General features: G+C 69.4%; 51 protein-coding genes (1 of these 51 running past the window's edge). 23 read left to right on the forward strand and 28 right to left on the reverse strand.

Annotated features, from left to right (window positions below):
- Nucleotides 1-1,123, forward strand: a 1,123-nt coding sequence (locus tag ASH02_RS21190) for an LPXTG cell wall anchor domain-containing protein (protein ID WP_057295415.1), incomplete at its 5' end; no start/stop codon positions are given.
- A 122-nt stretch (nt 1,124-1,245) separates the two neighbouring features.
- Complete coding sequence (locus tag ASH02_RS21195) at nt 1,246-1,908, forward strand: DedA family protein (protein ID WP_235532595.1); 663 nt, start codon at nt 1,246-1,248, stop codon at nt 1,906-1,908.
- Here the strand turns inward: ASH02_RS21195 and ASH02_RS21200 are convergent.
- Nucleotides 1,905-2,573, reverse strand: coding sequence for a class E sortase (locus tag ASH02_RS21200; RefSeq protein WP_056683019.1), 669 nt, complete (start codon nt 2,571-2,573; stop codon nt 1,905-1,907). The genes ASH02_RS21195 and ASH02_RS21200 overlap by 4 nt on opposite strands.
- Before the next feature lie 31 nt (nt 2,574-2,604).
- Here ASH02_RS21200 and ASH02_RS21205 point away from each other — a divergent pair, with 31 nt between their 5' ends.
- Nucleotides 2,605-3,768: a pyridoxal phosphate-dependent aminotransferase gene (locus tag ASH02_RS21205; RefSeq protein ID WP_056683023.1), complete on the forward strand. Its 1,164-nt coding sequence runs from the start codon at nt 2,605-2,607 to the stop codon at nt 3,766-3,768.
- Nucleotides 3,769-3,776: 8 nt separating this feature from the next.
- Here the strand turns inward: ASH02_RS21205 and ASH02_RS21210 are convergent, their stop codons facing one another.
- On the reverse strand, nt 3,777-4,805 hold the full coding sequence (locus ASH02_RS21210; protein WP_156393663.1) for a hypothetical protein: 1,029 nt from the start codon (nt 4,803-4,805) through the stop codon (nt 3,777-3,779).
- 46 nt (nt 4,806-4,851) lie between these two features.
- Nucleotides 4,852-5,394 (reverse strand): FHA domain-containing protein, encoded by a 543-nt coding sequence (locus tag ASH02_RS21215; RefSeq protein ID WP_056683029.1) that lies wholly within the window; start codon nt 5,392-5,394, stop codon nt 4,852-4,854.
- A gap of 98 nt (nt 5,395-5,492) precedes the next feature.
- On the opposite strand from ASH02_RS21215, the gene ASH02_RS21220 reads away from it, so the two are divergent.
- Nucleotides 5,493-7,775, forward strand: coding sequence for a serine/threonine-protein kinase (locus ASH02_RS21220; RefSeq protein ID WP_057295416.1), 2,283 nt, complete (start codon nt 5,493-5,495; stop codon nt 7,773-7,775).
- Nucleotides 7,776-7,789: 14 nt separating this feature from the next.
- Here ASH02_RS21220 and clpB read toward each other — a convergent pair whose 3' ends face one another.
- The 11 genes from clpB to ASH02_RS21275 form a co-directional block, all read right to left on the reverse strand.
- A complete protein-coding gene (clpB, locus tag ASH02_RS21225) occupies nt 7,790-10,387 on the reverse strand; it encodes an ATP-dependent chaperone ClpB (RefSeq protein ID WP_056683034.1) in 2,598 nt (865 codons plus the stop codon).
- Nucleotides 10,388-10,510: 123 nt separating this feature from the next.
- Nucleotides 10,511-11,701 (reverse strand): alpha/beta fold hydrolase, encoded by a 1,191-nt coding sequence (locus ASH02_RS21230; protein ID WP_056683036.1) that lies wholly within the window; start codon nt 11,699-11,701, stop codon nt 10,511-10,513.
- A gap of 77 nt (nt 11,702-11,778) precedes the next feature.
- On the reverse strand, nt 11,779-12,675 hold the full coding sequence (locus ASH02_RS26720) for an Abi-alpha family protein (RefSeq protein WP_056683039.1): 897 nt from the start codon (nt 12,673-12,675) through the stop codon (nt 11,779-11,781).
- Nucleotides 12,672-14,021: a hypothetical protein gene (locus ASH02_RS21240; protein WP_156388721.1), complete on the reverse strand. Its 1,350-nt coding sequence runs from the start codon at nt 14,019-14,021 to the stop codon at nt 12,672-12,674. Before ASH02_RS21240 ends, ASH02_RS26720 begins: the two co-directional genes overlap by 4 nt.
- A gap of 86 nt (nt 14,022-14,107) precedes the next feature.
- On the reverse strand, nt 14,108-14,698 hold the full coding sequence (locus ASH02_RS21245) for a hypothetical protein (RefSeq protein WP_156393664.1): 591 nt from the start codon (nt 14,696-14,698) through the stop codon (nt 14,108-14,110).
- 21 nt (nt 14,699-14,719) lie between these two features.
- Nucleotides 14,720-15,472: a DUF6230 family protein gene (locus tag ASH02_RS21250; RefSeq protein WP_056683049.1), complete on the reverse strand. Its 753-nt coding sequence runs from the start codon at nt 15,470-15,472 to the stop codon at nt 14,720-14,722.
- The gene (locus tag ASH02_RS21255; protein ID WP_056683052.1) at nt 15,469-16,437 is read right to left on the reverse strand and encodes a hypothetical protein; all 969 of its coding nucleotides are present in this window, start codon (nt 16,435-16,437) and stop codon (nt 15,469-15,471) included. Before ASH02_RS21255 ends, ASH02_RS21250 begins: the two co-directional genes overlap by 4 nt.
- Nucleotides 16,434-16,937, reverse strand: coding sequence for a DUF6114 domain-containing protein (locus ASH02_RS21260; RefSeq protein ID WP_235539093.1), 504 nt, complete (start codon nt 16,935-16,937; stop codon nt 16,434-16,436). The genes ASH02_RS21255 and ASH02_RS21260 overlap by 4 nt, the downstream gene beginning before the upstream one ends.
- Complete coding sequence (locus ASH02_RS21265; RefSeq protein WP_156393665.1) at nt 16,934-17,587, reverse strand: DUF6230 family protein; 654 nt, start codon at nt 17,585-17,587, stop codon at nt 16,934-16,936. The genes ASH02_RS21260 and ASH02_RS21265 overlap by 4 nt, the downstream gene beginning before the upstream one ends.
- 124 nt (nt 17,588-17,711) lie before the next feature.
- The gene (locus tag ASH02_RS21270) at nt 17,712-18,275 is read right to left on the reverse strand and encodes a DUF6114 domain-containing protein (RefSeq protein WP_056683058.1); all 564 of its coding nucleotides are present in this window, start codon (nt 18,273-18,275) and stop codon (nt 17,712-17,714) included.
- A 123-nt stretch (nt 18,276-18,398) separates the two neighbouring features.
- Nucleotides 18,399-19,055, reverse strand: coding sequence for a DUF6230 family protein (locus tag ASH02_RS21275; RefSeq protein ID WP_156388724.1), 657 nt, complete (start codon nt 19,053-19,055; stop codon nt 18,399-18,401).
- A 311-nt stretch (nt 19,056-19,366) separates the two neighbouring features.
- Here ASH02_RS21275 and lepB point away from each other — a divergent pair, with 311 nt between their 5' ends.
- Nucleotides 19,367-19,987, forward strand: a complete 621-nt coding sequence (gene lepB, locus ASH02_RS26480) for a signal peptidase I (protein WP_056683064.1) — start codon at nt 19,367-19,369, stop codon at nt 19,985-19,987.
- Nucleotides 19,988-20,007: 20 nt separating this feature from the next.
- Here lepB and ASH02_RS21285 read toward each other — a convergent pair whose 3' ends face one another.
- The 6 genes from ASH02_RS21285 to dnaK all read right to left on the reverse strand — a co-directional run bounded on the left by ASH02_RS21285 (nt 20,008) and on the right by dnaK (nt 25,413).
- A complete protein-coding gene (locus ASH02_RS21285; RefSeq protein WP_056683069.1) occupies nt 20,008-20,628 on the reverse strand; it encodes a hypothetical protein in 621 nt (206 codons plus the stop codon).
- Nucleotides 20,625-21,254: a TetR/AcrR family transcriptional regulator gene (locus ASH02_RS21290; protein WP_056683072.1), complete on the reverse strand. Its 630-nt coding sequence runs from the start codon at nt 21,252-21,254 to the stop codon at nt 20,625-20,627. The genes ASH02_RS21285 and ASH02_RS21290 overlap by 4 nt, the downstream gene beginning before the upstream one ends.
- A gap of 69 nt (nt 21,255-21,323) precedes the next feature.
- Nucleotides 21,324-21,737: a heat shock protein transcriptional repressor HspR gene (locus ASH02_RS21295; RefSeq protein ID WP_056683075.1), complete on the reverse strand. Its 414-nt coding sequence runs from the start codon at nt 21,735-21,737 to the stop codon at nt 21,324-21,326.
- A 2-nt stretch (nt 21,738-21,739) separates the two neighbouring features.
- Nucleotides 21,740-22,873 carry a molecular chaperone DnaJ gene (gene dnaJ / locus ASH02_RS21300; RefSeq protein WP_056683077.1) on the reverse strand — a complete coding sequence of 378 codons (1,134 nt, stop codon included), beginning with the start codon at nt 22,871-22,873 and terminating at the stop codon, nt 21,740-21,742.
- A 42-nt stretch (nt 22,874-22,915) separates the two neighbouring features.
- Nucleotides 22,916-23,554, reverse strand: a complete 639-nt coding sequence (gene grpE, locus ASH02_RS21305; protein WP_056683080.1) for a nucleotide exchange factor GrpE — start codon at nt 23,552-23,554, stop codon at nt 22,916-22,918.
- On the reverse strand, nt 23,551-25,413 hold the full coding sequence (dnaK, locus tag ASH02_RS21310; protein WP_056683083.1) for a molecular chaperone DnaK: 1,863 nt from the start codon (nt 25,411-25,413) through the stop codon (nt 23,551-23,553). The genes grpE and dnaK overlap by 4 nt, the downstream gene beginning before the upstream one ends.
- Nucleotides 25,414-25,690: 277 nt before the next feature.
- On the opposite strand from dnaK, the gene ASH02_RS21315 reads away from it, so the two are divergent.
- The 6 genes from ASH02_RS21315 (at nt 25,691) to ASH02_RS21340 (ending at nt 39,045) form a co-directional block, all read left to right on the forward strand.
- Nucleotides 25,691-27,673: a serine/threonine-protein kinase gene (locus tag ASH02_RS21315; protein ID WP_057295417.1), complete on the forward strand. Its 1,983-nt coding sequence runs from the start codon at nt 25,691-25,693 to the stop codon at nt 27,671-27,673.
- A 26-nt stretch (nt 27,674-27,699) separates the two neighbouring features.
- Entirely contained in the window at nt 27,700-29,805 is a 2,106-nt protein-coding gene (locus ASH02_RS21320; RefSeq protein WP_056683089.1) for a protein kinase domain-containing protein, read from the forward strand.
- 198 nt (nt 29,806-30,003) lie between these two features.
- The gene (locus ASH02_RS21325) at nt 30,004-31,794 is read left to right on the forward strand and encodes a PxKF domain-containing protein (protein ID WP_056683091.1); all 1,791 of its coding nucleotides are present in this window, start codon (nt 30,004-30,006) and stop codon (nt 31,792-31,794) included.
- A gap of 98 nt (nt 31,795-31,892) precedes the next feature.
- Nucleotides 31,893-33,908 (forward strand): serine/threonine-protein kinase, encoded by a 2,016-nt coding sequence (locus ASH02_RS21330; protein WP_056683094.1) that lies wholly within the window; start codon nt 31,893-31,895, stop codon nt 33,906-33,908.
- Nucleotides 33,909-33,965: 57 nt separating this feature from the next.
- Nucleotides 33,966-35,969, forward strand: a complete 2,004-nt coding sequence (locus tag ASH02_RS21335) for a serine/threonine-protein kinase (protein ID WP_156393666.1) — start codon at nt 33,966-33,968, stop codon at nt 35,967-35,969.
- A 31-nt stretch (nt 35,970-36,000) separates the two neighbouring features.
- Nucleotides 36,001-39,045: an alpha-mannosidase gene (locus ASH02_RS21340; protein ID WP_056683100.1), complete on the forward strand. Its 3,045-nt coding sequence runs from the start codon at nt 36,001-36,003 to the stop codon at nt 39,043-39,045.
- On the opposite strand, the gene ASH02_RS21345 is transcribed toward ASH02_RS21340, so the two are convergent.
- The gene (locus ASH02_RS21345) at nt 39,034-40,455 is read right to left on the reverse strand and encodes a phytoene desaturase family protein (protein WP_056683103.1); all 1,422 of its coding nucleotides are present in this window, start codon (nt 40,453-40,455) and stop codon (nt 39,034-39,036) included. The genes ASH02_RS21340 and ASH02_RS21345 overlap by 12 nt on opposite strands.
- A gap of 33 nt (nt 40,456-40,488) precedes the next feature.
- On the opposite strand from ASH02_RS21345, the gene ASH02_RS21350 reads away from it, so the two are divergent.
- Complete coding sequence (locus tag ASH02_RS21350) at nt 40,489-40,848, forward strand: hypothetical protein (protein ID WP_056683106.1); 360 nt, start codon at nt 40,489-40,491, stop codon at nt 40,846-40,848.
- A 63-nt stretch (nt 40,849-40,911) separates the two neighbouring features.
- Complete coding sequence (locus tag ASH02_RS21355) at nt 40,912-41,751, forward strand: aldo/keto reductase (RefSeq protein WP_056683108.1); 840 nt, start codon at nt 40,912-40,914, stop codon at nt 41,749-41,751.
- Nucleotides 41,752-41,766: 15 nt separating this feature from the next.
- On the opposite strand, the gene ASH02_RS21360 is transcribed toward ASH02_RS21355, so the two are convergent.
- The gene (locus ASH02_RS21360) at nt 41,767-42,267 is read right to left on the reverse strand and encodes a MarR family winged helix-turn-helix transcriptional regulator (RefSeq protein WP_056683111.1); all 501 of its coding nucleotides are present in this window, start codon (nt 42,265-42,267) and stop codon (nt 41,767-41,769) included.
- 39 nt (nt 42,268-42,306) lie between these two features.
- Here ASH02_RS21360 and ASH02_RS21365 point away from each other — a divergent pair, with 39 nt between their 5' ends.
- Complete coding sequence (locus ASH02_RS21365) at nt 42,307-43,362, forward strand: DMT family transporter (protein WP_082563859.1); 1,056 nt, start codon at nt 42,307-42,309, stop codon at nt 43,360-43,362.
- A 7-nt stretch (nt 43,363-43,369) separates the two neighbouring features.
- Here ASH02_RS21365 and ASH02_RS21370 read toward each other — a convergent pair whose 3' ends face one another.
- The gene (locus tag ASH02_RS21370) at nt 43,370-45,013 is read right to left on the reverse strand and encodes a DUF222 domain-containing protein (RefSeq protein ID WP_056683115.1); all 1,644 of its coding nucleotides are present in this window, start codon (nt 45,011-45,013) and stop codon (nt 43,370-43,372) included.
- Between the two features lie 58 nt (nt 45,014-45,071).
- Between ASH02_RS21370 and ASH02_RS21375 the strand changes: the two genes are divergently transcribed.
- Complete coding sequence (locus ASH02_RS21375) at nt 45,072-45,638, forward strand: hypothetical protein (RefSeq protein ID WP_156393667.1); 567 nt, start codon at nt 45,072-45,074, stop codon at nt 45,636-45,638.
- Nucleotides 45,635-46,843 carry an MFS transporter gene (locus tag ASH02_RS21380; RefSeq protein ID WP_082563860.1) on the forward strand — a complete coding sequence of 403 codons (1,209 nt, stop codon included), beginning with the start codon at nt 45,635-45,637 and terminating at the stop codon, nt 46,841-46,843. The genes ASH02_RS21375 and ASH02_RS21380 overlap by 4 nt, the downstream gene beginning before the upstream one ends.
- On the opposite strand, the gene ASH02_RS21385 is transcribed toward ASH02_RS21380, so the two are convergent.
- Nucleotides 46,827-47,411 carry a hypothetical protein gene (locus tag ASH02_RS21385; RefSeq protein WP_056683121.1) on the reverse strand — a complete coding sequence of 195 codons (585 nt, stop codon included), beginning with the start codon at nt 47,409-47,411 and terminating at the stop codon, nt 46,827-46,829. The genes ASH02_RS21380 and ASH02_RS21385 overlap by 17 nt on opposite strands.
- A 122-nt stretch (nt 47,412-47,533) precedes the next feature.
- The gene (locus ASH02_RS21390; RefSeq protein ID WP_056683123.1) at nt 47,534-47,959 is read right to left on the reverse strand and encodes a nuclear transport factor 2 family protein; all 426 of its coding nucleotides are present in this window, start codon (nt 47,957-47,959) and stop codon (nt 47,534-47,536) included.
- 72 nt (nt 47,960-48,031) lie between these two features.
- Between ASH02_RS21390 and ASH02_RS21395 the strand changes: the two genes are divergently transcribed.
- Together ASH02_RS21395 and ASH02_RS21400 are read left to right on the forward strand one after the other, a co-directional pair.
- On the forward strand, nt 48,032-48,904 hold the full coding sequence (locus ASH02_RS21395; protein ID WP_056683126.1) for a TIGR03619 family F420-dependent LLM class oxidoreductase: 873 nt from the start codon (nt 48,032-48,034) through the stop codon (nt 48,902-48,904).
- On the forward strand, nt 48,901-50,043 hold the full coding sequence (locus ASH02_RS21400) for a hypothetical protein (RefSeq protein ID WP_056683129.1): 1,143 nt from the start codon (nt 48,901-48,903) through the stop codon (nt 50,041-50,043). Before ASH02_RS21395 ends, ASH02_RS21400 begins: the two co-directional genes overlap by 4 nt.
- Here ASH02_RS21400 and ASH02_RS21405 read toward each other — a convergent pair whose 3' ends face one another.
- Nucleotides 50,044-52,050, reverse strand: a complete 2,007-nt coding sequence (locus tag ASH02_RS21405) for a PhoX family protein (RefSeq protein ID WP_056683131.1) — start codon at nt 52,048-52,050, stop codon at nt 50,044-50,046.
- 157 nt (nt 52,051-52,207) lie between these two features.
- Here ASH02_RS21405 and ASH02_RS21410 point away from each other — a divergent pair, with 157 nt between their 5' ends.
- From ASH02_RS21410 to ASH02_RS21430, 5 genes are all read left to right on the forward strand, one after another.
- A complete protein-coding gene (locus ASH02_RS21410; protein WP_057295418.1) occupies nt 52,208-53,002 on the forward strand; it encodes an SDR family oxidoreductase in 795 nt (264 codons plus the stop codon).
- A gap of 9 nt (nt 53,003-53,011) precedes the next feature.
- On the forward strand, nt 53,012-54,148 hold the full coding sequence (locus ASH02_RS21415) for a sulfotransferase family protein (RefSeq protein ID WP_057295419.1): 1,137 nt from the start codon (nt 53,012-53,014) through the stop codon (nt 54,146-54,148).
- A gap of 110 nt (nt 54,149-54,258) precedes the next feature.
- Complete coding sequence (locus ASH02_RS21420) at nt 54,259-54,546, forward strand: hypothetical protein (protein ID WP_056683140.1); 288 nt, start codon at nt 54,259-54,261, stop codon at nt 54,544-54,546.
- Nucleotides 54,543-55,454: a WXG100 family type VII secretion target gene (locus tag ASH02_RS21425; protein ID WP_056683143.1), complete on the forward strand. Its 912-nt coding sequence runs from the start codon at nt 54,543-54,545 to the stop codon at nt 55,452-55,454. The genes ASH02_RS21420 and ASH02_RS21425 overlap by 4 nt, the downstream gene beginning before the upstream one ends.
- Before the next feature lie 55 nt (nt 55,455-55,509).
- On the forward strand, nt 55,510-55,905 hold the full coding sequence (locus ASH02_RS21430; protein ID WP_156409828.1) for a hypothetical protein: 396 nt from the start codon (nt 55,510-55,512) through the stop codon (nt 55,903-55,905).
- A gap of 12 nt (nt 55,906-55,917) precedes the next feature.
- Here ASH02_RS21430 and ASH02_RS21435 read toward each other — a convergent pair whose 3' ends face one another.
- Together ASH02_RS21435 and ASH02_RS21440 are read right to left on the reverse strand one after the other, a co-directional pair.
- Nucleotides 55,918-57,315, reverse strand: coding sequence for a cytochrome P450 (locus ASH02_RS21435; RefSeq protein WP_082563861.1), 1,398 nt, complete (start codon nt 57,313-57,315; stop codon nt 55,918-55,920).
- A gap of 23 nt (nt 57,316-57,338) precedes the next feature.
- Nucleotides 57,339-57,671 carry the 3' portion of a sucrase ferredoxin gene (locus ASH02_RS21440; RefSeq protein WP_056683149.1) on the reverse strand. The gene runs 606 nt beyond the window's last position, so the window shows 333 of its 939 coding nt (coding positions 607-939); its start codon lies off the right edge, out of view — the gene reads right to left on this strand; the stop codon is at nt 57,339-57,341.

The raw sequence follows: 57,671 nt of genomic DNA on the forward strand, positions 1-57,671 counted from the left end.
CGTCGACCAGGCCACCGGTGACGCGGTCGCCACCGCGACCAACGGCATGGCCTTCGCCGGCGGTGCCACCGAGAAGCGCTACCCGCTGCCCACGGACAACGGCATCATCTGCGCCGCACCGGTGGACCCGGAGGTCACGCAGTCCACGGGCTGCGAGGTCGAGGGCACCCTGACCGTCCCGGCCACCGAGGGCGTCGTCTACGCCCTCGACGGCAAGACGGTCGCACCGGGGACGTACGCCGGTCCGCTGTCCGGCACCCTGACCGCCACGGTCCTCGCCGGCTACGAGAACACCGACGCCTACTGGACCTTCGAGGTCGACATCCCCGCAGCCCCGAGCTGCCTGGAGGTCCCGGCACAGCCGGCCGAGCTCGACGTGTGCAACCCGGGCAACGTGACGAACAACGTCAAGTGGGACACCTTCCCGACGCTCGAGAACGTCGCGTGGTCCGTCGACGAGGTCACCGGTGAGGCGGTCGCCACTGCGATCAACGGCGCGGCCTTCGGCCCCGGCGTCACCGAGGTGCGGTTCCAGCCCTCCGCCGACTCCGGCGAGGAGTGCACGCTCGAGCCGGGTGCGATCGAGTCGACGTGTGTCGACGCCGTGCCCTACCTCAGCTACGCACTGATCCTCGAGGAGGGCTACGTGGGACCGACCGACGTGACCATCACGTTCGTCAACCCCAGCGGCAAGGACTACGTCGTCACCGGGCAGCCGCTGTCGGGCAAGCTCCTGTGGCCGGGTGCCTCGGTGGATCCCGCCGGCTGGCCCGGCTGGGTGCGCAACCCGGACGGCAGCTACACGGAGACGACCGGCAACTACGCCTGGACCCGAGACGGAGTGAAGGTGACCTTCGAGGTCAACCCGCACTACGAGCTGGTCGTCGCGTACCCGCAGGCGACGACGGCGTGCGCCAACCCGCAGCAGCCCGAGACCGGGCCGGAGACGCACGACGGGCCCAAGACCGACGGACCCAAGACCCACGCGGCACCGAAGACCCACGACGGCGTCCTGCCCAACACTGGCGCACCTTCGGGTAGCGGCCTGTACGGCGTGGTCGGCGGACTGTTCGTGGTCCTCGGGGCCTGGCTGATGATGCGCGAGCGGAGGCGCCGCGCCTGATCCAGCCCGCACAAGCCCAGCGGCCCGTGTCCAAATGTCCCCCATTGGACACGGGCCGCTGTTTTCCCTGCGCATGAGTGCGCCCGGCCCGCGCTTGAGTGCGCCCGGCTAGGGTTGCGCGCGTGATCCCCGACCTCCTGCATCCGTTGCTGCTCGGCATCAGCTGGATGGACCCCGAGTGGCTGCTCGACAAGTTCGGCCAGGAGATGTTCTGGGTCAGCATCGCCATCGTCTTCGTCGAGTGCGGACTGCTCTTCCCGATCCTGCCCGGCGACTCGCTGCTGTTCAGCGTGGGCCTGTTCATCCACCGCTCCGGCGCCGGCGAGGCCGGCATCGACGTCAACATCGTGGTGGCCTGCGTCCTGCTCTCGGCCGCGGCCCTGCTCGGCAACATCACCGGCTACGAGATCGGCCGGGCGATCGGCCCGAAGATCTACGAGCACCGCGGCCGCTTCCTCAAGCAGGAGCACTTCACCAAGACCGAGGCGTTCTTCGACCGGCACGGTGCGAAGGCGCTGGTCCTGGGGCGCTTCGTGCCGATCGTGCGCACGTTCATCACGCTGGTGGCCGGTGTCGGCAAGATGGACCGACGACACTTCTTCCTCTGGTCGGCCGTCGGTGCCGTCCTCTGGGCCACCGGCATCACCGTGCTCGGCTACTTCCTCGGTGGCGTCGAGTTCCTGCAGCACAACATCGAGGCGGCGATCCTGGTGATCGTGGCGATCTCGGTGCTCCCGATGCTCTTCGAGTGGTGGCGTCACCGGAGTTCCAAGGATCCCGTCTAGCGCGGCGTGCGTTCCTTGAGCACGCCGAACGCCACCAGTCGTTCGTCGGTGTGGAAGAGCTCGGCACAGGTGGTCAGCGTGATCAGCTTCTGGCCCTGGCGCTGGTCGGGCTGGACGCCGCCCTTCTCGGGGTTCTTCGGGAGCGCATCGAGCACCCACCCGTCCTCGAACGACACCGTGAGGTCGTCGCCGCCGGTGGTCAGCACATAGGTGTACGTCGCGTCGCGGGTCTCGACGACGACCTCGTCGCCGGCCTCGAGATTGGGCATGTCACGCAGCGGTTCGCCGTGCGTGATGCGGTGGGCGGCCAGCGCGAAGTTGCCCGCCTCCCCCGGCCCTGCCGTGTCGTCGAAGTGCCCGAAACCCGACGACAGCACGTCGTCCGAGGTGCCCTCGAGCACCGGGATCACGTAGTCGTCACCGAACTCCGGGATGCGGATCAGCGCGCTGACGTTCCCCTCGGGCACCTCGACGACGTCGACGCTGTCGGCCTCCCACTTCTTCTCGACCTGCTTGACGATGCGGTCCTGGGCGCGGTGCGAGACCCAGTTGGTGCCCCAGAACTGCCAGGCCACCCAGCCGAGGACGGCCAGCCCACCGACGAGCAGCACGAGCCCGGCCCACCAGGTTCGGGAACGGCCGCGCGGCAGGGTCGTCGAGGTCATGCCGCGATTGTGCCCGACTACCCTGAAACGCATGGCACGCCCAGCGAAACGACTCGACGGCATTCCGACCACGATCTTCACCGAGATGTCCGCGCTGGCGGTCGCGACCGGTGCGATCAACCTCGGCCAAGGCTTCCCGGACGTCGACGGCCCGGCCTCGGTGGTCGAACGCGCGGTGACCGCCCTGCGCGCGGGAGAGAACCAGTACGCCCCCGGCAGCGGCATCCTCCCGTTGCGCGAGGCGATCGCCGCCCACCAGGCGCGGCACTACGGCCTCGAGCTCGACCCCGGCCACGACGTGGTCGTCACGACCGGCGCCACCGAGGGCATCGCCGCCGCGCTGCTGGCCTTCGTCGACCCGGGCGACGAGGTCGTCGTCCTCGAGCCCTACTACGACTCCTACCTGGCGATGATCGCCTTCGCCGGCGGCGTACGACGCCCGGTCACCCTGCGTGCTCCGGACTTCCGGCTCGACGTAGACGCGCTCCGGGCCGCGGTCACCGACCGCACCAAGCTCCTGCTGGTCAACACTCCGCACAACCCGACCGGCACCGTGCTGAACCGCGACGAGCTGCAGGCGATCGCCGACGTGGCGGTCGAGCACGACCTGCTGGTGGTCACCGACGAGGTCTACGAGCACCTGGTCTTCGACGACCACGAACACATCCCGTTGGCCACCCTGCCCGGCATGTTCGAGCGCACGGTCACGCTCTCCAGCGCCGGCAAGATGTTCTCCTTCACCGGCTGGAAGATCGGCTGGGCCACCGGTCCGCGCGATCTCGTGCAGGCGGTGCTGGGGGCGAAGCAGTGGCTGTCGTTCTCGAGCGGCACGCCGCTCCAGCCCGCGGTCGCCCACGCACTCGACCACGAGTCCGACTTCTATGTCGGGTTGACCCGCTCGCTCCAGGACCGGCGCGACCAGCTGTGCGCGGGGCTCGACAAGCTTGACGTCGACGTACGCGTCCCGGAGGGCACCTACTTCGTGACCACCGACGTACGCCGACTCGGCTGGGCCGACGGCGACGCCTTCTGCCGGGCCCTCCCCGAGCGCGCCGGAGTGGTGGCCATTCCGGGCCAGGCGTTCTACGACGACCTCGAGGAGGGACGGCACCTGATCCGCTGGGCGTTCTGCAAGGAGCCCGACGTCATCGCGGAGGGGATCGACCGGCTGTCCGCGGCGGACCTGCGCGCCTAGGTGCCCTGCTAGCGCTTGCAGAACTGCGTCGACGGCGGCCTCAGCAGGAGCACGACAGTGGCCACGCAGGCCGCCGTGACCACGAGCAGCACCGGCGAGCTGATCACCAGCACCAGGCTGAGCAAGCCGGCCACGGAGCCGGAGACGACGAGAGTGATCCGCGCCCAGTTGTGGCCGTTGAAGACGAACAACGCCAGCACGATCGCGACGGCCGACCATGCGGAGAAGACCAACGCCATCACGATCGAGGCGACCTTCAGCTGGCTGACGCTGACGCCGGACTCGCCGAAGCGGGAGTCACTCTCGTAGACGTCCTTGAGCAGATCGGGCGTCGTGAGCAGGCCGATCACGACGATCGCCATGCCGAGCAGCACGACACCGCTCATGATCCAGGTGATGATGCACGCCTGCAGCAGCTCACCCGGTCGCACCGGCCGGGCAGCCGGGAACGGCGGCATCGACTGCATCGACACCGGTTGCGTCGGATCGCTGGGACGGGTCGGCTGTGACTGGCCGAAGCCCTCGAAGGCGCGCGGTTCCTCCGGGGGCGGCGGTGGTGTCACCGACGAGGAAGGCTGCTCGGGTTTCCGGGCCGGTGGCTCCGGAGTGACGCCGTTGAACCAGTCGCGGGCCGGACGGGCCCACAGCAGCACGACCGAGACGGCGATCATCGACGAGAGGAACGGGCTGGCCACCAGGCCGGTGAAGAAGAGGGGCAGCACGAGCACGCTCAGCGCGATACGGGCGTGGTGGTTGCGCTGCAGGGCGAACCAGCCGAGGATCGCCGTGGCCGCCGCACAGGCGCCGGCCACGAGGGACGCGCCGTGCAGCATGGAGAGCGCCTGCTCGAGGTCGATGCCCATGCCCTTGAGCGGGTCCCGGGAGAGCGTCTTCGCGACGGCTTCGCGGTTCTCGATGGTGCGCAGCTGGGACACGTAGGTGAAGACGTTGACCAGCATGAAGAGCGATGCACCGACCGTCATCCATCCGGCCATGGTCACCTGGGGCGGTCTCGCGGGGGCGCTGCTCTGCGTCATGCGGCCCAGTCTCTCAGGGCGACCAACACGCACCTTCCGGCGGGCGTCAGACGATCCCGTGGTCGAGGGCGAAGCGGACGAGCTCGGGCCTGCGCCGGCAGCCGGTCTTGTCCCGGATCCTGTCCAGGTGCGAGTGCACGGTCTTCACACTCAGAAAGAGTCGTTCCGCGACCTGCTGGTCCGTGCATCCTGCCGCCACCAGGCCCAGCACCTCGATCTCGCGTGCGGACAGGCCGGTCTCCATGCGCACCCGGGAGGCCGCCGGCCCACCGGCCTCGACCGTCTCCTGCTGGTCGTCGCCGTCGCCCACGAGGCTGAGCACGAACGGACCGATCCGCACCCGGTCCGCGGCGGTGAGCAGTGCGCTCCCTTCGACTCTCTGACCGTTGAGGAAGGTGCCGTTGCGGCTGCCGGCGTCCTGGATCTCGAGCCCGTGCTCGGTGGACACGACGAACGCGTGCACGCGCGACACCGTGGCGTCGCCGGGCAGCCGTACGTCGCACTCGGCTGAGCGGCCGATACGGGCCGGGAGTCGCTCCACCTCCAGCAGATGGTGCTGGGTGCCGTCCTGGAGGCTCAACCGGATCATCGTTCCGATCCTGTCACACGCGACCCCGCCGACTACCCACATGTTTGGGGTCGATCCGCCCATGGCCGGGACCGGGCCGATGACCGAGGATGTGGTCCATGGAACGCATCGGCAGATACCGGATCAGCGGGATCCTCGGCGCGGGCGGATTCGGCACCGTCTACCGTGGCTCCGCCCCCGGCACCGGCGAGACCGTCGCGATCAAGGTGCTCAACCTGCCCGGTGACGGGCGGCTGCGGGCGATGTTCCGTTCCGAGGCCGCGGCGATGCTCCGGGTCGACCACCCGAACGTGGTGCGGGTGCGCGACGTGATCGACGATCCCGGGCTGGCCGCGATAGTCACCGACTACGTCGAAGGCGCCTCGTTGCGACAGGTGCTCAGGCAGCGCGGTCGGCTCGACGGACCCCAGTCCCTCGGCGTGCTGTACGGCGCCCTGCACGGCCTGGCCGCCGTACACGCCGCCGGCCTCGTGCACGCCGACCTCAAGCCGGACAACATCCTCGTGGACTCCAGCGGCACGTCCCGGCTGATCGACTTCGGGCTCGCCGGCCCACCGCGCCGCCTCGACGGGCCGGGCACGTGGTCGGGGACGCCGGCCTACATCAGCCCCGAACAGGTGGCCGGCAGCCACGTCGACGCGCGCAGCGACATCTACTCCACGGCCGTGGTCCTCTTCGAGCTGCTCTGCGGACGGCAGCCCTACAAGGGCGAGACGGCCGACCTCACGGCCCAGCTGCACCTCACCCAGCCGGTCCCGGATCCCCGGGCGACCGTGCCCGACCTCGGCGAGGACCTGGCCGGCATCTGCCTGCAGGACCTCGCCAAGGACCCGTCGGTGCGGCACCAGAACGCGACGGCCTTCCACAACAGCCTCGAGCACGCGGCCCGTGCGAAGTACGGCCCCGCGTGGCTGGCCGGTGCGAGCCTGGGCGGCGTGATCGGTGCCGTGATCGCGGCCCTGCCCGCCGGTGCCGGCATGCTCGGCACGGCGGCCGTGGTGGGTGGAGCGGCCGGTGCCGCCGGGGTCGCCGGGTCGGCAGGTGGAGCAATCGGCGTGGCGGGAACCGCAGGCGGCACGGCGGGTGGAGCTGCAGGTGGAGCCGCGGGTGGAGCGGCTGGCGGAGCGGCGGGTGGAGCCGCGGGTGGAGCGGCCGGCGGAGCTGCAGGTGGAGCTGCAGGTGCCGGTGGCGCCAGCGCCACGATCGGCGGCATCGGCGTCGCGAAGGTCGCCGCGATCGGCGTCGCCTCCGTGGTCGCCGCCAGCACCGCGGCCGGCGTCTACGTGGCCAACCGAGACGAGGACGGCCCGGCGACCCAGCAGGTCGCCGTGACGCCCGACGTGTTCGCCTACGCGACCGCCGACCAGATCGTGGTCATGAAGGACGGCAAGCGGGTCACCGCGGTGAAGACCGCCGCCATGCAGGCGTGGGAGGAGCCCGCGATGGCGTGGAGCGACGACGGCAGCCGACTGGCGGTGGCAGACGGCGCGACACTGACCCTGGTCGACGTCGACAAGGGCACCACGACACGGACCCCGTGCGCCGAGTGCGCGCCGACGGCCGCACTGCCCTGGGACGACAAGGTCATCACCGTGAACCAGGGCGTGACCTATCCGGCGCTCCAGCCGATGCAGTGGCGCCGGCTCGGAGCCCTCGACACCACGGAGACGTTCACACCGAGGGATTCGCTCGGGGTCAGTTGGTACACCGTCGCCGCCGCCGGCGACCAGGTGCTGGCCTCCGGCAACAACGAGGAGGAGGCAGGAGCCCACGGCGCGGCGGACCTCTACCTGTTCGACGAGGACGGCATCGCCACCCAGGTCGGCGACACCCTGGTCGGCAGCTCGGTGGGTGACATGGCGTACGCCGGCGAGACGGCGTACGGCGGTCCGCGCGCGGCCGTGGTGGCCTACGGCAGCGGCGGCGCCTGCACGCAGGGCGCCGAGGTGCTCCTGGTCGATCCCGCCAACCCTGCGAAACCTCTGGAGACGGACACCTCCGCGATGTTCCCCGAGTCCGCCCAGGACTTCATGTACATCGAGACCATCGACGACGTGTGGTTCGGGGACGACGGAGTGCTGCGCGCCAGCTCCCACCGCCTCGACTGCGACTGGGAGGCCGGCACGACGCCCGAGATCCCGATCCAGCAGTGGCGCCTCAACGGTGACACGTGGGTGCTCGACGACGGGCGGCCCGTGCTGGGTGCCCGCGACCTGCCCTCAGGTGCACACGTGGAGCTGGTCGCCGACTCCGGCGCCCCGCCGTCCGGCCAGTCCCAGGGTCAGCGGGCCACCGGAACGCTGACCCTGGTCGGTGACGACGGGAGCACCGAGGTGGCCGACGGCGTCATCGCAGTCTCGGCGCCCGCGCCGACACGGTGACAATCAGCCCGGACTCAGCCCGCTGTCAGCACAAGGCCGTCGTCGCCGACCGACACCGTCACCGAGCCGCCGTCGGCGACCTGGCCACCGATCAGCAGCCGGGCCAGCGGGTCTCCGATCGTGGTCTGGATCAGCCGGCGCAGCGGACGGGCGCCGTACGCCGGGTCGTAGCCCTGGTCGGCCAGCCAGGTCCTCGCCTCGTCGGTGACCGAGATCGTGATCCGGCGGACCGCCAGCCGCTTCTCGAGCAGCGCGAGCTGGAGGTCGACGATGTGGGTCAACGCCTCCTTGCTGAGCGACTCGAACATGACGATCTCGTCGAGCCGGTTGAGGAACTCCGGCTTGAAGTGGCCGCGTACGACGCCCATCACCGACTCGTGCTTCGCCTCCGGGGACAGCGACGGGTCGACCAGGAAGTTCGAGCCCAGGTTGCTGGTCAGGATCAGCAGGGTATTGCGGAAGTCGACGGTGCGACCCTGCCCGTCGGTCAGCCGACCGTCGTCGAGCACCTGCAGCAGGACGTCGAAGACCTCGGGGTGCGCCTTCTCCACCTCGTCGAGGAGCACGACGGAGTAGGGCCGACGCCGCACCGCCTCGGTGAGCTGGCCGCCCTCGTCGTACCCGACGTAGCCGGGAGGGGCACCGACCAGGCGCGAGACCGAGTGCTTCTCGGCGTACTCGCTCATGTCGATGCGCACCATCGCGCGCTCGTCGTCGAAGAGGAAGTCGGCCAGCGACTTGGCCAGCTCGGTCTTGCCGGTGCCGGTCGGGCCGAGGAACAGGAACGACCCGGTGGGCCGGTTGGGGTCGGAGACGCCAGCACGCGACCGGCGTACGGCGTCGCTCACGGCGTTGACGGCGGCCTCCTGGCCGATCAACCGCTGGCCGATCTCGGCCTCCATGTCGAGCAGGCGTGAGGTCTCTCCCTGGAGCATCTTGCCGGTGGGGATGCCGGTCCAGGCCTCGACGACGTCGGCGATCTGCTCGGCGCCGACCTCCTCACCGACCAGCGGCTCGATCTCGGCGGTCTCGGCAGCCTCCTCGGACTCGGCGGTACGGATCTGCTCCTCCAGTGCCGGGATCCGGCCGTAGAGGATCTCGCTGGCCTTGTCGAGGTCACCCTCGCGCTGGAGCTTCTCGGCCTCGCTGCGCAGCTGGTCGAGCTGGCGACGCAGCTCGCCCTCCCCCTCGCGTGAGGTCTTCTCGCGCTCCCAACGGGCCTCGAGCCCGCGGAGCTGCTCCTCGGAGTCGGCGAGGTCGGCGCGCAGCTTCTCGAGCCGCTCGACACTGGCCGGGTCGCTCTCCTTCTCGAGGGCGAACTGCTCCATCTTGAGCCGGTCGACCGAACGCCGCAGCTGGTCGATCTCCTCGGGCGACGACTCGATCTCCATGCGCAGCCGCGAGCTGGCCTCGTCGATCAGGTCGATCGCTTTGTCCGGCAGCTGGCGCCCGGTGATGTAGCGGTCGCTCAGGGTGGCCGCGGCGACCAGGGCGGCGTCGGTGATGCGGACGCCGTGGTGGGCTTCGTACTTCTCCTGGATGCCGCGCAGGATCTGGATGGTGTCCTCGACCGACGGCTCGCCGACGAAGACCTGCTGGAAGCGCCGTTCCAGGGCCGGGTCCTTCTCGATGTTCTCGCGGTACTCGTCGAGCGTGGTGGCACCGATCATGTGCAACTCGCCGCGGGCCAGCATGGGCTTGAGCATGTTGCCGGCGTCCATCGATCCGTCGCCGGTTCCGCCGGCACCGACGACCGTGTGCAGCTCGTCGATGAAGGTGACCACCTGGCCACCGGCGTCCTTGATCTCCTCGAGGACGGCCTTGAGCCGCTCCTCGAACTCGCCGCGGTACTTCGCGCCGGCCACCATCGCGGCCAGGTCGAGGCTGAGCACGCGCCGACCCTTGAGCGAGTCGGGCACGTCGCCGGCGACCACGCGCTGGGCCAGGCCCTCGACGACGGCGGTCTTGCCGACGCCGGGCTCGCCGATCAGGACGGGGTTGTTCTTGGTGCGCCGCGAGAGCACCTGGATGACCCGGCGGATCTCGGCGTCACGGCCGATGACGGGGTCCATCTTGCCGTCGCGGGCATCTGCGGTGAGGTCGACGGAGTACTTCTCCAACGACTCGTACGTCGACTCCGCGTCCTGGCTGGTCACCCGACGGTTGCCGCGTACGGCGGTCAGGCCCTCACGCAGTCCGTCCTCGGTGAGGCCGGCGTCGGTCAGGAGGGTACGGGCCTGGCTCTCGACGGTGGCCAGGCTGATCAGCAGGTGCTCGGTGGCGACGAAGTCGTCCTTCATCGACGACGCCAGGTCGATCGCGCCGGCCAGCACCCGGGTCAGCGCGGCGGAGGCGCCGGCCTGCTGCACGGTCGCACCGCTCGCGCTGGGCAAGGCGGCCATCGCCTGCTCGACCTTCAGGGTGAGTGTGTTGACGTCGGCGCCCGCCTTGGTGACCAGGTTGCGCGCGGTGCCCTCCTGGTCGCGCAGCAGCGCGACGAGCAGGTGCAACGGGTCGGTCTGGGAGTTGCCGGCCGTGGTCGCCGACACTTGCGCGGCCTCGATCGCCGCGCGGCTCCGGGTGGTGAACTTCTCGGCACCGAAAGTGCTCATAGGTCGAGGGCCCCCTCATGCGTGAGTGTGACGGCACCCAGTGTGTCCGTCATTCATCTCAACGCGCCAGAAGTTGAGTCTGTTCCACTCAACTTTGCCCTTCTCCAAATATTTTGACGTGTCTCAGGCGAGCACGGACGCCTCGTGATCCCCCTGCACCCCGGCCAGGGCGAGCACGCCGTCGAGCTCGGCGTTCACCACGTCGGGCGCCTCCTGGGCGACCATGTGGCCGATCCCTTCGAGGCCGACCACGCGGGCGTCCCCGACGAGGCGGGCCAGTTCGAGCTGGTCGGCGTACGGCACCAGGCGGTCGGCCTTCCCGGAGACGACGACCACGCGGGTCGGGTCGAGCGACGGCACGGCGTCGCGCTCGTCGTGGGTCATCACGGCCTTGAGCATCCGCCCGGCGACCGGCAGCGGCGTGTCCCACAGGCCCTGCGCGGTGACCTGCTTCGCCGACTCCGAGCGGCTGCCGACGGCGAGCAGGTTGCCGAAGAACAGGTAGGGCCCGACGCCGAGCAGGCGGGCCATCGGCCGCGGCATGAAGCCGAGCAGGGTCAGCATCGACACCGCGTGCCGGCGCACCAGGTGGTGCAGGGGCCGCATGGATTCCGGCAGGCCCAGGGCCATCGACTCCGAGAGCGGCCCCGCGGCGGTGCCGCAGAACAGCACGCCGTCGACCCGCGACGCGACGACCTCCGGGTGCCGTTGCGCCGAGGCCATGATCGTCATGCCGCCCATGGAGTGGCCGACCAGGACCAGACGACCCGTCGGCGCGGTCGCCGCCACCACTGCGTCCAGGTCGTCGGCCAGATGGCGCACGCCGCGCTCCCCCTCGCCCATGCCGATCCAGTCCGAGCGGCCGTGGCCACGCTGGTCGTAGTAGACCGAACGCACCGGCCTGCCGGCCAGGTGGCGACGCTGGTGACGCCACGCGCTGAGCTGGCAGGTCCACCCGTGCACGAACACGACGGTCACCTCGGCGTCGTCCGGCCCGTCGACCTCGACATGGAGCCGGGTGCCGTCACGCGAGACCACGGACACCTCCCGGCCGCCGTGCCCGGACGTGTCGGTGTGCGCGACGCGACCGTTGCCCGTGAAGTGTGCCCACACCAGCAGTGCGCCGACGCACACCAGTCCGAGTCCGCCCCCGGTCAGGCCGACGGCCGCGACCGTGCGGCCGTCGTACACCTGCGCCAGGGCGAACCCGACACCGACCACGATCATCGCCACCCACAGGGCGCCGATGGCCAACAACGCCACCAGCTCGACCAGTCGACGCCTCTGCGTCCGGACGTGCTCGCGTACAGACATGTGCTTGCTCCCTCGATCCGTCCGGCCCTCCCAGACACGGACTCCCACATTGCTTCGCAGTTCTGCTGCTGCCGCCGCTACTCCAGGTCGTTCGGCGCCTGGTGCACGGGCAGGTCCTCGGGCGGCACCTCTTCCTCCAGCAGGCAGGTGCGGCAGAAGTCCTCGCCGAACGGGGTCAGGTGGATGCTGCGGCGGACCAGCTTCGCCGAACGCACCGAGTGCATCGCAGCCAGGACGTCGGGCTGCGCCTCGACGACCTGGTAGTCGAGCGGGTCCTTCAGCTGCTCCTTCGAGAACCACACGAGGCCGAGCCGGAACAGGTTGTTGAGGTAGGACGGCACCTGGTCGACGTAGCGGGTGCCGGCCCGCGGACCGATCATGTTCAGGCCCGGCGCGATCAGCGTCGAGCTGACCATGCCCACCGCACCGCCCGTGCGTACGTCGACCATCGGCTGCGGACCGCTGCGCAGGAGCAACATCAGGATGCGGCCCTCGTCGGGGGCCAGCTCGGTCAGGATCCGGGCGTACGCCGGGTGGCCGGTGTCGTTGCTCCACACGTCGCGGGAGCGCTCGAGCAGCTTGGCGCCCTGTTCGCGCAACGAGCTGCGCAGGTCGGTGCTCTCGACATCGCGGTCACGCCCGTTGTGGAGCTCGACGGCCCTGCGGTCCGACGTACCACCGAGCGAGGCGGCGACCTGCTGGATGGCCTGGGGCACGGACTCGCCGGAGCTGACCGCCTTGGCGATGTCGGCGACGATGCCCGAGGCAGCGGCGGCGCCCTGGGCCAGCTCGACCGCGGTGTGCGGGTCGGTGGCCGCCTTGAGCATGCGACGCCCGGTGCGCAGCCCGGCGACCACGCTCCACTCCGCGGTGCGCACCCACGACGACGCGGCGATCCGGATCAGCCCGGGAATCGCGTCGAGCGCCGGCGACTGCTCATGGTCGGCCCGCTCCAGGCCCTTCTCGTCCGTCATCCTCCACCTACTCCGAAGATCGCGAGGTGGATGAACCCACCCGCCAGTCCCATGATCGCGCCGTGTGCGTAGAGCATCCACTCGTCTTCCTTGATGGCCGAGCGCATCATCTCGACGAAGTCGTCAGGGTGCAGCTCCTTGGTGCGCTGCGAGACCATCGCCCGGATCTTGTTGGACTGCTGCCTGCTGAACTCGGGGTCCTTGAACGGCGTCAGGGTACGCCCGACCGCCTCCTTGGCGAACGACTCCCGGATCCGGCGATAGTTGCCGCGCCCGATGACCACCTTGGCCGCGCCGAGGGTCGGTCCGGCGGCGCGGTCGATGGCCGGGCCGAGGGCCACCGCGAGCATCTGCCGGGTCCGGTCGCCGCGCGGTCCGTCGAGCAGGAAGTCGCCGATGCGCTCGAGGGTGATCACGTCGTCGGCGATGATCTTGGCGTAGACCTCGGCGGCCTCGTTCTGACGTCGCAGGAACAGTCCCTGGAACGTGATGCCGAACTTCTTCGTCGGCACGGTCGGCTCGAAGATCAGCCACATGCCCAGGGCGTTGGTGATCCAGCCGACCCCGATGCCGAGCACCGGGAGCAGCCACCACTGGTGGAACCAGTGGTCGGCGAACGCGACCGGGATGCCGAGCAGGAAGCCGAACAGCAACCCGAAGGTCACCATCATGTTCAGCTCCTTCTGCCCCACGTCCTTGAAGACGCGGACCACGAGCTCGGGGTGCGTGCGGAAGTGGTCGATGACCATGATCTTCGGGTCGAGGAGCTGGTCGATGTGCGTGCCGATCTCGTCGGTCACGGTCTTCACGACGGCGGGCAGCTGCGCCTGGACCCGTGCGATCACGGCCTTCTTCGCCGCGTTGGGCAGGTCGCGCCACAGGGCCGGGTGGCTCTCTCGCATGACCTCGTCGACCAGGGAGGGAATCTCCGGGGTGAAGATCTTCACGATGTGCTCGGCGATCTGGTCCGGCTCGAGCTGCTGGTAGAACTCGCCGGGCGTGCCGAGCTTGGCGATCGCCTTGTCGACCGCGATGCTGCCCATCTTCGCGGCACGCGCGGGCACGATGCCCTGCCAGCCCACCCCGCCCTGCAGGACGCCCGGCACCTCCTGGAGCTTTCGAGGGGCCAGGCGGGCCAGCTCGGCCATGCCCGGGATCTTGAAGCCGTGGAAGTGGATCGGGTAGAAGAGCATGATCAGGCCGGTCCAGTTGATCAGCCAGCCGATGACGGCCGTGAAGAGCGGGATCGAGACGAGCGCGACCCACTCCATGGGCTCGTCGACGTCCTGGAAGAACCAGTCGACGTGACTGAAGTAGTCACCCAGTGCGTCCAGCGAGTTCCTCACACCCTTACTCAGTCACCCGTCCCTGACGCGTGAGCCTATCCATGTGCAACAGTTCTTGTAACGATGTATCACGCACCGGGTTCCGGTCAGCAGCTCAACTCTTTTGCAGACGTGCGTACGCCGAGCGAGCTGAGGCGCAGTCCGCCGTCCAGAACGATCCCGTGGGTCTCGAGGTCGAGATCGCCGAGGGTGATCGCGTCCGGCCCCGGTTCGGTGCGCGCCTCGAACCCGGCGCCGAGTCCCATCGTGGTCCGTGGCGTGTGCAGTCCGCCGAGCCTGGCCCCCGAAGCAGCCAGCGTGACGTCGCCGAGGGTCACCGGCGCGGCGCTCCTGATGCGGATGCTCAGCAGGTCACCCACGAGGGGCAACTCCACGCGTGGCACCAGGCAGAGGTCGTCGAGGTGCGTCGTACCCATGCGCACCATCGCGGCCGCCGAGTCGCCGGCCAGCGCGTCGTCGTCCTCGACGATCGTGCCGACGGTGCCCACGCCGAGCACCATGCTGTCCGACGTGCCGCCGGAGCTGGCCATCGCGATCGGCTGGGTGCTGGTGATCACCACCGAGACATAGCCGAGCACGGCCAACGCTCCGATGCCCAGGCTGATCACTGTGGCCGGCCCGGTGACCAACAGGAAGCGCCACAGGCCGACGCCGCCGGCGCCTCTCACGTTCGTCATCAGTCGGTCCACGGCCATCAGTCAGTACACGATCGGGATGTTCTTGCAGCCCGCGGTGGCGGCGCTGGCGTGGAGCACCTCGATCTTCAGGTTCTTCAGGCTGAGCGGTCCCTCGATGACGGCGTCGTACAGCTCACCCTTGACGTTGTAGAGGTCACCCACGTCGGAGTCGATGCCGAAGAGTCGTCCGTTCGTCCCGGCATAGGTCTCCGGCGCGTCGAGCGGGTTGACCGCATCGACACCTCCCGCGTCCTTCCAGGTGGTGATGGTCTGCGGCGTCACCCCGAGCGCGACGTTCCCGCGGAGGACGATGCCGTTGCCGCTCGTGTTCGGAGCGCTCGACGAGGTCACGTTGCTCACGTCGAACTGCACGTTCTTCCCGCTGACGTCATTGACGTTGAGCTGGTTGTCGCGTGCGGTCAGGCGGATGGTCCAGTCCTGGCCGAGGATCGACTCGGTCTGCGAGACACAGAACCCGTCGAGGGTTCCGCCGGCGAACCCCATCCTCAGGGCGTACTTCGAGGCAGTCTGGGACGCGGCGTCGCGCAGCTGGACGGGCACGACGCCGATGCCGACGTTGGTGGTGCTCAGCTTCGCACTGCTGAACTGCGACTGCTTGCCCGAGAAGACCAGGCCGGCACCGAGGCCCATCACGGTTCCGGTCCACAGCTGGCTCACCATGTAGGCGAGCAGGCCCATGCCGACCAGGTTCATCCCGGCCGCCCGGCGCCAGCGCACCCCCATGCGGGGGGCCTCCTCCACGTCGTCGCTCACGGCGTGACCTGGATGTTCGTGTTGGGCAGGTTGAGCGTGGTGGGCGTGCCGGTGCAGTCGCCGCCCTTGTTGGTGTTCATGTAGTAGACCCACGCATCGAGCTCGAGGCCGGGGATGTCGTCGCCACTCGCGATGGACGCCAGGATGCTGCCCCACAGGCTGTCGTCTCCGGCCAGGGACCCCACGGAGGTGTTGATGCCGAAGATGTTGACCTTGATGTGCGTGTCGGCCCGCAGCCACAGATCGGTGTAGACACAGCCGTCGCCGATGTTCCAGCCGGCGCTGCCCTGGTTGGCCGGGTTGAAGGTGAGCTTGTACTCACCGGTGCCCGCGGCCGAGGGGTTGTCGGGCGTCGCCTGCGGCACCACCGTCATGTAGGCGTTCCGGTTGATCTGCAGGTTCTTCAACCGCATGTGCACGAGCATCGCGTTGTCATTCTTCGCGAACGAGGTCGACCAGCCGTTGTCCTGGTAGAGGGTGCGGTCGAACGGGCACGTGCCGAACGCGCCCCACTTCGAGCTGGTGGCGACGTTGCTCGGTCCGGCCGACTGCGTGCCGTCGGCAAACTTCAGGATCGTGGGCTTGGCGATGGTCGAGTCGTTGCGCTGGAAGGCTCCGCAGCTCGTGTACTTGCGGGTGAACTTGCCGTCGGGGAAGGTGATTCCGTCCGTGGTGAACGCGGTGCTGCTGCCAGTGGCGCCGCCGGTGCCGCCGTCGCTGTAGCCGATCCGCATGTGGATGGGCGCGTTGGGGATGCACGGCTTGACGGTGGTGCCGTTGCCGAGAGTGAGCGTGTTCCCCGTGACCAGGCCCGCGAGCGCCTGCGCGTCCCTGCCGCAGTCCGCCACGGCGGCGTGTGCCGCCTCAGGACCGCCCGAGCCGATCGGTTGCGTCCCGATCGCCTGCACGAAGCCGAACAGGGCCAGTCCCACGAGGAGCCGTTGCTTGCTCTTCGTCAGGTTCATCGATCGTCGGTGCCTTCGGCTGTCTCGGCAACCTCGGCGATCTCGCGCTTGCGAGTCCGGTCAGCCCTGGACTTGCGCGGCTTCTTCTCGCCCCAGGCCCAGATCATCGAGCCACCGAAGATCGCCAGGAGGGTGCCGATCAGGAAGCCACCCAGGTTGGCGGCGATGAAGGCAGCCAGGCCGAGCAGCACGCCGACGATTCCGACCAGGCTGCGGTAGAGCGGCGCGAACAGCGCGACCAGGGCGAACATGACCATGCCGCCACCGAGGATGTAGCCGGCCGAGGAGTTCCAGCCGCCACCGATCACCATCGTGATCGGCGAGCGGGCGAAGTGGATGATCACCAGGCCGCCCAGGGCGAGCCAGAGCGCACCCCAGAACGGACGAGTACGCCGGAACGCGCGGAACCAGCGGCGGGCCAGCCCGATCCCGCGCCACGTCCTGGTCGACAAGCTCGTCTTCGCAGTCGACTCCGTCATCTTCATCGCCTCAACGCTCATGATGCACAGTCCGCCTTCGTCAGCTCACGGGGCAGGACCCGGATCTTGAGGTCGGGCAGGTTGATGTTGCCCTTGAGGTCGATGCCGTAGGAGTCGCCGTCCAGGTTGGCGATCTGCATCAGCTCGGCCTGGAGACCGAAGGCTCCGGGCGTGCCGGGGTTGGGGTTGCCCTCGCCCATCGTGAGGGTGTCCGCCGACTGGCCCAGGGTCATCTTGGAGATGTTCTCGCCGTTGCCTGTCAGGGTGTTGCTGGCCATGAACAGCTGGTTCGCGGTGATCTTCTTGCTCGGGTCGGTGACCGTCCCGTTGACCGGCTCGCCGCCGGTGACGAGCAGCGAGACCGGCACCCCGCCGATGGTCTGCTTGGCGATCGCACAGAAGCCGAAGAGGTCGGCCTGCTGGAACCCGATCTGCGCCACGGCTGTCGACCCGCTCTGCTGGGCCTGCGAGCTGAGGTAGCCGGCGGCGTACTGGCCGACGACCCGGTCCGTGTAGATCTTGTAGGACTGGTTGGCCGACGTGAAGTTCACCGCCAGCACACCGCTGCCGACCATGCTGAACATGGCAGCGAGCGCAGCCACCCCGCCGAACAGCGGCGCAAGGGCGCGCCGCCGGGTGCCTCGACGCGTCGATTCGGCCTGCTCGACCATCGCATCGATGTTGCTACGCGCCGAGTCGAGTCTCCCTCCCAGGACCTCACCGACGCGCGACCGCACACTGCGGGCATTCTTGTGGCTGCTGCTCACTGCCATTCCCTCCCCAGGAAAAGATTGATCAGGCGCTCGCGGCGCTGCCGGACGTGCTGGCCGATGAGCTGCCGGACTTGCGCAGGGCCTTGCGCTCGGCGCGACGTTCCGCGCGGGCCGCGAACTTCGCGAGCTGCTTGTCGCTGTACGGCGCCCAGGCGAAGACCATGCCGGCCCCGACGATGCCGAGGAACATGCCGATCAGCCAGCCGCCGAGGTTGGCCAGTGGCAGCGAGGCCACCGACAGCATGGTCGCGATCAGGGCCGGGAAGTGACGCTGGGCGGGCAGCACGAAGGCGATCAGGGCCGCGGCGATCATGCCGCCGCCGAGGATGTAGCCGGACACCCCACCCACGCCGAGCTCGAGGGTCATCGCAGCCGAGCCGATCACCGGCTTGAGCACGAACCAGCCGCCGAGGGCCAGGATGATGCACCCCCAGAACGGGCGGGTACGCCGGAAGCGGTTGACGGAGTGGACGATCGAGCCGAGACGCGAACGCTCTGGGTCGGTGCCGGCGTGGTTCTGGTCGATCTCACGGTGGTTCGGGTCAGTGTCCGTGTGGTTCGGGTCGATCTCGTTCGCGACGCTCATGTGCTTCTCCAAAGTCATGCGGGGTGCTGCGACTGGTGCATTCGGGGGCCGCAGGTGGAGCGGGCGGGCCGGGGTCACCGGCCCGCCCGCTCCCTCAAGCGGTCATCGGGGCGTTGCCTGCAATCAGCAGGTGGCCGTGCTCCGCGAGACGCCGATCTCCAGCGAGCCGACGTCCAGCCCGTTGTTGAGCGTCAGCTGGTAGGCCGTTGCGTTGAGGTCGGCGAGCTTGACGGCCGACGCGGCCGCCTCGTCCGTGCCCTCGACACCGGTGGTGTCGTTCGTCTTCAGGCCGAAACCACCGACGTTGCTGGCGGCGACGTTCTGTCCGGTCTCGCCCGCGGCCACACCGATGGTGGTGGAGGGCAGGTTGGCGGTTCCGGTGTTGACCTGCGAGGCGTTGAGGTCGATGGTGCCGACTCCGACGGTGCCGGTGGGCACGCCGAGGGTCAGGCTCACCTGGCCGATGACCGGCAGGCTCTGGTTGACGGCCAGGCACATGCCGTCGAGGTAACCGTCCTCCAGCGTGACCAGTGCGGCCTCGGAGGCCTGACCGGTCGCGTCTGCCTCGTTCTGGGCGACGTCGGTGCTCGCCAGCGACATCTTCATGCCGTCTGCCCGAGCCGCGTCACCGCCGACCTGGAAGCCGCCGGCCGACGACACGGACGCCGACACCATGCCGGTGACGATGGCGAAACCGAGACCCAGGCTTGCTGCCGTGGCGGGGACCGTCACTGCTGCGAAGCGGCCGAGGCGCGTACGCCCCATACCCTTTTCCTTCATGCTTCCCTCCCAGGAAGAACACGACGATGGCACGCTCGCACCATCGGATGTCCCAACTCCCCTTGCACCCGGCGACATCGATCGCCGACCCCGAGAACGCTCCGCACCGGGCCTCCCAACCCTGCATGCGAAGTGGGCGACAAGCGCCCCGGTTCGTCATGACGTGGGACACCATATGTCCGAAACAACACCTTGTCGACAGATACCGTCCAAGGTCTTCCTGCTTTACGTTGGCCAGTTCATGTAAACCCGGCCACCCGGGAGTAGATTTCGCTCGACCCCTTGCCCCACCACCGAAATCAGGCACCCTCATGGCACTCCGCGACCGCGACTTCGGACGGGCAGGCAGATTCCTCGGCTTTGTGTTGATCGCCCTTGTGCTGTTGGCGATTCTCGTTCCCGTGGGAGCGTTCACCTTCTCCGTGAAGGTGCAGGGGCACAGCATGGAACCGACCCTCGAGCCGGGCGATCGCCTCTTCACCAACATCCTCGGACGCGGCGACATCGACCGCTTCGATGTGATCGAGGCCACAGTCGACGGCAACAAGGTGGTCAAGCGGGTGATCGGAGTTCCCGGCGACCGCATCGTCGTACGCCAGCGCGACCGCAAGCCCGTCGTACTCCTGCGGCCCGCGGGAGAGAAGGCCTGGCAGGAGGTCGTCAGCGACGCCTGGGCCAGCCAGTACGGCGACCGCGTCGGCCAGAAGTGCTGCTCGGCCGACGGCGTGATGGAGAACCGTGCGAAGGCGTTCACCGTGCCCGACGACCACTACTGGCTGATCGGCGACAACTGGGGAGGGTCCGACGACTCCCGGGTCTTCGGTGTCGTCGCCGCCGACGACATCGGAGCGATCATGAACCGCCGCATCCAGCCGTTCAGCCGGATGGGCACGGTCGACAACCCCGCGTCACTGGAGCCGGTCGACGAATAGGGTCGCTCAGCCCGGAGCGCTCACTCCGGGCAGGCGCTGGTGTCGCGCGGACACCTGACCACCTCACCGACGTAGCGGCGGATCGCCTGGGAGTAGTCGGCCGTGCCGACCGGCGCGTAGTAGAAGATCAGCGCGCCCGCCTGGTAGGTCACGCGCGTCTTCTCCATGGCGTCGTCGGCGAAGATGCGGTGGTCCTCGCGCAGCCAGGTCTCGGCCGGTGCCTGTCGGGACAGCGCGACCATGTAGAACGCGCCGTTGGTGCGCACTGACTTCGGCGAGTCGAGGTTGCTGACCACGCCGAGGAGCTCGAACTGCTCCGCGTCGGGGACGGTCACCGACTTCTCGAGCGCCTTGAGGGCGGCGGGGGTGAGCGTCGACCTGCGGGAGACGACCGTGGAGCGCTCCAGCAGGGTGGCCCGCCAGTCGACGTCGGTGCTCAGGTCGAGGCGCTTGGCGACCGCGGAGAGCCTCGGCGAGATGGGTGCCGTCGGGTCGACGACAGTCACGTAGTCGAGCGGGTCGTCGGAGTCGGGGACCAAACCACTGATCTTGCTGATCACGATCGGCAGCAGGAGTGCGAGCACGACGCCGGCGACGAGGCCGGCAGCGAAGACGCCGACCTCGCGGGTGCGGTCCCTCATCTCGCGGATGCCGGGATCTGGATGTGCTTGGCCATGGTGACCATCGCGTCGACCATCGCGACGCGGTCGAGATCGGTGGGGGTGATGATCTGGCTGAGGATGAACCGGACATACATGTCCGACACCACCTCGACGGCGGACGCGTCGGCCTCGGGCCAGCGCTCCATCGCGATGCGGGTGAGGGTGGCGCGCACCGGGGTGATGATCATGTCGGAACGGACGGTCAGCACCGGGACCAGCCCGTCGCCGCCGCCGGACCTGGCGTCGGTCACCATGCGACCGAGAAGGGCGTGGTCAGTGACCTCGTCGAGCATCCAGAGAAGCGCCCGGCGGATGCCTTCCTCGAACCTCTCCGAAGAGGCCAGACGGGTCTCGAGCTCGGCGAGGACGCGCTGGAGCTCCCTGTCGAAGAGGGCCAGGGAGAGCTGGTCCTTGGTGCCGAACTCGTTGTAGATCGTCTGTCGGCTCACGCCGACGTCCTCGGCGATGTCGGCGATGCGGACCTGCCCCCACGACGTGTGGGTGGCGCGCGCCCAGGCCGCGTCGAGGATCGACCCACGCAGCAACCCGTGCACCTTGTCCTTGAAGGACCCGGCACCCTTGGTGGGACCGCTCGACTCACTCATACGGCAACTTTACATGACCGCGCGAACGTCAAAGACTTCGACGCCCGAATGTCGGGGTCGCCGTGGTGCTCACGGCTTGTTGCGGCGCCACACCACGACCTGGCCGGTCGAGGGCGACCGGAGGACCGGCAGGTTGCCGGCCGCCGCGGCGCGAGAGCTGCCGAGGAGCCCGCGCAGGGTCTCGCGCAGACCCATGACCTCAGCGGCGAGCTCTTCGTTGCGCGCCGAGAGGGCGAGCACCTGGTTCTCCAGGTCGAGGATGCGGCGGACCCCCTCGATGCCGATGCCGTGGGAGGTCAGGTCGGCGATCACCCGCAGCATCTCGATGTCGTGGTGCGAGTAGCGACGCCCGCCGCCACCGGTGCGGCCAGGAGTGATCAGGCCCATCCGCTCGTAGGTGCGCAGCGTCTGGGGGTGCAGCCCGGCCAGCTCGGCGGCCACGCTGATCACGTAGACACCGACTGTGGGGTCGGGGGTGACCATGCTCAGACTTCCTCGAAGAGGCCGCCACGCAGCGGCTTGCCGACCATCGCGGCGCGGTAGGCCTCGACGGCCTCACGGGCCGCCGTGTCGAGTACGGCGGGCACCTGGACCTCAAGGGTGACCAGGAGGTCGCCGTTGGTGCCGTCGGCCTTGCGCGCACCCTTGCCGCGGACCCGGAACGTGCGGCCGTTCGGCGTACCGGCCGGCACCTTCAACGTCACCGGCCCGTGCTTGAGGGTGGGCACCTTGATCTCGGCACCGAGCGCGGCCTCGTCGAACCCGACCGGCACGTCGAGGGTGAGGTTGTCACCCTTGCGCCCGAACAGCCGGTGCGACGTGACCTTGACGTGCACGTAGAGGTCACCGGCCGGGCCGCCGTTCTCGCCCGGGGCACCCTTGCCGCGAAGGCGGATCTTCTGCCCGTCCTTGACCCCGGCCGGGATGCGGGCCTGGATCGAGCGCGCGGAACTGCCGCGGCCGGACCCGTGGCACGTGGGGCACGGCTCGTCGTACACGAGCTGGCGACCGCCGCAGGCCGGGCAGGTCTCGTTGAGCGTGAACGCACCGCCCGCGGTCGAGGCGACCATGCCGGCGCCCTCGCAGACCATGCAGATGTGGGGCTTCGTGCCCGGCTTGCCGCCGGTGCCCGAACAGCTCGGACAGGGCGCGTCACTGGTCAGCCGCAGGCTGATCGTGACGCCCTCCATGGCGTCCTCGAAGCTGATCGTCGCCGAGCTCTCGACGTCGGCGCCGCGCTGCGGCCGGGCCTGGCGTGGGCGCCCGCCGCCGAAGAGGTCACCGAACATGTCACCGATGCCTCCGCCGCCACCGCCTCCACCGCGCTGGCCGAAGAGGTCGCTGACGTCGAAGCCCCCACCGCCGCCACCGGTCGGGAACCGGGGCGCGCTGCGGATCTCGTCGTACTCCTTGCGCTTCTCGGGGTCGCCGACGACGTCGTAGGCCTCGGCCACCGACTTGAACTTCTCGTGCTTGGCACTGTCACCCGGGTTGGAGTCGGGGTGGTTGGCGCGCGCGAGACGACGGTAGGCCTTCTTGATCTCGTCGGCACCTGCGTCCTTCGAGACCCCGAGCTCCTTGTAGTAGTCCTTGCTCGCCCAGTCAGCCTTGCCGCTCACGCGCGCCTCCCTTCGTCAGTTCTCGATGTGTTCAGTGGTGGGTCAGCTGTCGGTGGCGTCGGACGCCGGGTCAACGACCAGCACCTGGGCCGCGCGCACGACGCGGTCACCGATCTTGTAGCCCGCCTTGGCCACCACCTTGACCGTGGTGACCTCGACCTCGGCGTCTTCTCCCATGTGGGAGAGGGCGTCGTGGAGCGACGGGTCGAAGGCCTCGCCCGGGGCGCCGTAGCGCACCAGGCCCTGGCCCGCGACGACCCGCTCGAGCTGGTCGGCGACGGCCCGGAAGCCTTCGTCGAGCGGCCCGTGCGCGCGGGCCCGGTCGATGTTGTCGAGGACCTCGGTGATCGGGGCCAACGCGGAGAACGTGGCATTCTCCTTGATCAGCTCACGGTCGCGGTCGACCCGTCGCTTGTAGTTGAGGAACTCCGCCTGCAGGCGCTGGAGGTCGAGCGTGCGCTCCTCCAGCTCCATGCGGGCGACGGCCAGCTCGTCGTCGGCCGGGTCGGGGCGCTCCCCCGACTGCTGGGGCTCCTCGACCTCCGACTCGTTGGCCATCTCGGCGGCCGCCTCGCCGAAGGAGTGGCCCGCGATGGGCTGCTCCTCGGGCGCGGCGGACTGCTCGGAGCGCTCCTCAGCAGCCGGGTCCTCGGGGGACTCGTCACCAGGGCCTTGGGTCACTTGGACTCACCCTCGGCGCCCTCGGCAGGCTCCTCGTCCACGATCTCGGCGTCGACGACGTCGTCGTCGGCCTCGCCGGTCGCGCCGGTGGTTCCACCGGCGGCGGCCTGGTCGGCCTCGGCGGCGGCGTACATCGCGGCACCCATCTTCTGGCTGGACTCACCGAGCTTGGAGACACCGGCCTCGAGCTCCTCGGCGGTGGCCTCGGCGTTCTCGAGGGTCGCCTTGAGCGCGTCGACGTCAGCCTGGACCTCGGTCTTCACGTCGTCGGGCACCTTGTCGCCGTTGTCGGCCAGGAACTTCTCGGTCGTGTAGACGAGACCGTCGGCCTGGTTGCGGGCCTCGACGGCTTCCTTGCGCTTGCGGTCCTCGTCGGCGTACTGCTCGGCCTCCTTGACCATGCGGTCGATCTCGTCCTTGGACAGGGCCGAACCACCGGAGATCGTCATCGACTGCTCGCGGCCGGACGCGTGGTCCTTGGCGGAGACGTGCACGATGCCGTTGGCGTCGATGTCGAAGGTGACCTCGATCTTCGGCACGCCACGCGGGGCCGGCGGAAGGCCGGTCAGCTCGAAGTTGCCGAGGCCCTGGTTCTGGGCCCACATCTGGCGCTCGCCCTGGGCGACCTTGATCTCGACCGACGGCTGGTTGTCGTCAGCGGTCGTGAAGATCTCGGAGCGCTTGGTCGGGATCGTGGTGTTGCGCTCGATGAGCGTGGTCATCACGCCGCCCTTGGTCTCGATGCCCAGCGACAGCGGGGTCACGTCGAGGAGCAGGACGTCCTTGACCTCACCCTTGAGCACGCCGGCCTGGAGCGCGGCACCCACGGCGACGACCTCGTCGGGGTTGACGCCCTTGTTGGGCTGCTTGCCGCCGAGCAGGTCGGTGACGACCTCGGTCACGGCGGGCATGCGGGTCGAGCCACCGACGAGGACCACGTGGTCGATGTTGGCGATCGCGACGCCGCCGTCCTTGAGCACCGACTGGAACGGCGCCTTGGTGCGCTCGAGCAGGTCGGCGGTGAGCTTCTGGAACTCGCTGCGGGTCAGCTTCTCCTCGAAGTGGAGCGGGCCGGACTCGCCGTGGGTGATGTAGGGCAGGTGGATCTGGGTCTCGCTCGAGCTGGACAGCTCGATCTTGGCCTTCTCCGCGGCCTCCTGGAGGCGCTGCTTGGCGATCTTGTCGGCACCGAGGTCGACGCCGTTGTTGGCCTTGAACTTCGCGATCATCCACTCGACGATCTTGTTGTCCCAGTCGTCGCCACCGAGGTGGTTGTCGCCCGAGGTCGCCTTGACCTCGACGACGCCCTCACCGATCTCGAGCAGGGACACGTCGAACGTGCCGCCACCGAGGTCGAAGACGAGGATGGTCTGGTCGTCGCCCTTGTCGAGGCCGTAGGCCAGCGCGGCCGCGGTCGGCTCGTTGACGATGCGGCTCACGTTGAGGCCGGCGATCTCGCCGGCTTCCTTGGTGGCCTGGCGCTGCGCGTCGGAGAAGTACGCCGGGACGGTGATGACCGCGTCGGTGACGGGCTCGCCCAGGTAGGCCTCGGCGTCGCGCTTCAGCTTCTGCAGGATGAAGGCGCTGATCTGCTGCGGGGTGAAGGACTTGTCGTCGATCTGGGTCGTCCAGCTCTCGCCCATGTGGCGCTTGACCGAGCGGATCGTGCGGTCGACGTTGGTGACCGCCTGACGCTTGGCGACCTCGCCGACGAGGACCTCGCCGGACTTGGCGAACGCGACCACCGACGGGGTGGTGCGGGCGCCTTCTGCGTTTGCGATGACGGTGGGTTCGCCACCTTCGAGGACGGCGACGACGGAGTTCGTCGTGCCGAGGTCGATGCCGACCGCTCGTGCCATGGGGAGTACCTCCGGTGTGTTTTTCTGGATTGGACTGTGTGTTTCTGGTGGTCCCGGGCGTCCTGGTCGGACCGTCCGGGGAGTCTGAGTGGGGCCCATCCTGCGCCGCCGCAGGAAGTGTGGCAAATAAGTTGAGTCGAATCAACTCAAGTTTGCTCACTGGGCCCAACACAGGACTTCGGGGGTTCATTCCCGACGCTTCAGGGAAGGAGCGTTCGGGAAGGCCGTCGCAATGTCCTAGGGTCGTCCGCATCTGATCGCACGAGGGGGAGGGTGCATGTTCACGTCGCTGCGCCCCGGCACCCTGGTCGGCGGGCGCTACCGCATCGAGGCCGTCGTGGGCTCCGGCGGGATGGGCGTCGTCCATTCCGCACGTGACGAGCACCTCAACCGTCGGGTCGCCCTGAAGGTGATGACCGGACACCTGGCCGAGGACCCGACGTTTCGCGAGCGCTTCGTCCGCGAGGCGGCCGTGCTCGGCCGTCTCGACTCCCCGCACATCGTGCAGGTCTTCGACCACGGAGACATGGACGGCCATCTGTGGATCGCGACCCAGCTCGTCGAAGGGGGCGACCTCGCCCGGCTCGTCGCAGAGCGGGGGCCACTGTCGCCGCGACTTGCCCGCCACATCTGCGCCCAGGTGGCGGACGCACTCCAGGACGCCCACGCGCGTGGCGTCGTCCACCGCGACGTCAAGCCCGAGAACATCCTGCTCGCGAATCCCGGGGCCGCCGAGCCCCATGTCTTCCTGACCGACTTCGGTCTGGCCCGCGAGATCGGCGACGACGTCACCGCCGTGCGCAGCACCGCCGGCACGTGGGACTACCTCGCCCCGGAGTGCGGCACCGGCCGGCCGGCCACCGCCGCCAGCGACGTGTACGCCGTCGGGTGCCTGCTGTGGACCTGCCTGACCGGGCGTCCGCCCTACGCCGGCACCATGGCGCAGGTCGCCCTGGCCCACGCCCGGAACGCGCCTCCGACACTGGTCGCCGGTCCGTCGGTCACCGCGGCCGACGCCAGTGAGCTGAACACCGTCATCACCAAGGCGATGAGCAAGGACCCCCAGCGGCGGCAGGCGTCCGCGGGCGAACTTGCCGCCGACGTGCGAGGCCGGGTCACCGGGCGGGCTCCCGGAGCGCGCCGGAGGCGTCGGAGCACGTTGTTGGCCGTGGCGGCAGTCGCAGCCACGATTCTCGGGGTCGGTCTGGCTCTCAACCTGCCCGATCCCGGCAACCCGCCTCCCCAGGCCGATGCCACACCACCGACCGATGAGCAGAGCGAGGCTGAGTCCGCGAACCCGGTCAAGGTGACCGGCCGCCCGATCACCGGCGACCAGGACGACGACGGCTTCGGAGACGTCTTCATGACCAGCGACGACTCGGTCAAGTCCGCGCGACTGATGGTCTCGGACGGGAAGTCGCTGTCCTCGGCGGAGACCTGGGCGCGAGGCGCCGACCTGCTGATGCAGGCCGATGTCGCCGGCGACCGCACGTCGGACCTCCTGTCGATCGTCACCACGGGCTTCAACGACGCCTTTCGCGTCACGGTCACCCACGGCGGCACGAAGAAGGTCGAGAAGTCGGTCCTGAGAGCTCCCGGCGAGGCCCTCGACGTCAAGTCGGCACTCGGCGACTACGACGGTGACGGTCGCGACGACCTTGCGGTGGTCACGCAGAACGTCCGCTCCGGCGAGCGGGCACGGATCTGGGTCAGCCGCAGCACCGAGAGTGGGTTCGGCAGGCTCCGCACCTGGCGCGAGTTCGAGGCCGAGGAGGTCCGGCCGGTGCCGGGTGACTTCGACGGCGACGGCGACGACGACCTCGCGCTGGTGGCCGCCACCAGCATCAAGCTGCTGGAGTCCGACGGATCGTCCTTCGCCAGCGTCGGCGTCCAGGAGATGCCCCAGGAGCTCGGCCCGCTCGCGGCCGGCGACTTCGACGGCGACGGCACGGACGAGCTCGTCGGAGACAGCCAGGCCGGAGGAGCAATCATCGTGTGGCGACATGTCCGCAACCAGTGGAACGCCCGGGTGAGCAGCTCGGACGAGAGGGACCCCGGCGTTCATCAGAACGCGGCACCGGCGGTGGCCGATGTCAACGGGGACGGCCGGGACGACGCCCTCTTCCTGGCGGGCGAGCTCAACGATGCACCGAATCTCCTCGTCGCAGTCTCCAAGGGAAGCGCGTTCGCGAATCGGGAGACCTGGCTGCATCCTGCCTGGGACCGTGACCTGGCGTTCGTGGGAAGGACAGGCCAGTGAACGACCAACCAGGAGCGGGTTCGCAAGTGTTCGGACGTTTCGAGGTCGGCCGACGACTCGGCGCCGGTGGCATGGGAGCGGTCTACGTCGCCACCGACACACGCTTCGACCGCCTCGTCGCGCTCAAGGTGATGTCCGAAGACCTCGCGGGCGGCATCGAGTTCCGCAAGCGCTTCCGGCGGGAGGCCGACGTCCTCGCGCGTCTGGACTCCCCCCACGTCACCGCCATCTACGAGCACGGGGAGGACGACGGCACGCTCTGGATCGCCACCCAGCTGGTCCGGGGCGGCGAGCTGGGCAACCTTCTCCGGCTCCGTGGCCCACTCCCACCGCGCAAGGCCGTGCGCGTGTGCGGGCAGGTGGCCGAGGCATTGCGCGCCAGTCACTCGGCAGGGGTGTTGCACCGCGACGTCAAGCCCAGCAACGTGTTGCTCCGGGACCCCGACGCCGCCAACCTGCACGCCTACCTGTGCGACTTCGGCATCGCCGACACGAGCAACGACCGGTTGACGGCTGCTGGCGGGCTCGCCGGCACGTGGCAGTACCTCGCACCCGAGCGGGGTGGCGGCGCTCCCGCCACCCCGGCCACCGACATCTATGCCGTCGGCTGCCTGTTGTGGGCCTGCCTGACAGGCCATCCTCCCTACTCCGGCTCGGGAGTCGAGATCCTCGTCGGACACCTCGAAGGAGACATCCGACAGCTTCCGGGGGACGGACCCGAGCAGGCCGGGCTCAACGAGGTCCTGCGGCGCGCCATGGCGAAGGACCCGGCCGACCGATACTCCTCGGCGGCCGACCTTCGGGACGCCCTGGCCCGGCTCGAGGCCGAGCTGCCGGCGTCGATGCCCCCGCTGCGCCCCTCCGCTCCGTCCGAGCCCACAGCGCGACCCCGACGCCGTGGCCGCATGATCGGGGCCGCAGTCCTGGCGCTGTTGCTGGTAGGCGGTGGCATCGGCGCTGCATGGGCACTGCGTGATGACGACGGGGACCGCTCCGACGGCTCCGCCTCCCCCAGCGCGTCCGGCAGCCCGTCCGCCAGTCCGTCCGACGGGGGAACGTCGCCGTCAGCCGAGCCCTCCGCGTCCGCATCCGCGAAACCGGCCCCGCCGGTCCGCGATCCGTCCACCAAACAGGCGGTCACCTTCGACCTCAACGGCGACGGGAGAGGTGACCTGGCATTCCACGATGCGTTCGACGCGACGCCCGCTGTCATGATGGCGAACGGCGGCGGCTTCTTCGCCGCACCGGCACCTGTGCTCAGGAAGGGCCTGACGATGGTGGTGCGGGGCGACCTCGACGGTGACGGAGCCGAAGAGATCGTCGGCGTCGAGAAGGGTTCGGAATACTCTGCTGACGGCACCAAGGGAAACACGACGATGACCGTCACGGTCGGTTCGGCATCCGGTACGCCGCAGGTCCTGAAGGCGAGAAGCGCAATGGGTGTCCAGTCGGACTGGTCGGGCGGCGCGATGCTTGCCGATCTCGACGGCGACGGGCGCGACGACCTGGTGCTGGCCACCGCCAATGCGGAGTACGCCGAGAGCTTCGACGTCTGGGCCGCGATCAGCACGGGCGACGGGTTCGAGCGACTCAAGAGGTTGTACAGCGGGCCGGAGGTCGTCTCGCACGTCGAACCTGCCGATGTCGACGGGGATGGAGACGACGACCTGGTCCTGGCCGACGAGAGCGAAGGGAGCCTGGCCGTCCTCGAGTCGGGCGGAGGAACCTTCACGCCGACCGACTTCGAACAGACCCTCACCACCGTCGACGAGTTCATGATCGGCGACTTCAACGGCGACGGTGCCGACGACGTGCTGACCCTCGACGGCGTCGACAGCAAGGCCGTCGTCCTGCAGCGCAAGCGCGGTGCCTGGGATGCGCAGGTGTGGCTGACCGACAAGTCCGGGGCGTTCGGGGTCGGGTGGTCGCAACCGCGAGCCGCGATCAGTGACGTGAACGGAGACGGCAAGGACGACCTGGTGCAGTTCGCGGGCACGACCGATCCTCAGTCGCGCACGATCCGGGTGTTCGTCGCCTCACGCAAGAAGTTCGCGCCGCCGGTCGACTGGGGGAGCTACACCTGCGGGTGCGAGGACTACACGGCTCCCATCGCTCCGCGAGAGAACATGTGACCGATCCCTGCCCGATCGGTTGTCTGGACCAGCCCTTTCGGATGGTTCGCTGATCAGATCCCCCGCTTCGCCTGCTGTCGGGGCGAGCCCGGGGCAGGATCGCGAACATCCCTCCCGAAGCGAGGGCACTGTGCGAGTCCCCGGGGGGTCCCGGGGCGGGGACCACGCCAGGGGGTTCCAGCAGGAAGAGGGCTCCGCATGCGAGTCTCCGAGAATCACCGCCCCGCCCGGAAGCAGCTCGCCCGGGCCTCGACACTCACCGCGCTCACCATGTCGGCGGCACTGGCCTTGAGCGGGGTCGCCGTCGCCGACGACATCACCAACGACCTCGACCTGACCGTCGACACCGCCGCCGAGGTGCTGCCGCTCAACGTCGGCGGCGCGAACGGCACCACGTCGCTCTACGTGAAGCCACAGGGGGGCGACGGGAAGAACGGCTGCAACCTGACCGGCGGCACCGCACTGACCCTCGCCGTCTCGTCCTCGGACACCGCGGTCGCCACGGTCAGTCCGGCGTCGGTGACCTTCACCTCGTGCGGCACCGTCCAGCAGTTGACCGTGACGCCGGTGGCCGAGGGGTCGGCAACCGTGTCGGCCACCCAGGTGACCAACACCAGCCAGGGCTCGTTCAACATGTCGCCCGCGACCTTCACGGTCACGGTGGCTCCGCCCGCCAACTCCGCACCGTCCCTCTCGGCCTCCGGCATCGAAGGCGGCGCAAGCTACGCGAAGGGCGCCGTACCGGACGCCACCTGCGAGGTCGCCGACAACGAGGACGGCCCGTCGTCGTTCCCGGCCACACTCAGCGCGGTCACCGGCCCCTATGCCGTCGATGGCATCGGCACGCAGACCGCCAGCTGCACCTACACCGACGGCGGCGGACTGACAGCCTCCGCGTCAGAGACCTACTCGATCGTCGACCAGAGTGCTCCGGTCATCACCTACACGCTGGACCCGGCCACGCCGGACGGCGACAATGACTGGTACCGCTCCGACGTCTCGCTGACCTGGCACGTGTCCGAGCCCGAGTCGCCGGGCTCGGTGGCTCTCACTGGCTGCGTCGACCAGCTGGTCACCACCGACCAGTCGCTGACCGGCTACACGTGCTCCGCGACAAGTGCCGGTGGTTCTGCTGCCGAGCAGACCGTCAGCCTCAAGCGCGACGCCACAGCACCGGTCGTCGACAACGACGTCACGGTGTCAGGCACCGCGGGACACAACGGGTGGTACACCTCCGACGTGGCCGTGACGTTCACCGCGACCGACGTACTCTCCGGTCCGGCCAGCGCCAGCACGACGGCGACCTCCTCCGGCGAGGGCGCAGCGATCGAGGTGGCCAGCCCGGCCTTCACCGACGCCGCAGGCAACACCACGCCCACCGGCGCGGTCACGAAGTCCTACAAGGTCGACAAGACCGCGCCGACCACGCCGACCCTCGTCGGCGGGCCGGACGGCAGCTACTACTACGGCGACGACCCGTCCGCCCCGACGTGTGAGTCCACGGACGCCACGTCGGGCCTGGTCGACTGCGTGGTCACGGGAGGCGGGACGAGCGTCGGCACGCACAGCTACACCGCCACCGCCACCGACGTGGCCGGCAACTCGTCGACCTCGACACTCACCTACACGGTGCTGGCGTGGACCCTCACCGGCTTCAGGCAGCCGGTCGACATGGGCAGCGTCTGGAACACCGTCAAGGGCGGCAGCACCGTGCCCCTGAAGTTCGAGGTGTTCGCCGGGCCGACCGAGCTGACCGACACCGCGGTCGTCGCCAGCTTCCGCACCGCCAAGGTGAGCTGCACCTCCGGCACCGGCACCGAGGACCCGATCGAGATCCTGTCCACCGGTGGCACGTCCCTGCGCTACGACACCACCGGCGGCCAGTTCATCCAGAACTGGAAGACCCCGACCGGCGCCGGCACCTGCTACACCGCCACCATGACCACCCAGGACGGATCCTCGATCAGCGCCCGCTTCAAGCTCAAGTGAGCTAGGCGTCGACCTGGGCGACCACGGCGCCTCGATCGGTCCCCGCACCTTCTAGGGTGTGGGGACCGATCGAGACGACGTGCCAAGGGGGACGCTGCATGTTCGAGTCGCTGACACCGGGCTCCGTGGTCGGGCGCTACCGGGTCGAGGGAGTCATCGGCTCGGGAGGCATGGGTGTCGTGCACGCCGCGCGCGACGAACACCTCAATCGTCGGGTCGCGCTGAAGGTGATGTCCGGCCACCTTGCCGAGGACCCGACGTTCCGGGCCCGCTTCCTGCGCGAGGCGACGGTGCTGGGGCGGCTCGACTCCCCGCACATCGTCGAGGTCTACGACCACGGCGAGCAGAACGGTCACCTGTGGATCGCCACCCAGCTCGTCGAGGGCGGCGACCTCGGCCAGCTCATCGCGCACAACGGGCCGCTGCCCGCCGCCCTGGCGATCCGGCTGTGCACCCAGGTGGCCGACGCGCTCCAGGACGCCCACTCGCGGGGAGTCGTCCACCGCGACGTCAAGCCCGCCAACATCCTCGTCTCCTCCCCGGGCTCCGCGGAGCAGCACGCCTACCTCACCGACTTCGGCCTGGCCCGTGAGATCGGCGCCGACCTGACCGCCGTACGCGGCGCCACCGGCACGTGGGACTACCTGGCCCCCGAGTGCGGCTCCGGGCAGCAGGCGACCCCCGCGAGCGACGTGTACGCAGTCGGCTGCCTGTTGTGGACCTGCCTCACCGGGCACCCGCCGTACGACGGCACCGAGATCGAGGTCGCCCTGGCCCATGCCCGGCAGGCGCCACCCACCCTTCGCCCGGGACGAGGTCTGACGGCCCCGCTGGCGCGCCGGCTGAACGCCGTCATCGGACGGGCGATGAGCAAGGACCCCCTGCAGCGACAGGGATCCGCGGCCGAACTCGCTTCCGAGCTGCGCGCCGCCGGGACGGGTCTGCTGGCTGCTGCTGGCCAGCCCGGGCGTACGCCGGGCAGGCGCCGCGGCCTCCTGATCGGAGGCGTGGTCGCCCTGGTCGCGGTCCTCGGTGCGGCCATCGGGATCAAGGCGCTGACCTCGGACGACGCCCCGGCCGACGCAACCTCAGACGAGCGGAGCACCGCTCCCCCGGCCGACGAAGCCGCCGAACCGGTCGACAGGCCGATCACCGGCGACGTGGACGGCGACGGGTTCGGCGACCTCATCGTCAGCCACCTCGCCGACGTGGGACAGGACGTCGAGCTGTTGCGTTCATCGGACGGCACCACCCTCGGCGAGCCGCAGCCCTGGGCCGAGGAGGTCGGCGTCCCACTGCGCGGTGATGTCGACGGGGACGAGAAGTTCGACCTCCTCTCTGTCGAGACGGCCCCGGGGGCCGACCTGGAGTACCGCATCTCCGTGCTCCGGGACAGGGTCGACGGTGTCCAGAGCACCGACCTGGCAGCCCCGCGGGGGTCCAGCTCCCTCTATCCGGCGCTGGGCGACTTCGACGGGGACGGCAACGACGACCTGGCCTTGGCCAGCGACGGAAGCGTCACGGGCTCACAGGGCATCTGGGTGAGCCTCAGCACCGGTGACGGGTTCGCCGAGTTCACGCAGTGGTACACCTCCGACACCGAGGTGCCCCGACCGCTGCCCGGAGACTTCGACGGCGACGGCGACGACGACCTGGCCCTGCTCGACGGGGCCGACTCGCTGGGGTTGCTGGTCTCGAACGGCTCGCAGCTCACGGCCACGACGCCCCAGGGGCTGGCCCAGGCCTCCGGCCTCCTGGCGCCCGGCGACTTCGACGGCGACGGCACCGACGAGCTCGTCGGCGTCCCCTCGACCGGCACGGGAAGCGGGCTGGTGGTGTGGACCTACGCCGACGAGCAGTGGGAGGACGACGTGCGGGGAACCCTGCAGGCCGACACATTCGTCTCCAGCATCAAGGCCCCGTCGGTCGCGGACTTCGACGGCGATCGGCGCGACGACGTCCTCCTCTTCAGCGGCGAGTACGACGCGCCGTCGTACGACTTCAAGGTGGCCCTCTCGAGCGGCCTCGCCTTCGAGACCGAGGAGTCGTGGCGCGAGTACGCCCACGGCGTGGAGGACTACCCACACTCCGTCGGCCCTGCGCCGACCGAGTGAGCTTTCGCCGAACGGCCTGAGAGTTTCCGGTGAGGCGGCGTAGGGCAGTGTGGGCGCGTGCCTGAACAACCACAGCGCTTCGTCGTCGGCCAGCGTCTGGGCGCCGGCGGCATGGGAGCCGTCCACATCGCCACCGACACCCGGTTCGACCGCCTCGTCGCATTGAAGGTGATGTCGGACCACCTCGCGAGCGGGGAGGAGTTCCGGGAGCGCTTCCGCCGCGAAGCCGACGTGCTGACCCGACTGGACTCCCCGCACGTCACGACGATCTACGACCACGGGGAGAGCGACGGGCACCTGTGGATCGCCACGCAGTTGATCCGCGGGGGCGAACTCGGCGACCTGCTCCGGGCGCGTGGCCCGCTCCCGCCACACCGCGCCGTGCAGGTCTGCGGGCAGGTCGCGGAGGCGCTCCGGGCGACCCACGCGGTCGGCGTACTGCACCGTGACGTCAAGCCCAGCAACGTGCTGCTGCGCGATCCGGATGCGACCAACCTGCACGCCTACCTGTGCGACTTCGGCATCGCCGACACCGGGAACCGGCTCACCGTGGCCGGCGGTGTTGCCGGGACGTGGCAATACCTCGCACCCGAACGCGCCTCGGGCAGTCCGGCTGCTCCGACCACCGACATCTACGCGGTCGGGTGCCTGCTCTGGGCGTGCCTGGCCGGCCAGCCGCCGTACACGGGCTCCGACGTCGACGTGGCGATCGGCCACCTCGAGGGTGAGCTGCCCCAGGTGCCGGAGACCGGTCCCGGGCTTGCCGCCCTCAACCGCGTGCTGCGGCGCACGATGGCGAAGAACCCGGCCGACCGGTTCCAGACCGCGGCCGAGCTGCGGGCCGCGCTGGCCGCGCTCGAGGCCGAGATCCCTGCTGCCATGCCACCTCTGCGGCCGGATCCGCCCACTGCACCGCGCCCACCCGGGATGGATCCGAGCGGTCGGCGCGGTCGACTGATGGGCGTGCCGGCGCTGGTCGGCGTACTGGCGCTGGTCGGGGTGCTGGTCGCCGGTGGCATCGTGGCTGCACTGGCACTGCGCGGCGACGACTCCGGCAACAGCGAGTCCGCGACCCCCGGGGGCTCGACGAAGAAGGCAGTGACCGGCGACCTGACCGGCGACGGCCGGGGTGACCTGACCCTCCACGACTGGGACGGCGAGGCGATGCGGGCCGTCGTCATGGCCAGCACCGGCTCCGCGTTCGGTCCGACCGAACAGGTCATGTCGGGGGCCTTCTCGGTGATCAAGGGCGACATCGACGGCGATGGAACGCAGGAGCTGGTGGCCGTCGCACCCGGCTCGGGTGGCGGCGAGGTCACGGTCGCGTCCGTCGGCGGCAAGCAGCGCACGATGGAGGTGGGGGTCGACGACGCCGACCAGCCCGACTTCACCGAGGGCGCCATGATGGGCGACCTGACCGGCGACGGGCGCGACGACCTCGTGATCGCACCCGCGAACAACGCCACGGGTGACGACTTCGTGGTCTGGCTGGCGGTGAGCACGGGTGACGGGTTCGAGGACCTGCAGCGGGTGCACAGCTCCTCGGACGCCGTCGCGCAGGCGGTTCCCGCAGACGTCGACGGTGACGGCGACGACGACCTCGTGCTGGCCGAGCCCGATGCGGAACAGCTGGGGGTCCTGGAGTCCGACGGGAAGGCGCTGACCTCGACCGGGTTCGTGGCCACCAACACCACGGCCTACGACATCGTCGTCGGCGACTTCGACGGTGACGGTGCCGACGAGGTGGTCGAGGTCGACGGCGTCTCGCAGAAGATCGTCGTGCTCCGCCGCGAAGGCGACGCCTGGGACTCCGAGATCTGGCTCGACGACACGAAGGACGCGTTCAACCTGCTCGACTCGAACCCCAACACGTCGGTCTCCGACGTGAACGGTGACGGCAAGGACGACCTCGTGCGCTTCTCGGCCGGCGAGGGCCCCGTCGAGCGCCGGACGATGGTGTTCGTGTCGTCGGGCAAGGACTTCGCCGCACCCGCCGACTGGGGCAGCTACACGTGCGAGTGCGACGAGTACTTCGACCCGGTCGAGAGCTTCAAGAACTGATTCGACGGTCCGACCCCACTAGTGTCGGGCCATGCATGATCGCGGCAAGGAGATCGAGGACCGGCTCGGGCGTGTCATGGAGGAGCGGGTCAGACCCGCCATCCATCACGGGATCGCGGACCTCCGGGTCGAGGTGTGGCACGTGCCGCCTTCCCCCGACGGCACGGTCGGCGAGCCGGTCGCGTTCGACGTGGCGCGCGCGGCGACGTACGCCCCGGCTTCCGTCGGCGACCGGTGGGGACCGGCCTGGGGCACCAGCTGGTTCCACCTGGCCGGCACCGTGCCTGCCGATCCCGCGACCACTGACGTGGCGACGCCGGAGATCGTCTTCGACCTGGGCTGGTCGACCCGGCGCCCGGGCATGCAGGCCGAAGCGCTGGTCCACCGACCCGACGGCAGCGTCGTGAAGGGCCTCAACCCGCAGAACTCCTGGATCGCGGTGACGCCCGGCGAAGAGATCGACCTGTACGTCGAGGCGGCGGCGAACCCGACCATCGGCCCGGGCTACACGCCAACCAGGGAAGGCGATCGCGACACCTCGACCCGCGAACCGCTCTACCGCATCAGCCGGGCCGAGATCTGCACCCGCAACGTCGACGTCTTCGAGCTGAACGCCGACGTCGACGTGCTCGACGGACTCCAACGCTCTCTCGGTGAGGGCGATGCCCGCCGCTGGGAGATCCGCTACGCCCTGGAGCGTGCGGCCGAGGCCCTCGATCCCCACGACGTGGTCGGCACTGCTGCCGCGGCGCGTGCGGAACTGGCCGACGTGCTCGCGCGGCCGGCACACGCCAGCGCGCACCGCATCACCGCGATCGGGCACGCGCACATCGACTCGGCCTGGCTGTGGCCCGTGCGAGAGACCGTGCGCAAGGTGTCGCGGACCGTCGCGAACGTGACCCACCTGCTCGACACCACCGACGACCTGCGGCACTGCATGAGCTCGGCGCAGCAGTGGGAGTGGCTCGAGGAGAGTCGCCCCGAGCTCTTCGAGCGGGTCCGTGGCCATGTCGAGACGGGCCGGTTCATCCCGGTCGGCGGCATGTGGGTCGAGTCCGACACCAACATGGTCGGCGGCGAGGCGATGGCGCGACAGTTCGTGATGGGCAAGCAGTGGTTCATCGACAAGCTCGGCGTCGACTGCGAGGAGGTGTGGCTGCCCGACTCGTTCGGCTACACCGCCGCGCTGCCGCAGATCGTGAAGCTGGCCGGCTTCCGCTGGTTCCTCACCCAGAAGATCTCGTGGAACACGGTCAACAAGTTCCCCCACCACACGTTCTGGTGGGAGGGCATCGACGGCACCCGCGTCTTCACGCACTTCCCGCCGGCCGACACCTACAACGGCACCCTGGCCGCCAGCCAGCTCGCGCACACCGCGTCGAACTTCCGCGACAAGGGCATCGCCACGCGGTCGCTGATCCCGTTCGGCCACGGCGACGGCGGTGGCGGCCCCACCCGCGACATGCTCTCGCGCGCTCGTCGTACGGCCTCGCTCGAGGGCTCACCGCAGGTCGCCATCGAGTCGCCCGCCGAGTTCTTCACCGCCGCCGAGGGCGAGTACGGCGCCGCCGCGCCGGTGTGGTCAGGCGAGCTCTACCTCGAGATCCACCGGGGCACGTACACCTCGCAGGCCCGCACCAAACAAGGGAATCGACGCTCCGAGCACCTGCTGCGCGAGGCCGAGCTGTGGTCGACGTACGCCGACCTGCTCGGCCTGGTCGACTACCCCTACGACGAGCTCCGGGCGATCTGGAAGACCGTCCTGTTGCAGCAGTTCCACGACATCCTGCCCGGGTCGTCGATCGCCTGGGTGCATCGCGAGGCCGAGCTCGAGTACGCACGGGTCGCCGGTGAGCTCGAGGCGATCATCGAGCGTGCGATCTCCGCGTTGGCGGGTGCTGAGGCTGGTTCCGAGACTGGTTCTGGCGCTGGATCTGACGGGGCTGTGTTCGATGCTTCGCCGGTCGCCTTCCTGGGACGGGGTCTCGACACGCTCGCTGGCGCTCGCTACTCGACCAACGAGAGGAAACGCTCGACCACCGAGCCCGAAGGTTCGGTGCTGGAGAACGAGCACCTGCGGGTCGAGGTCGACGAGAGCGGCGTCATCAGGTCGATCCGCGACCTCGACGTCGGGCGCGAGGTGCTGCCGCCCGGCGGCGCGGCCAACCTGCTGCAGATCCATCCCGACTTCCCGAACAAGTGGGACGCCTGGGACCTCGACCGCTTCTACCGCAACCAGGTCACCGACCTGGCCGGGTCGGTGTCAGCAGGAACGGACGGGTCGCTCGAGGTGCACGGCGCATTCGGCGAATCGACGTACACGCAGGTGATCACGCTCGTCGGCGGCCGCGTCGACATCGAGACCACCGTCGACTGGCACGAGCGCGAGAAGGTGCTCAAGCTCGCCTTCGACACCGACGTGCACACCGACCGTGCGCGCTACGAGACGCAGTTCGGCCACGTCACTCGTCCCACGCACGAGAACACCACGTGGGACGCCGCCCGGTTCGAGGTCTGCGCGCACCGATGGGTGCAGGTCGAGGACGGCGGGTACGGCGTCGCGGTGGCCAACGACTCGACGTACGGACACGACGTCACCCGTCATCCCCGCACCGGTGGTGGCACCTTCTCCACGGTGCGCCAGACGCTGCTGCGGGCGCCTCGCTACCCGGACCCGGAGACCGACCAGGGCAGGCACACGTTCCGCTCGTCGCTCGTGCCGGGCGCGGGGGTCGCCGAGGCCGCGGCAGCCGGCTACGCGTTGAACCTTCCGGTGCGCCGGGTCGTCGGTGCGTCGGTGCCACCACTGGTCACCGTCAGTGGCGGGACGGCGTACGTCGAGTGCGTGAAGCTGGCCGAGGACCGGTCGGGCGACGTCGTCGTGCGCCTCTATGAGCCGCTGGGCGCACGGACCACGGTCACGCTGACGCCTGCCTTCGAGGCGTCAGCGGTGACCGAGGTCGACCTGCTTGAGCGACCGCTGCAGAACGATGCGCTGGCCGCGACAGAGCCGATCACGCTGACCCTGCGGCCGTTCCAGATCGTCACCTTGCGGTTGGCGCGCTCAACCGGATAGTCCGCGCAACGCCGAGAGGGCCGCGTTGTGCCCGCCCATGCCGTGCACGCCGCCGCCCGGAGGCGTGGACGCCGAGCAGATGAAGACGCCCGGAACCCCGGTGGAATAAGGGTTTCGCGCGATCCTGGGCCGCATCACGAGCTGGAGTCCGCCGTTGGCCCCGGCAGAGATGTCTCCGCCGACGTAGTTCGCGTTGTGCGCCTCGAGCCCGGCCGTGTCACGCACGTGCACGTGCCGGACCCGGTCGCGGAACCCCGGAGCGAACCGCTCGATCTGCGCCGTGATCGCCTCGGTGGCATCCCCGGTCCAGGCGTTCGGGACGTGCGCGTAGGCATAGATCGGGTTGAGACCGGAGTCGCCGCCGGAGCGCAGCGGGTCGACGAGGTACTGCTGGCCGAGCAGCACGAACGGCAGGTCGGGCATCTCACCGCGACCGACCTTCGCCTCACCGGCGACGATCTCCTCCAGGGTGCCGCCGAGGTGGACCGTCCCGGCCCTGAGCACGTCGGGGTTGGCCCAGGGGATGTCGCCCTCGATGGCGTAGTCGACCTTGAAGGCGGCCGGGCCGAATCGATAGCGCTGGTAGGCCTTCCGGGGGCCTGACGGGAGGTGGTCGCCCATGATCCGGGCGACCGCGTCGGGCGCCGTGTCGAAGATGAGGATGTCGGGGCCGCCCAGTTCGTCGTACGACGTGACGCGGACGCCGGTCTCGATGCGGGCGCCGGCGCGCTCGAGCTTGGCGACGAGGGCACGCGTGATCGACTCCGTGCCACCCTCGGCGACCGGCCACCCGTAGGCATGGGCGGCGGCACCGAGCATCAGGCCGACGGACGCGGAGAGCGGAGTCGTGAGCGAACCGAACTTGTGAGCCGCCATTCCTCCGAAGAGGGCCCGCGCTTCCTCGGTCTTCCAGCGTCGGACCGCCCACGGCGCCGGCAGCAGCGAGTGGAGGCCGAAGTGGGCGAGCTTGAAGGGGTGCTTCGGCACGTGCGCGATGGGCCGGAACACGTCGGTGGCGAGGGCGTCGAAGTTGCGGGAGATGCGGCCGAAGAGCCGCTGCCAGGCCGGACCGTCGACGCCGAGCCCGGCCGCCGTACGCCCCACGTCGCGCCAGAGCAGCCCGGCTCCGCCGCCGTCGAGGGGATGGGCGAGCTGGATCTCGGGCCACAGCCAGCGGAGCCCGAGCTCCTCCAGGCCCAGCTGCTGGAAGTACGGCGAGCCGACGCCGGTCGGATGGAATGCCGCGCACTCGTCGTGCAGCAGTCCGGGAACGGTCAGCTCGGAGGTGAGCGTGCCGCCGCCGACCCGATCCCTGGCCTCGAGCACGCGCACGTCGACGCCCCGTTCGGCGAGGGTCAGCGCGGCGGCGAGTCCGTTGGGCCCGCTGCCGACCACGACTGCATTGGTCACCCGAACAGCCTGTCACGTGGTTGGCTGTTCCCCATGAAGAAGCGCCTCGGGCCTGCCCTCGCCGTACTCCTGCTCATCACGCTGGCCGGGTGCGGGGGCCGACCATCCGAGGACGACCTGGCTGACGCGCTGCAGGACAAGGACAACAACTTCTTCGGATACCTGGGTGCGCGGTCGTTCGCAGAGGCCGACGACGAGGTCATCGACTGCATGGCGAAGGTCCTGCACGACTCCGACATCTCCGACGAGGGCCTGGAGCTGATCGCCGACGACAAGCTCGACAAGCCGCGCATCGCGGGCTCGATCTCGGCCGCTGACGACGGCGAGTTCTCCGACGACGACGTCAAAGCGCTCGCGAGGGTCCTGCCCGAGGTCATGGACTGCGCCGTCTGACGGCTCGAGCGATCGCACCCTGACCACGCGGAACAATTGCACGCGCGTGGTTGTCTAGTAGGCATGACTGTTCCCTCCCTGACGCTCAACGACGGCCACTCCATCCCGCAGCTCGGCTTCGGCGTGTTCCTGGTGCCGCCGGACGAGACCGCCGAGACCGTGACCTCGGCGCTGGAGATCGGCTACCGCCACATCGACACGGCGCAGATGTACGGCAACGAGAAGGGCGTCGGCGAGGCGCTGGCCGCATCGGGCATCGAGCGCGACGAGCTCTTCATCACCACCAAGCTCGGCAACCCGAACCACAAGCCCGACGACGTACGCCGCACCTTCGACCAGTCGCTGACCGATCTGGGGCTCGACCACGTCGACCTGTTCCTGATCCACTGGCCGCTGCCCACGCAGTACGACGGCGACTTCGTCTCCACCTGGAAGGCGATGACCGAGCTCACCAGCGACGGGCGGGCCAAGTCGGTGGGCGTCTCCAACTTCGAGCCCGACCACCTGGCGAAGATCATCGACGAGTCCGGCGTACTGCCGGCGGTGAACCAGATCGAGGTGCACCCACAGTTCGCCAACACGGCCGCCCGGACGGCCGGCCTCGACCGCGGCATCCTCACCGAGGCCTGGTCCCCGATCGGTCGCGGCGCCGTCCTCGACGACCCGATCATCGGCGAGATCGCAACCCGCCTGGGCAAGACCCCGGCGCAGGTGACGTTGCGCTGGCACATCGAACGCGGCGACATCATCTTCCCGAAGTCGATGCACGTGTCGCGCATGCAGGAGAACTTCGAGATCTTCGACTTCTCGCTCACGCCCGACGACGTGAACGCGATCAGCGCGCTCGATCGTGGCGACGAAGGACGGATCGGACCGGACCCGAAGGTCTTCGACCGGATCTGAGCTGTCTGGATCTGGTCACTCCAGCTCGAGCAGCTCGCCCCACGCCTGGAGGATGCGGGCCAACCGGGCCCGGTCGATGTCGGGCAGACCCTCCAAGAGCTGCTTCTCGTTGGCGTAGTGCGCCTCGACCGCGCGGTCGATGACCTTCCTGCCGGCCGGGCTCAGGACGATCGTCCTGGCTCGGCCGTCGTGCTCCTGCTTGCGGCGTACGACGAGGCCGCGGGCCTCGAGCCGGTCGACCCGCTTGGTGATCGCGCCCGACGTGACCATGGTGGAGGCGGCGAGGTTGCTCGGACTGAGCTCGTACGGCGACCCGCTGCGACGCAGTGCGGCCAGCAGGTCGAACTCGCCTTCACTGAGCCCGAACTCGGCGTACACCTCGATGAGACGCTCACGGACGGCGTCGGCCACGCGGTGCAGTCGGCCGATGACGCCCATCGGGGCGGTGTCGAGGTCGGGGCGTTCGACCGACCACTGCTCGATGATGCGACCGACGTGATCAGGTTCATTCGCCATGCCGGGAATATACCTTCCTTGGAAGCGATTATACTTTCCATGGAAACAATGTGGCGCACCGTGATGCTCACCGCAATCGCTCCCCTCGCGTGGGGGTCGACGTACTACGTGACCGGAGCCTTCCTTCCTCCGGATCGACCGCTGTTCGCCGCGCTCATGCGGGCGCTGCCGGTCGGACTCCTGCTGCTCGCACTGCGACCGACCCTGCCGACGGGGTCCTGGTGGTGGCGCAGCCTTGTGCTCGGCACCCTCAACATCGGCGCGTTCTTCGTGCTGATCTTCATCGCCGCCTACCGCCTGCCCAGCGGCATGGCCGCCACCCTGACCGCCACCGCTCCCATCGCGATGATGGCCGTCGCCTGGCTGTTGATCGGCGAGCGTCCGCGCTTCGCCTCCGTGCTCGGGGCAGTCGTCGGCGTGCTCGGCGTCTCCCTGCTGGTGCTCCGCGCCGGGTTCTCGGTCGACATGATCGGCGTCCTGGCGTCATTGTCCGCGGTGGCGATGTCGTCGGTCGGCTATGTGCTCCTGAAGCGCTGGAAGGCCCCGGTGGACCTGCTCACCCTGACCGCCTGGCAGCTCGTGGCCGGCGGGCTGCTGCTCCTGCCGGTGGCCCTCCTGGTGGAGGGTGCACCGCCCCGCGTGGACGGCCCCGCAGTGCTGGGCTTCCTCTACATCGGCCTGATCGGCACCGCGCTGGCCAACTACGTCTGGTTTCGCGGCCTGCAGCGGATGCCGGCCGCGTCGGTCTCGCTGATCGGCCTGCTCAACCCGGTGGCCGGAACCCTGCTCGGCGTCGCGCTGGCGCACGAGATCTTCGGCCCCGTGCAGGCGGCGGGCATGGCCCTGGTGTTGCTGGGCGTCCTGCTCGGACAGCCGGCGGTCGTGTCCGCCGTGCTCCGCAAGGTAGGTGGCGCGCGCCTTGATCCTGTGGCTGCCGTGCCCGTGACTGACCTGTCCGTGAGTGCCCTGCCGGTGACTGACCTGCCGGTGACTGACCTGCCGGTGACTGACTTGCCGGTGACTGACTTGCCCGCGACGGGCCAACCGCAGCCGGAGTCTTCCAGGCCCCCGCTGGCCGAGCCGGCCTACCGGTAGCCGAGCGTCAGATGACGGGAACCCGGTTGGCGTGCTCGGCAACCGTGAGCGCGAAGCCCTTCTCCACCGATGTGCCCTCGATGAGGGCGTCACCGATCGCCTCGTCGAGTCGGTGGGTGCCGTTCGTGTCGACAAGTCGGAAGAGGTTGTTCGGGGTCCGCCAGACATGGGTGCCTGGCCCGGGTTGTCGGACCTGGTAGCGCAGGTGGGTCTTGGCTCGATGGTGGAATCGGCCCAGTGGAGCGCAGTTGTGGGTGCCTGACTGGCCCGGCGGCGCGTCCTTGCCCAACTGCCCGTGCTGGAACGGCACCGGATGGTCGATGTCGACGTTGCGGCTGATCGTGGTGGCGTGCGGGAACGCATCGCGGGGACTGATCAGGTGGATGCGTTCACGCAACCACTGCGGGGTCTCATAGGCGTTCAGGGCGACCTTCTTGTTGAGGTCGATGACCGGACTGACCTTCACCTGGGCGTTGCCGAGCAGCTCGGCAAGGTGCTCGAAGAGGCGGGGACCTCCGCCGGCCTCGACGCGCGCGACTCCGTTGCCGACGCCAGCCAGGGCGGCGGCGTGCAGGTGGACGTAGACCACGGCCCGGGGGCGGGTCTTGGTCAGGTCGGCGCTGCGAAGGAGTTCGAGCAGGCGCTCGTTGATCCCGCGCAGCAGATCAGGGGCGGAGTGCTGGTCGCCGTGACCTGCGTCGTCGCCCTCGCTCCCCGGGGCACTGTCAGCGTGCGTGCTGCCGGACGCCGACTTGCTGTCGCCGTCTTCCGCGCCGTCCCCGTCGCCTTCGCTGTCACTGCCGGCAGGTTTCGCATCATCGACCGGCGTTTCTCCCTTGTCTCCCTCGTCGCCCTTGTCGCCGCCGAGGTCGCCCTGGTTCTCAAGCAGCAGCCTCAACAGTTCGGCGGGACGGGCCAGCCACCCAAAGGCATCGGAGCGAAGCCGGTCTCGGTCACGGTCGGTGCGCCCGGCCGCCTCGTCCTGGGCGGCGAGGATCGCAGCGATCCGGTCGATCATCGCGTCGACCCAGACCGCGTCACCGTGCTCGACCCGGGCGATCACATGCCGCAGACCGGCCTCGTCGACACGACCGACGCTCACGTAACGGCGGGCCCGTTCGGCACTGATCTTGTCGGCGTGTGCCTTCGGGTTGGCCTCGATCACCTTCGCCTCAAGCAGGTCGAGCACCCGGGCCGGCTGCTCCCCGGTCAGCGCCGCCGCGAGCGCTGCGTCGACGTACGCCGCCTCGGACGGGCTCAGGTCACGCGTGGCGCGAGCGATGCGGCGCGCCAGCCAGACCTCGGCCCGGCCGGTGTGGAGCGCCGCCCAGCACAACGGCAGCCGGTGCCGCAGGTCGAGGGCATCGGCAAGAAGCCAGCGCGTGGCGAGGTGGTGGGCCTGTCGACTGATCGCCAGCTCCGCGATGGAGAGGTCCTGCACCCGCGGTGTGCCCGCCCCACCGACGGTGACCAGGTGCGGCATGCCACGGTGTTGCCGATGCTCCGGCCACTCCTTCGGGTCGTCGGCGTGCAGGTCGGCCCACCGCAGGGCCAGCTCCAGGTCATGGACCTCGCACTCGCGGCGCTTGAGCAGCGTCTCCTCGACGAACAGCAACGTGCCGCCCGCATCGAGATCACTGAAGTCCGCCATGAACCCATTGAAGCCGTCACCACCGACAGTCCACCCGACTCCCTGACAGGATGGCGTGGTGCCAGCGATCCCGGACTACGTCACGCACTACCACCTGCCGGATCGTGGGCCCTTCCTCAATCTCTCCGAGCTCGACGAGCCGGCTCTGGCCGACGTACTCACGGAACTGGCAGCCGTGCCCGGTTCGGAACGGCGTTTCGGACCGCGCTACATGGCGCTGCGGCGCGCCACCGAGGAGCGCCTGTGGGCTCGGTTCGTCGAACGCGGCGGACGTCCCGAACGGCTGAGTCCGCACTACTTCGTGCTGGGTGAGTCCGCGTGGTTCAGGGGGTTGTACGCCGACGCGCGCGAGGTGCGCCTGCGACTCGACGAGCTGCCGCGCGAGCAGACCAGCTTCACCGTCCCGGACAGCGTCACGTCCATGGGCCTGCTTGCTGACTTCGGCATCGAGGTCACCCCGCGGGCCCACCACGGCGAGGTCTTCCTGCTCGACGAGCTCGAGAGCGTCGCAGCGCGGCACGGACTTCCCGACAGCCCCAGCCCCGAGGACTACGCGGGGCACCAGCACGGGGACTTCGAGCACTACGTCGAGGTGCAGGTCTGGACCGACAGGATCAGGGAGTGACGACGAGCGACTTCAAGCTGCGCTCGGTCGCCTTCGAGGCCTTCGGTCCCACGATCGTGAGCTCGATCGGACACGGCGCCGTACTGCCCGTCCTGGCCCTGCAGGCTAGGGACCTCGGCGCGGACGTGGGTACGGCGGCACTGGTGGTCGCACTACTGGGCGTGGGGTCGCTGCTGACCAGCCTGCCCGCCGGAGCGGTCGTCGCGCGGATCGGCGAACGCCGGACGCTGATCGCCTGCGGGCTGCTCGACTGCGTCGTCATGCTGATCGCCTGGCAGGCTTCGTCGGTGCTCCTGCTGTCGGTCGCGATGGTGCTCTCGGGGGCGTCCTGGACGGGGTTCCTGCTGGCCAGGCAAGGGTTCCTGATCGAGGCGGTTCCGATCACGCACCGGGCCCGGGCGATGTCCAGCCTCGGCGCCAGCCACCGGGTCGGCATGCTGGTCGGTCCGCTGATCGGCGCCGGAGTCATCGCCTGGCTCGGGCTCTCCGCGGTCTTCGTGCTGGCCGCGGTCATGTCGCTCGCCTCCGCGGTGATGGCCTCACTGATGCGCGACCTTGGCCACGAGTCGCGCGCCGAGCAGGGCGTCTCCGGTCACGCCAGCGTCGCGTCCGTGCTGCTCGCCCACCGCCACACCCTGCTGACCCTGGGCCTCGGGGTCATCGTGATCGGCGCCTCGCGCTCGATCCGCGGCACCCTGCTCCCCCTGTGGGCGGACCACATCGGGATGACCGGCTCCGAGACGTCACTGGTCTTCGCGGTGGCCGCCGCTGTCGACATCGTCTGCTTCATACCGGGTGGATGGCTGATGGACCATCGCGGCCGTTCGGTCGTCGCCGTGCCCGTCGTACTGGCGGTCGCGATCGGCGCCCTGGTGCTGCCGCTGGCCACGAACGAACCGGCGGTGCTGGCGGTCGCCGTACTCATCGCGGCCGGCAACGGCCTCGGCTCGGGCATCGTGATGACGCTGGGCGCGGACACCGCGCCTGCGGCCGGGCGCTCGCAGTACCTCGGCGGCTGGCGGCTTTGCGGAGACCTCGGCGGCACGTCGGGGCCCCTGTTGATCAGCGCAGTGACGCTGGTCGCGCCACTCGCGACGGCATCGGTCGTGTTCGGTCTGGCTGCCCTGGCCGGCACCGGTTGGGTCGGCTACTGGACCCGCCGACTCGACCAGAGGCGAGGGACCGGGATCAGCCCCCGTAGGTGACCTTGATGGCGTTCGACTTGAGCTTGCGGTCGCTGTCGACCACCCGCCACTCGATCTCGCCGGTCTGTGAGGTGTTGACGTAGGTGCTGAAGGTCGCGTCTGACACGTTGACGTCGACCGGGAAGTCGGCCCAGGCCCCGTCGTTGACCCGGATCTGTACGTCGAGCACGGCGCCCTCGCCCTGCGGATAGATGCCGGAGAGGTAGAGGTCCTCGCCCGGCGAGACCTGGAACGCCCCCTGGCTGAGGGTGATCTCCGCCTTCGGCTTCCTGGGCTTCTTGGTCGTCTCTTCGCTGGCCGTTTCGGAGGCCGCCGCGGACTCGGACTCCTCATCGTCGCTGGGCTCCAGCGTGATCAGGGGGTCGGACGCCCGCGTGGTGCGCTCAGGGTCGGGCATCACGAGGGAGTCACCGGCAGCCGGGTCGTCAGAGCCTCCGCCACCGCCTCCGACCCCGAGCACCTTCGTGCCGATGATCGCCGCGATCCCGGCGAGCAGGCCCACCACGACGGCAACGGCAACGAGAGCCACCAGGCCGTTGACGACCGGCTTGTCTTCGGAATCGCTCACGGGCTCGCTCTCTCGGGTCGAGGGGGACGGTGCCCATTGTTACAGGCCGATGTTGGATCCACAGATTTGAAAGCGACTCAGCCAAGGCCGCGTCTCCCAGGGCCCGCTCAGGCAGTGCCGTTCTAGAAGCCACGCCTCCACTGCACGTCGTCGACGATCTTCGTCGAGCGCCAGCCGCTCGGCGTGCGCGCGACGTCGTGGTGGTAGTAGCCACCCACCTCCCACAGCGACTCGTTCCCGTCCGGGTCGATCACCACCATCGGGTTGGTGAAGTACGCCGTCACGGCCGCCCGGTCCGGTCCCTCGAAGGCGCAGGAGATCTGGCCGAGCACGTGCTGGGTGCGCACGAAACCGGCCAGGCCCTTGGCGATCCACGGCACCACCTCGTCCGGCGGGCCGACCGGGCCGCCGGCACCGGAGTAGTCGAGGACGGCGTCCTCGGTGAACACCGTGTCCAGGTCGTCGAAGGACTTCGTGTCCACGGCACGGGTGTAGCGGGTCAGCAGGTCGGTGATCTCCTGGCGGTCGCTGAGCTCCTGAAGGTCCATGACCAGACTCTGGCACAGCGCCAGTGGGACTCGCTCTGGCATGAAACAAGAACACGTTCTAGTGTGGGGTCCATGCGATTCACCTACGCCGAGGCGATGACCCGCGCCGAGTACTACGCGCCCCTGGCGCAGGCCGCAGAGCAGGCCGGCTTCACGAGCATGACCGTGGCCGACAGCCTGATCTACCCGAAGGAGTCGGACTCGAAGTACCCCTACACCGACACCGGCGACCGGGAGTTCCTCGAGGACAAGGAGTTCATCGAGACGATGATCCTCTGCGCCCACCTCTTCGCGGTCACCTCGACCCTGCGGCTGACGCCGTTCGTGCTCAAGCTGCCGATCCGGCCGCCGGTGCTGGTCGCCAAGCAGGCGTCGTCGCTCGCATTCCTCTCCGGCAACCGGCTCGGCCTGGGCGTCGGACTGTCGCCGTGGCCGGAGGACTTCGACGTGATGGGCGTGCCCTGGGCCAGGCGCGGCAAGCGGATGGACGAGTGCATGGACGTCCTGCGTGGCCTGACCTCAGGTGAGTTCTTCGGGTACGACGGCGAGTTCTTCTCCTTCGACCCGCTCAAGCAGTGCCCGGCCCCCACCGAGAAGATCCCGCTGCTGGTCGGCGGACACAGCGACGCCGCGCTGCGCCGCGCCGCACGCTTGGGCGACGGGTGGATGCACGCCGGCGGCGACGGAGAGGAGCTGGAGCGGTTGCTGGGCCGACTGGCAGAGATCCGGAAGGAGGAGGGCGACACCCGCGACGACTTCGAGGTGCACGTGATCTCGTACGACGCCTACGACCCCGACGGCATCAAGCGGCTCGAGGACAAGGGCGTGACGGACTGCATCGTCGGCTTCCGGGTGCCCTACATCAAGGGACCAGACACCGAGCCGCTGGAGAAGAAGGTCCGGCACCTCCAGGGCTACGCAGAGAACGTGATCGGCAAGCTGTGAGCACAGACGCGTTCCAGCGGGCCATCGCCGAGGCCGAGCAGCTGATCCGCAACCCACCGTTCCCGATCAGCGAGCAGGACCTCGCCGAGGGCCTCGACTACCTCGCCGGCTCGATCCGGTCGTCGTTGCAGATGGCCTTCGACTACGACCTCGAGCACCCGGTGCTGATCAACCCGACGCACCAGTACGCCCGCCAGGGTCTCGACAATCCCGACGCGATCTACTTCAACGCCTACCTCGACTCCGGGGCGTCGTACGTCGTGTCCGGGGTGCGCGGCACGACCACCGACCTGTCCTTCCAGGTAATGGACGGCAGCTACTCGGACGCGGGTTTCCCCGCAAGCGTTGCGGCCTTTGACGACCGTGAGCTCGAGATCGGCGACGACGGGTCGTTCGAGTGGCGCTTCGGTCCGGAGCTCGGAGTCGGTAAGGGCGCGACGCTGATCGTGCGCGAGGTCTACGACGACTGGAACACCGAGGAGCGCGGCACCCTGCGCATCCAGCGGCTCGACACCGCCGGTGTGCCGCGCGGAGCACTGACGACCGACCGTGTCGACAAGCGGTACGGCGTCGCGGCGAAGATGCTGGTCGGCCGGATCAAGACGTGGTTCGCGTTTCCCGAGTGGTTCACCTACAAGGAGCCGGTCAACACGCTGACCGTCCCGGCCTCGACGCCGGGCGGCCTGGCCTCGCAGTTCTCCTCGATCGGCCACTACTCGCTGGCTGACGACGAGGCGATGGTGGTGACCGTGCCGGCCTGCGCCGATGCGCCGTACCAGGCGATCCAGATTGGCTCGCGGTGGTACGTCTCGACCGACTACGAGCACCACCAGACCTCACTGACCCGCGCCCAGTCGTACGTCAGGCAGGACGGGTTGCTGCGCTACGTGATCAGTGAGCGCAACCCGGGCGTCGCCAACTGGCTCGAGGCCTGTGGGCACCCGGAGGGCGTGATGATGCTGCGCTGGCAGCGGGTCGCGCGTCCGCTGGGCGCCGACGACGGACCACGGGTCGAGGTCGTGCCGTTCGACTCGTTGGCGACCCGCGGTGACCTCGAGGACCAACGCGTCACTCCCGACGACTACACAGCCCGCATCGAGGCCCGCCAGGTCGGCATCGCGCGCAGGATGATCAGCTGATCACTCCCGGTAGACCTGCACGATGCCGGGCCGTGGCTGGCCGTCGCCCAGGTAGGGGAAGTTGCTGACCACGTTCTCCGGGCTGGCGCCGCTGACCTCGCCCGGGTGCTGCACGGCGACCAGGACGGTGCGCTCGTCACCACTGATCACCGGACCGCAGCACTCGGCGCCTACCGGCACGGAGAGGAACTGCTTCAGCCTGCCGCGCTCCCGGCCCTCGAGCGGCAGCATGTAGAGGCCGTCGGCGAAGCCGAGCGTGCCGGGCATGCCGTCGGTGGAGATCCACAGGTTGCCGGCCTTGTCGAAGGTGACGTTGTCCGGGCAGCTGATCGGGCTGACCTGGTTGCGGTCGTAGCCGGCGAAGTACGTCGACGGGTCGGTCGGGTCGCCGGCGATCAACACGAGCTGCCACGTGAACGTGAGGGCGCCCGCGTCGTTGCGACGCTCGGTGATCTCGATGACGTGGCCGTGCTTGTTCGGTCCGCGTGGGTTGGCCTCGTCGACCTGGCCGGGCTGGCGGGCCGTGTTGTTGGTCAGGGCCGCGTAGACCTTGCCGGTCACCGGGTTGGCTTCGACGTCCTCGGGGCGGTCCATCTTGGTGGGGCCGACCAGGTCGGCCGCCTGGCGTGTCCAGACCAGCACCTCCTCGACTGTCCATCCGGGCACGTGGGAGGTGCCGTTCACCACCAGCGGGAGCCACACGCCGCTGCCGTCGTGCAGGCCGTCGTCCGAGCCGTCGCCGGTGAACTTCGCGACGTACAGGTCGCCCTCGGAGAGCAGCGTCAGGTTGTGCCGCAGGTTCCCGGGCTTGTACTTCTTGCGAGAGATGAACTTGTAGATGTAGTCGTTGCGCTCGTCGTCACCCATGTAGGCGACCGCACGACCGTCGTCGGCCAACCGGATCGTCGCGCCCTCGTGCTTGAAGCGGCCGAGCGCGGTGTGCTTGACCGGGGTCGAGGTGGGGTCCTGGGGATCCACCTCGACGATCCAGCCGAAGCGGTTGACCTCGTTGGGCTCGGTCGCCACCGAGAAGCGGGGGTCGACGCGCTCCCAACCGCGACCGGTCGAGGTGATCCCGTAGCGCTTGAGGTGCTGGTCGGGGTCGAGTGCGCCGGTGGTGTCGAAGTACTGGTTGAAGTTCTCCTCACCCGACAGCACGGTGCCCCATGGCGTGACGCCTCCGGCGCAGTTGTTCAACGTGCCGAGGACCTTCGTGCCGGTCGGGTCGGCGGAGGTCTTCAGGGCGTCGTGCCCCGCGGCGGGGCCGTCGACGGCGAACTCGGTCTCGCTGTGCAGCCGGCGGTTGCGGCGACCGTCCTGCTGGTAGCTCCACGGTGCACCGGCGCGCTCACGCCGCACCTCCACGATGGTCATGCCGTGGGCGGCCATCACGATCCGCAGCTGGTCGTCGGAGAGGTCGGCGGAACCGGCCACCCCGCGGAACATCAGCTCGTCGTTGGTGTACTCGTTGTTGAAGGCGAGGACGCCGCTGCGGCCGCCGCGCCCACGACCGTCGAGCAGCAACGCCGTGAAGTCGCAGTTGTAGCCGGCCTGGTTGCGCTGCGCCTCGACGTCCTGGTTGTCGAAGTCGAAGGCCGGGGCCTGACTCGTGATCGGGTCTCCCCAGGAGATGACGGGCGCCCAGGCGAATCCGCCCGGGACCACGAGTTCGTCGGTGGTGGCGGGGGTCGGCGCGATGCCGGTGAACCGCGAGAGGGGTCCACTGCCAGCCGCCGCCGCGCGCGCGGCCGGAGTGGCTGCCGCCGGGGAGATCGCGCCCCACCCAGTGGTGCCGAGTACGCCGGCCGCGGCCGCGCCCACCGCCCCCGCACGAAGGACGGAGCGACGTGACACCGCACGGGCCACGACCTGCTCGAAGTGCTCGTTGCCGGACTCGTTCGGCACGGGGTGGGCGCATGCGTCTCCGCAGCGGTAGAGACAGGTCATCGAGCTGCGACCGCCGGCGTGGGCCTGGTCGACGAAGGGCAGGAGCTTGCGAGGGGCCATGCGTGCACGATGGTGGCGGCGGTTGACGGCCAACCGGCACCCCGGTGGCGCAGAGGTGACCAGTTGGCGAATCACTCGACTAAAACTGAAACACGTTCTACTCTGGTCCGCATGAATCTCCTCCAGGACTCCGCATGAATCTCCTCCAGGACTCCGCATGAATCTCCTCCAGGACAAGGTGATCGTGCTCTCCGGCGTCGGGCCCGGCCTCGGCCGCGCGCTCGGCGAGGAGGCCGCGAAGATGGGCGCCGACCTCGTGCTCGCCTCACGCACCGAGAAGCGGCTGGAGAAGATGGCCGCGGTGGTGCACGAGCTCGGTCGCCGGGCGCTCGTCGTACCCACCGACATCACGGACGAGTCGCAGCGTGCGGCACTGGTCGAGGCGGCGCTGGAGGAGTTCGGGCGCGTGGACTGCCTGATCAACAACGCGTTCGGCATCCCGCCGATGGACCCGATCAGCACACTCTCGCTGGAGAGCCTGCGGGCCGCGCAGGAGACCAACGTGTTCGCGCCGCTACGTCTCTCGTCGCTCTTCGCGGACGCCCTTGCCGAGACTCCCACCAAGCCGGGCGGCTCGATCATCATGGTCAACTCGTGTGTCGTGCACAGCTCGCAGCCGGAGTACTCCGGCTACAAGCTCAGCAAGGGCACGCTCAAGCACCTCGCCTCGTCACTCGCGACCGAGCTCGGGCCGCGTGGCATCAGGGTCAACAGCGTCGCGCCGTCGTACATCTATGAGGACGTGAACAAGGCCTACTTCGACTGGCTGGCCTCCGAGGCCGGGGTGACGCACCAGGACATCTACGATGAGAAGGCCGCGCCCACCGACCTGAAGCGCCTGGCCACGCCCGACGAGGTGGCGAAGGCGACGCTGTTCTTCGCCAGCGACCTGGCCACGGCGGTGACCGGCACGATGCTCAACGTCGACTGCGGCGAGTTCCACAATGACTGAGGCCGACCGATGAGCAGGGTCCGCGACGACGTCGGGTCGTACGACGACATCGCGGCCGCCGCGGTGCGCACGACGGGGCTCTCCGACTTCGGCGGCACCGACCACGAAGAGGGTCTGCGGATCCTCGTGGACGACCTGAACGCGCCCGCCGCCGGCCTCACCGGCGAGGGCAACTACATGCAGCGCTCGATGGTGAAGAGCGCGCTGGTGGGTCGACTGCTCTCGCAGCTCGGGTTCACGCAGAACCCGTCGTACGCCGAGGTGCCGGTCGAGCGGCCGGTCTTCGTGGTGGGCCTGCCGCGCACCGGCACGACCGCGCTGCACCGACTGCTCGCCGCAGACCCGCGACACCAGGGACTGGAGCTGTGGCTGACCGAGTTCCCCCAGCCACGGCCACCGCGCGCGACCTGGGCCGACAACCCGGTGTTCAACGGCATCAACGCGGCGTACGCCGAGCACCACGTCGAGAACCCCGAGTTCATGGGCATCCACTACATGGATGCCGCATCGGTCGAGGAGTGCTGGCGCCTGCTGCGACAGGCCGGGATGTCGATCGGCTACGAGTCGCTGGCCCATGTGCGGACGTACTCGTCCTGGCTGGCGAAGCAGGACTGGACGCCCGCCTACGAACGCCACAAGGCGAACCTGCAGCTGATCGGTCTCAACGACCCCGACCGGCGCTGGGTGCTGAAGAACCCGTCGCACCTGGTGGCGCTCGACGCGATCATGGCCGTCTACCCCGACGCGCTGATCGTGCAGACGCACCGTGACCCGGTGGTCTCGATCGCGTCGTCGTGCTCCCTGTCGGCCGAGGCTACGGCCGGATGGTCGACCACGTTCGTCGGCGACACCATCGGCCGCACCCAGCTCGAGATGCTGTCCCGCTCGTGGCACACCTTCGCGTCGGCGCGGACCAGCTACGACCCAGCGCAGTTCATCGACGTCGAGTACGCCGACTTCGTGGCCGACCCGGTGGCGACCACCCGACGGATCTACGAGGGCTTCGACCTGGGCTGGACGCCGTCGGTCGCGGCGGCCGTCGAGGCGATCGACGCCGAGTCCCGGCAGGGCGGCAAGCGACCCTCGCACCGCTACTCGCTGGACGACTACGGGCTGACCGAGGAGCAGGTTCGCGCCGCGTTCTGAGAGGGTGAACTTGGCCTGCGTGCATCTGGCTGCACGGAATTCACGCTCGTTTCCACAGGTCGCCGTACGACGCGTTGCCGGGGTGTTGACCGGTTCCTAGCGTCGTGGCCATGAGCGGATTCGAGATCGACCTCGACGAGATCGAGGCACTGCCCGGGCCGATGCGCACCCATCAGGACCTGCTGACGGGCGGCAGCAGCGTGCCGTCGCCGGACACCGGCGTCAACACCACCAACACCCGAGACGCCATCGACCGTGTCGTCGTCACCGTCGGCCTGTTCGCGGCCGATCTCGGGGTCTGCGCCGACGGCCTGGACGGCGTGGTCGACGTCGTGAAGGACGCCGACGGCCAGGTCAACTGGGTCCTGGACCAGTACGCGGCGGTGGCGTTCCGATGAGCATCAACCTGGTCGTCGACGGGTCGCCCGCCTCGTGCCGGCAGGCCGCCCACGACCTGCGCGAGCTGGGTGGCCGGGTCACCGCCGCCTCCGACATGCTCGCCCGCGCGATGGGTACTGCTGCCGGCTGCTGGACCGGCGAGAGCTCCGACGCGTTCACCGACTTCGTGAAGGAGCGCATCCACCGCGCCGACGGGGTGGCCGACGAGATCAACCTCTTCGCCGGCGCACTCGAGGGGTTCGGAGCCGGGCTGGCCGACGTGAAGGCCGAGATGAAGAGAGCCCGGGCGATCGCCGTGGCGGCCGACCTTCCGGTCAGCACCTCGCTGCCGGAGGTCGGCGAGGTCGCCCTCAAGCCCGGGCAGGAGGGAGCGCTCGACCATGCGGTCGGTGTGGCCACCCGGGCCCACGAGCACGAACACCGACTGCACGAGGCCCTGCTGCTCGCCCTGGGCCAGGTGAACACTCTGGTCTGGCAGGAGTTCGACTACAGCACCCTCGGCAAGGCCGCGTCCGGCGGTTCCGGCAGCAAGCTCGGTGACCTGATCCCCGACCTGCCTGATCTGTCCAAGGTCCCGGTGCCCGTGGGTCCGATCTCGCAGCCGACCATCGGTCTCCTCCAAGGTGGGTTCACCGTCGGCAAGGAAGTGCTCACCCGAACCTTCGACGCAGGCATGAACGAGCTGGAGCGGCGCTACGCCGACGGCTCCCTCGAGCGCGACATTCGCACGCTCTACCGCTACCACGGGGAAATCGTCGGCATAGGCGCCGGGCTCTACTTCTGCCGGGCCGCAAAGGACCGCCTCGCCTATGCACGATGCGTGAAAGCGACCCAGGATGCCGGGAAGGTGTACGGCAAGGCTGAGGGCGACTTCCTGTTCTGGGCGGCTGAACGTGCTGCCCGTTGACGTCCCCCGCGGGTGGCGGTCGACCAATCTGCCGGGGCCCGGCATCCTGCTCACCGTGTCGCCGGAGACCATGCCGCCGAGCGGGTTCAAGCCGGTGATCACGTTGACCTCGCGGGCCACGGACCTCCGGATGCGCGAGCACCAGGCCACCCTGCGCGAGCTCGTCGCGAGCACCTTCGACCGCGTCGACATCGAGGACTCGGACATCTACGACTTCCAGGGCGCCGACGTGGGCTACCTCCGGTTCTTCCACCGCACTCCGCGCCACGACGTGATCGTCGAGGTCTGGAGCTGGCTGCGCGAGGGCCGGGTCTGGTCGCTGGCCTGCAGCGCGGACCACCGCGACCATCCCGACTTCAGTGATCTCTTCGACGACGTGGCGGCCACGTTCGACCTCGACGGTGCATCGAGCGCTCGCACGGAGCCGTTACGAGGAAGGCGGACCGCATGACCAGTCCCCAGCTCACCGCCCGGTCGCGGTCACCCTGATCGTCGCGCCCTCGCGGGGCACGCTGGTGATGTTGCGGACCTTCGGTTCGTCCTCGCCCACCGCCTCCACGTCGAACGCCGCGAACACCTCACGCAGCACCGCCACGCCCTCCATCAACGAGAACCCGGCGCCGATGCAGCGCCGTACGCCTCCACCGAACGGGATCCAGGTGTTGGCCGCCGGGCCGACCCGGTTGCCGTGCGGTTCGAGGAAGCGGTCCGGGTGGAAGCGGCCGGCCTCGGCGTGGTTCTCCTCGCGGGCGTGGGCCAGGATGATCGACGGCCCGACCGTGACGCCCGCAGGAAGGTCGACCCCGCCGATCGTGGCCGGCCTCATCAACGTCCGGACCACCATCGGGATCACCGGGTGCAGGCGCATCGACTCCTTCAGCACCGCCTCCAACCAGGTGGTGTCGCCCTCACGGGCAGCGGTGCGGGTGCGGTCCAGCAGCTGCGGGTCGCGACCGACTTCGTGGAGCGCCCAGGCCAGGGCGGTCGCAGTGGTCTCGTGGCCGGCGAGCAGCAGTGTGACCAGCTGGTCGCGCAGCTCCTCGTCGCTGAGCCGGTCGCCCGCGTCATCGATGCGGATCAGCCTTGACAGCACGTCGGTGCGCTCGGCCAGGTCGGGTGCTTCGCGTCGTTCGGCGATCTCGGTGTAGAGCAGCCGGTCGAGGGCACGTTGGTTCTCGACCTGCGCCTTCCACGGCCCGTACTTCTGCAGCCTCGGCCATCCCCAGCCGAGCAGGATCACCGGGCTGATGTTGACGATCTGGTTCACCCGGGGGCGCATCGCGTCGAGCCGTTCGCCGTCGGTGACGCCGAAGACCACCCGCAGGATCACCTCGAGCGTGAGGGCGTTCATCCGGTCGAGGGAGCGGAAGGTCTCGCCGTCACGCCAGGTCGAGACCTCGTCGCGTGCGACGTCGGCGACCAGTGACTCGTAGGAGTGGAGCGCGGCACCATTGAACGCCGGCATCAACAGCTTGCGGGCCCGCTTGTGGTCGGCACCGTCGACCAGCAGCAGCGAGTGGTCCCCCATGATCGGGCCGAGCACCGCGTTTCCCTTGCCGGCATGGAAGAACTCCGGGTTCCCGGCGAAGATCTCGCGGGCCGCCTCGGGCCGCGCGAAGAGCACCAGTGGCTGGCTCCCCGGGATCAACCGCACCGTGAAGACGTCACCGAACTTGCGGTGCATCCAGGGCACGAACCGGTGCCGGAAGCGGAGCAGGCCGACACTCTGCGCGAGAGCCGGCCACGGCAGGCTGGGCGGCAGCTCGTCGCGGCGGAACTTCCTGCGACTGCCGGAGCGGAGCGTGGTGCGCGCCAGTCGCTCGTCGGTCAGCCTGGACACCTGCTGGTCGGTGAGAGCCATCCTTGGATGCTACAAGCGCGTTGCTACAAGCGCCCGATCTCGACCCGGAACGCCTTCGTGGGCTTCGTCTTCGCATCGGCACAGCTCGCCCGCACCGGATCGCCCGGGGTCTCGGTCACGGTCACCCGGTGCAGGGTCGTCGATCCGGCGACACGGTGCCGGAACACCACGCTGCTGGTCGTGGCCCGCGCCGAGCTCGCCTGGGCCGGCGGGCTGACCTCGACCAGCTCGAGACCGTCGACCCGGGTCTCCCCGAGGGCCTCCAGGAGGGCGATCTCCGCGGCCTGCACCGGCGGGTCGTAGGCCGTCCGGCCGCGCATGAGCGACGGCACGAGGCGGCCGGCGAGAGTCTCCGA

The organism is Nocardioides sp. Soil796, from assembly GCF_001429525.1.
Classification (GTDB): domain Bacteria; phylum Actinomycetota; class Actinomycetes; order Propionibacteriales; family Nocardioidaceae; genus Nocardioides.

Bases quoted from the DNA above. Each gene is read 5' to 3' on its own strand.
- ASH02_RS21390 (WP_056683123.1), bottom strand. From the start codon at position 47,959: ATGGACCTTCAGGAGCTCAGCGACCGCCAGGAGATCACCGACCTGCTG.
- ASH02_RS21420 (WP_056683140.1), top strand. From the start codon at position 54,259: ATGAGCGGATTCGAGATCGACCTCGACGAGATCGAGGCACTGCCCGGG.
- ASH02_RS21330 (WP_056683094.1), top strand. From the start codon at position 31,893: ATGTTCGAGTCGCTGACACCGGGCTCCGTGGTCGGGCGCTACCGGGTC.
- ASH02_RS21340 (WP_056683100.1), top strand. From the start codon at position 36,001: ATGCATGATCGCGGCAAGGAGATCGAGGACCGGCTCGGGCGTGTCATG.
- ASH02_RS21325 (WP_056683091.1), top strand. From the start codon at position 30,004: ATGCGAGTCTCCGAGAATCACCGCCCCGCCCGGAAGCAGCTCGCCCGG.
- ASH02_RS21295 (WP_056683075.1), bottom strand. From the start codon at position 21,737: ATGGTCACCCCCGACCCCACAGTCGGTGTCTACGTGATCAGCGTGGCC.
- ASH02_RS21230 (WP_056683036.1), bottom strand. From the start codon at position 11,701: ATGTCTGTACGCGAGCACGTCCGGACGCAGAGGCGTCGACTGGTCGAG.
- ASH02_RS21350 (WP_056683106.1), top strand. From the start codon at position 40,489: ATGAAGAAGCGCCTCGGGCCTGCCCTCGCCGTACTCCTGCTCATCACG.
- ASH02_RS21405 (WP_056683131.1), bottom strand. From the start codon at position 52,050: ATGGCCCCTCGCAAGCTCCTGCCCTTCGTCGACCAGGCCCACGCCGGC.
- ASH02_RS26720 (WP_056683039.1), bottom strand. From the start codon at position 12,675: ATGACGGACGAGAAGGGCCTGGAGCGGGCCGACCATGAGCAGTCGCCG.
- ASH02_RS21395 (WP_056683126.1), top strand. From the start codon at position 48,032: ATGCGATTCACCTACGCCGAGGCGATGACCCGCGCCGAGTACTACGCG.
- ASH02_RS21355 (WP_056683108.1), top strand. From the start codon at position 40,912: ATGACTGTTCCCTCCCTGACGCTCAACGACGGCCACTCCATCCCGCAG.
- clpB (WP_056683034.1), bottom strand. From the start codon at position 10,387: ATGAGCACTTTCGGTGCCGAGAAGTTCACCACCCGGAGCCGCGCGGCG.
- ASH02_RS21255 (WP_056683052.1), bottom strand. From the start codon at position 16,437: ATGAACCTGACGAAGAGCAAGCAACGGCTCCTCGTGGGACTGGCCCTG.
- dnaK (WP_056683083.1), bottom strand. From the start codon at position 25,413: ATGGCACGAGCGGTCGGCATCGACCTCGGCACGACGAACTCCGTCGTC.
- ASH02_RS21215 (WP_056683029.1), bottom strand. From the start codon at position 5,394: ATGATCCGGTTGAGCCTCCAGGACGGCACCCAGCACCATCTGCTGGAG.
- ASH02_RS21370 (WP_056683115.1), bottom strand. From the start codon at position 45,013: ATGGCGGACTTCAGTGATCTCGATGCGGGCGGCACGTTGCTGTTCGTC.
- ASH02_RS21410 (WP_057295418.1), top strand. From the start codon at position 52,208: ATGAATCTCCTCCAGGACAAGGTGATCGTGCTCTCCGGCGTCGGGCCC.
- ASH02_RS21260 (WP_235539093.1), bottom strand. From the start codon at position 16,937: ATGAGCGTTGAGGCGATGAAGATGACGGAGTCGACTGCGAAGACGAGC.
- ASH02_RS21265 (WP_156393665.1), bottom strand. From the start codon at position 17,587: ATGGTCGAGCAGGCCGAATCGACGCGTCGAGGCACCCGGCGGCGCGCC.
- ASH02_RS21270 (WP_056683058.1), bottom strand. From the start codon at position 18,275: ATGAGCGTCGCGAACGAGATCGACCCGAACCACACGGACACTGACCCG.
- ASH02_RS21365 (WP_082563859.1), top strand. From the start codon at position 42,307: ATGGAAACAATGTGGCGCACCGTGATGCTCACCGCAATCGCTCCCCTC.
- lepB (WP_056683064.1), top strand. From the start codon at position 19,367: ATGGCACTCCGCGACCGCGACTTCGGACGGGCAGGCAGATTCCTCGGC.
- ASH02_RS21200 (WP_056683019.1), bottom strand. From the start codon at position 2,573: ATGACCTCGACGACCCTGCCGCGCGGCCGTTCCCGAACCTGGTGGGCC.
- ASH02_RS21205 (WP_056683023.1), top strand. From the start codon at position 2,605: ATGGCACGCCCAGCGAAACGACTCGACGGCATTCCGACCACGATCTTC.
- ASH02_RS21275 (WP_156388724.1), bottom strand. From the start codon at position 19,055: ATGAAGGAAAAGGGTATGGGGCGTACGCGCCTCGGCCGCTTCGCAGCA.
- ASH02_RS21315 (WP_057295417.1), top strand. From the start codon at position 25,691: ATGTTCACGTCGCTGCGCCCCGGCACCCTGGTCGGCGGGCGCTACCGC.
- ASH02_RS21285 (WP_056683069.1), bottom strand. From the start codon at position 20,628: ATGAGGGACCGCACCCGCGAGGTCGGCGTCTTCGCTGCCGGCCTCGTC.
- ASH02_RS21360 (WP_056683111.1), bottom strand. From the start codon at position 42,267: ATGGCGAATGAACCTGATCACGTCGGTCGCATCATCGAGCAGTGGTCG.
- ASH02_RS21290 (WP_056683072.1), bottom strand. From the start codon at position 21,254: ATGAGTGAGTCGAGCGGTCCCACCAAGGGTGCCGGGTCCTTCAAGGAC.
- ASH02_RS21435 (WP_082563861.1), bottom strand. From the start codon at position 57,315: ATGGCTCTCACCGACCAGCAGGTGTCCAGGCTGACCGACGAGCGACTG.
- ASH02_RS21210 (WP_156393663.1), bottom strand. From the start codon at position 4,805: ATGACGCAGAGCAGCGCCCCCGCGAGACCGCCCCAGGTGACCATGGCC.
- ASH02_RS21245 (WP_156393664.1), bottom strand. From the start codon at position 14,698: ATGACGAACGTGAGAGGCGCCGGCGGCGTCGGCCTGTGGCGCTTCCTG.
- ASH02_RS21415 (WP_057295419.1), top strand. From the start codon at position 53,012: ATGAGCAGGGTCCGCGACGACGTCGGGTCGTACGACGACATCGCGGCC.
- ASH02_RS21425 (WP_056683143.1), top strand. From the start codon at position 54,543: ATGAGCATCAACCTGGTCGTCGACGGGTCGCCCGCCTCGTGCCGGCAG.
- ASH02_RS21220 (WP_057295416.1), top strand. From the start codon at position 5,493: ATGGAACGCATCGGCAGATACCGGATCAGCGGGATCCTCGGCGCGGGC.